Here is a 57,671-nt window from a genome sequence, read left to right as displayed (position 1 = left end):
ATCACCATCACCTAACGCTTTGCTCTCTACGCCAAATAACTCATCGATTGCTTGATCTTGTGCGTTTTCGGTCACTGTCTCACCTAAACAGCGCTGCTCTGCTGCATTAGGAGAAATAACAGGGTGAATACCTAAGTACTGCTCCCCTAAAATACCCGATGTTAAAATTGAGATTGAGCTAGTGTCTGAAAAACGACATAAATACTGTGCATCTATCGTCATATTTACCACAGGCAAAAACTCCTGTGGGTGTACATAAATAGATTCAACACGGCCAATCACTACACCGCCTACTTTTACCGGTGCACGCGCTTTAAGTGAGCCGATATTTTCAAACTTTGCATTTAGCGTGTAGGTTTCGCCCGACCCGCTAATACCCGAATTAGCCACTTTAAGTGCTAACATTGCAAACGCTAAAATGCCTAATGCGACAAAAAAGCCAACTAAAATCTCTAATTTCCGTGAATTCATTATCTATACCCTATTAGCTGGTAAACATTACCGCTGTCAAAATAAAGTCAAACCCTAATACTGCCAGTGATGAGTGTACGACTGTTTCTGTTGTTGCTTTACTGATCCCTTCTGAGGTTGGGATACAGTCGTAGCCCTTATAAAGCGCAATCCAGGTCACTACCATGGCAAATACAAAACTTTTGATCATGCCGTTTAATACATCTTCTTGAAACGATACTTGCGATTGCATTATCGACCAAAAGCTGCCGGTATCTACGCCTAACCAATCAACCCCAACTAAATGAGCACCGATAATGGCAACCGCAGAAAAAATAAGTGCAAGCAATGGCATACTAATAAAACCTGCCCAAAAGCGCGGTGCAATAATGCGCTTGAGAGGGTCTATAGCCATCATTTCTAGTGAAGAGAGTTGCTCAGTGGCTTTCATTAAGCCTATTTCTGCCGTTAGCGCACTTCCAGCGCGCCCAGCAAATAATAGCGCTGTAACCACAGGGCCTAGTTCGCGTAATAAACTAAGCGCAACTAATGGGCCTAGGCTGTCTTCGGCGCCATAGCCAACCAATACAGTGTAACCTTGCAGCGCAAGCACCATACCAATAAACAAACCCGACACCATAATAATTAATAATGATTGCGAACCAACCATATAAAGTTGGCGCACTAACAGCGGTGTGCCTTTTTTAAAGTTAGGTACATTCCACAATGCATTAAAAAGCATGTTGGCAGAGCGCCCTAATGCAGCAAAACGCCCCAGCGTTTTATGACCTAACTTTTGAAATAAATCCAACATTAAGCGTTTTCTCCTAACAGCTCATCAGCATACGTTTGTGCAGGATAATGAAATGGCACAGGCCCATCCGATAACCCTTTTAAAAACTGCTGTACTAATGGAGATTCATGATTACGCATTTCATCCGGTGTCCCTGCCCCTATTACGCCTTGATCGGCAATAATAATAACGTGATCGGCAATACTCATTACCTCCGTCACATCGTGGGTTACAATAAGGGATGATAAACCTAGCACTTCATTTAACGACTTAATAAGCTTTACCAATACACCCATAGATATTGGGTCTTGGCCGGCAAAAGGCTCATCATACATAATAAGTTCTGGGTCCAGTGCAATAGCACGTGCAAGTGCTGCTCGTCTGGCCATACCGCCAGAAAGCTCAGAAGGCATTAAATCTTTAGCACCGCGTAAACCCACCGCTTGCAGTTTCATTAATACGACTAGTTTAATTAACGCTTCACTTAACTTGGTGTGCTCTCGCAGAGGAAATGCAATGTTGTCAAATACCGACATATCAGTAAATAACGCACCGCTTTGAAACAGCATGCTCATTTTGGTTCGTGCCGCATATAACTCTTTGCGCGACATACTAGGAATACTGCCACCTTCGAATAAAATATCGCCGGCGTCAGGCTTAAGCTGCCCACCAATTAAGCGTAGCATTGTGGTTTTGCCAATTCCGCTTGGCCCCATAATCGCTGTTATCTTACCTTTAGGAACACTAAAACTCATATTTTTATATATGGTTCTATCGCCTCGCGAAAAGCTAACATCCTTGACTTCTACTATTGATTGCGACAAGTCGCTCTCCGTAACAATGTTCACTCGTGCTCCTATTTTAAGGGTTTTTTAGCCAAGATGGAAAAAACAATTCGTAAGATTTTGTAATACGCCTACAAAAAGCGCTCTAAGGCTGAAGTAAATTGCCTTAACCTTTGCTTAAGCGCATAAAATTCACGCACTGCAATAGTAGACCCTGCTCTTTTGCTTATACTTTCATGTTGGCTTTTGTTACTATTCGCGCCATCTGTATTTTGAACATCTGGCTTAACATAATGGTTACCTCGTTTGTTATTTTAATTCTTGGTTTTGCTGCACTTGTGTGGAGCGCCGACCGATTTGTATACGGTGCGGCAGCGCTTGCTAAAAACTTTGGAGTCCCTACTTTAATTGTTGGCTTAACGGTTGTTGCTATGGGTTCTTCGGCCCCTGAAATGATGGTATCGGCCTCGGCTGCTTTGGCAAATAAAACCGACACAGCGGTCGGTAACGCGGTAGGTTCAAATATAACAAACATCTTACTTGTATTAGGTATTACTGCGCTACTACGCCCTTTGAGTGTGTCATCAAGCACTTTAAAACGCGAAATGCCGCTTGTTATGCTGGTATCCTTGGCTACGTGGTATGTATTTTCAGACAACTACTTCTCGCTCACCGAAGGGGTGGCATTGCTAGTTGCATTTGCTGTGTTTATTGGTGGCTTGATTGTGGTTTCTTTGCGCGCAAAAAATCAAGATGACCCTTTTGTCTCAGAAGCCTGCGATGAGGTTCCTAACGATGTACCAACTAAGAAAGCCGTTTTATGGCTAATTGTCGGCATGGTTTTATTGCCTGTTAGCTCACACTTTTTAGTTGGTTCAGCAGTCGATATTGCTAAATACTTTGGTTTAAGCGACTTAGTTATTGGCTTAACCATTATCGCCATTGGCACAAGTTTACCTGAACTTGCAGCTTCTGTAGCGGGTGTACTTAAAAACGAAGATGATTTAGCCCTAGGTAATATTGTGGGCTCAAATATATTTAATATTTTAGCGGTATTACCACTTGCAGGTATTATTAACCCATCAGTGGTTGACCCGTCACTTGCAAACCGCGACATACTTATTATGTTAGGTGCTACGCTTGCGCTTATTATTATGTCATTGAACTTTAGAGGTTCTCAGCGTATCAATAGAGTAGAAGGTGGCCTATTACTCATCGCATTTTTGGTGTACCAAGGTTATATTTTTAGTCAAGTAGGGTAACAATGGCACAACTAAATTTTATAGAGCAAGGTTTACGCGTATTAAACATTGAACGCCAAGCGCTTGCAGATATTACACAATACGTTGACGAAAACTTTCATAGTGCGTGTCAGCTCATGTTTGATTGCCAAGGCCGCATTATTGTTATTGGCATGGGTAAATCAGGCCATATTGGTAATAAAATTGCTGCCACCCTTGCAAGTACAGGCAGCCCTGCTTTTTTTGTTCACCCAGGCGAAGCAAGCCATGGTGATTTAGGCATGATAACCAAAAATGACGTGGTTATGCTTATATCAAACTCGGGCGAAACCAGCGAAGTCCTCAATATTATTCCGGTGCTTAAACGCCTTGGCGCAAAAATAATATCGATGACAGGCAACCCGCTCTCTACTATGGCAACACTTGCCGATGTGCACGTATGCATAAAAGTAGAACAAGAAGCGTGTTTATTAGGTTTAGCGCCTACAGCAAGCACCACTGCCACTTTAGCAATGGGTGATGCAATGGCGGTTGCGCTTTTAGAAGCACGCGGCTTTACCGCCGATGACTTTGCACTCTCTCACCCTGGTGGCAGTTTAGGTAAGCGATTGTTGCTCACTTTAAAAGATGTAATGCACAGCGGCGCAAACACCCCTATTATAGGTGTAACGCAAACAATTAAAGACGCGTTAATAGAAATGTCAGCCAAAGGGCTGGGCATGACCGCTATTGTAGATAACAATCAACAGCTTGCCGGCCTTTTTACCGACGGTGACTTACGCCGTATTTTAGAGCAAAGAGTTGATATACATAGCACCGCTATTAGCCAAGTTATGACCAAATCATGCACAACTGCCACGGCCGATATACTTGCAGCTGAGGCCCTAAACATAATGGAAAATAAACGTATTAATGGTTTAATTGTGGTCGATGATAAAAACCAGCCAATAGGCGCCTTAAATATGCAAGACCTCTTAAAAGCAGGAGTATTATAAATGCAATTTGAAGATCTCTATCAACCGCTAAGCGATGATGCCAAAGCACGCGCCAAAAAAGTAAAACTACTCATATGCGATATTGATGGTGTATTTTCTGATGGCCGAATTTACCTCGGTAACCAAGGCGAAGAATTAAAAGCATTTAATACAAAAGATGGTTTTGGCATTAAAGCGCTGATCAATAGCGGTTTTGAAGTTGCGGTCATTACGGGGCGTCACTCAGAAATAGTGCAAACTCGCATGAGCAGCTTAACCGTGCAGCACATTTATCAAGGCCAAGAAGACAAACTTATTGCTTATCAAGAACTCAAAAACACTTTAAAGTTAACTGATGAACAAATAGCCTATATTGGCGACGATGGTCCTGACATGCCTGTTATGGAGCGCGTTGGCTTTGCCGTTGCAGTTAACGATGCGCACCCACTAATTAAGCGCTTATCGCATTACACTACGCAAATGCCTGGCGGCTTTGGCGCCGTTAGAGAGCTCACAGACTTACTTATGCTGGAGAACGGCATAGCGCTTACAACACAAGGCACCAGTTCATGAATGCAGCACGCGTTATACTCAGTGCGTTATTCATCGGCTGTATGGTTTGGCTTTGGTACCCTTATTTTACCCAAACCAATGTAGCGCCAGAGCAAGAACCTGAAGTAATTGCAAAGCCCGATTACACCGCTATAGAGCTTAAGCAAACAGCTTATGACGAGCAAGGTAAAATAAGCCATAAAGTCACCGCGGCTAAAATGGAGCTGTACCAACAGCTTGGTTTTACATTTTTTGAAAAACCTATTTTTACTTTATATAACGAAAAGCAAACATGGCGAATAAATGCAGACGAAGCGACGCTTTACGAAGATAAACAACTTATTTTAGAAGGCAACGTGGTTGCTAAAAATTTAGTTGATAACGCCATGATAGATAACATCAATGCCGATAACATCGAAGTCGACATTAAAGCGCTAACAATGCGCTCTGAGCAGCCAGTGGTTGTCACTGGGCCTAATTTAAAAATTGTCGGTAAAGGCCTTGAAGCCGATTTAAAAACCGAAGTAATAAAACTAATTAACCATACGCGAACAATATATTATGACCAATAAACTCACTAAAATACTTATTATCCCATCGCTAATGCTTGCATTTAGCGCCTCTGCTGCTGAGCCTGCTGCTCAACCGCCAGCAAATCAAATTTCTATTAGTGCAGACCGTCAAGAAGGCCAACTTAAAGAAAACGTAGGTATTTTTGAAAAGAACGTCGAAATTGTGCATGGCAATCGCAAAATTACAGCCGACCGACTCGAAGTACATAAACGTGAAGACTTAGGGGATAACAAACAACTCCTTATTGCTACTGGCAGCCCAGCCTACTTCGAAGAAAAGCAAGACGATGGTACCGTAATGAGTGCCAGTGCAAACGAAGTACGTTACGACGTAGCAAAGCGCTTTTTAACGCTTGTTGGCGATGCTGAAGTCGCGCAAGCCGGTCAAAAAATTAATGCTAAAAGTATTACCTACGATATGCAGCAGCAGCTTATTAGCGCAGAAAAAGACGAAAACTCCACGGATCGTGTCCATACAATTTTAGTGCCTGTTGAAGCAAAAATTAAAGAAAAAACAGGTAACGAAGGTCAACCATGAGCACCTTAAAAGCAGAACTATTAGCAAAAAGCTATAAAGGCCGCCAAGTTGTAAAAAATGTAGGCCTTGAGGTAGAAGCCGGCAGCATTGTTGGCTTATTGGGCCCTAATGGCGCAGGTAAAACCACCACCTTTTACATGATTGTAGGGTTAGTACCTAGCGACAAAGGTAAAATTTCTATTGATGATAATGACATTACGTTATTACCTATGCACAGCCGCGCCCGCTTAGGCATTGGCTATTTGCCGCAAGAGTCATCAATATTTAGAAAGCTGACAGTTTATCAAAACTTAATGGCTATTTTAGAAACGCGTAAAGAGCTCAATAAAGCCGCGCGAGAAGAAACGCTTAACAACTTACTTGATGAATTTAGTATCCAGCATATTCGCGATAGCCAAGGTATGGCGCTTTCTGGTGGTGAACGCCGCCGTGTAGAAATTGCCAGAGCACTGGCAGCAAACCCTAAATTTATTTTATTGGATGAGCCTTTTGCTGGTGTTGATCCGATTTCAGTGTTAGATATAAAGAAAATAATAGAACATCTTAAAAACCGTGGCATTGGCGTATTAATTACCGATCACAATGTAAGAGAAACCCTTGATGTTTGTGAAAAAGCCTACATTGTTTCTCATGGGGAGCTAATTGCATCTGGCACCCCAGAACACGTATTAAATGACAAAACTGTACGCGATGTTTATTTAGGCGAGCAATTTAGGCTGTAACATTTAAGCCACACCTACAAGCATCTGCTAATATTAATTATAACAACATAAAAGGATTGTTAGAGATACATGAGGCAATCATTACAGCTGCGCATGGGCCAGCAACTTACAATGACTCCACAATTGCAACAAGCGATTCGCTTGCTGCAGCTCAGTACATTGGATCTCCAGCAAGAAATACAAGAAGCACTTGATAGCAACCCGCTATTAGAAGTAGAAGAGCAAGATTACACGGAAGAGTCGGCTGGAAAAAATGAACAAAAAGCAGATACGGATGATGTAACCGTAAGCGCATCGGCTGACGATACAACCAGCGAGTACGAGCAAGACAGTGGCGAAGCTTTAAATAAAGACACCGTTAGCGATGATATGGCAATGGATGTAACCTGGGATGAGTACATGAGCGCAGCCCCTGCGGCATCCTCAGGCCCAATGCCAGAAGATGAGTCTATTTATCAAGGTGCCTCTACTGAAACGCTACATGAGTACTTAATGTGGCAGCTTCAGCTTACTCCTTTTAGCCCAACAGACGAAGCCATTGCTATTGCCATTGTAGAAGCTGTAGATGACTCGGGTATTTTAACGCTAAGTTGTGAAGAAATTTTAGAAAGCTTTAACCAAGAAAACGATGACGAAGTTGAAGTTGAACTTGATGAAATAGAAGCCGTTTTAAAGCGTATTCAGTTATTTGACCCTGTAGGTATAGCCGCGCGCAGTTTACAAGAGTGCTTGTGTATTCAGCTAAACCAGTTTGATAAAGACACCCCTTTTATAGAACAAACTAAAATGATCTTAACCGATCACATTGATCTATTAGCGGCACGCGACTATCGTACATTAATGAAAAAGACTAAGCTTAAAGAAGACGAGCTTAAAGAGGTCATGACCCTAATACATACCCTCAACCCAAAACCTGCAGATACAATAGTAAGGGAAGAGTCGGAGTATGTAATACCGGATGTGTCGGTTAAAAAAATAAAAGGCCGCTGGGTGGTAGAGCTAAACCCAGATAGCATGCCAAAAATACGCGTAAATAGTCAGTACGCGGCTATGTCACGTACCGTAAAATCAAGTGGTGATAGCCAGTTTATTCGCTCTCACTTACAAGAAGCTAAATGGTTTATAAAAAGCCTTGAAAGCAGAAACGACACGCTGCTCAAAGTAACAAACTGTATTGTAAAACAGCAACAGGCATTTTTTGAACATGGCCCCGAAGCCATGAAGCCAATGGTTTTAAACGATGTTGCTGAAATGGTAGAAATGCATGAATCGACAATTTCGCGTGTTACCACGCAAAAATATATGCATACGCCACGTGGTATTTTTGAGCTTAAGTATTTTTTCTCAAGCCACGTAAGCACTGAAAACGGCGGAGAGTGTTCATCAACCGCAATACGTGCCCTAATTAAAAAGCTAATTGCCGCGGAAAACTCAGCTAAACCATTGAGTGATAGTAAAATTGCGGATATATTGGCAGAGCAAGGAATTAAAGTAGCTAGACGCACAATAGCAAAATACCGTGAATCGCTAGCTATTCCACCGTCAAATCAGAGAAAGAGTTTGATATAAGACGTAAAAAACAAAGAGGAAATGCTTATGCAACTAAACCTAACTGGTCGTCACGTAGAAGTAACTGATTCACTTAGAGACTATGTAAATAATAAATTTGCAAAGCTAGAAAGGCACTCAGATCATATTAGCAATGTGCATGTCATTCTCGATGTAGAAAAACTCAACCAAAAAGCAGAAGCGACTATTCATGTAAGTGGCGCAGATTTATTTGCCTCAACAGAGCACCAAGATATGTATGCCGCTATAGACTCGTTGATTGACAAGCTCGATCGTCAAGTCATAAAACATAAAGAGAAGCTTGCTAGACACTAATATTATGAAATTAAGTACATTAGTATGCCAGGACTGCAGCAAAGCTGCGGTCCTTTTTAGTAGTAAAAAAAGAATTTTAGAGTTTATCAGTGAGCTTGCTCATGAAAAGCTCCCCTACTTACCACAACAAGATATTCTTAATGCGCTGGCAAGCAGAGAAAAGCTAGGCAGTACAGGCATTGGCCGGGGTATCGCCATTCCTCATGGCAGAATGGGTGGCGTAGAAGAGCCGCTGGCTTTAGTACTTGTTAGCGACACACCTGTTAACTTTGATGCTATTGATAACTGCCCTGTTGATATTTTTGTTGCACTCATCGTACCAGATGGCGATAACCAACAGCACCTAAAGACTCTGGCAACCATAGCTGATAAACTGAGCAACAAAGAATTTTGTAAACAGCTGCGTAGTGCTAAAACCGATGCAGAGCTGTATCAAGTAATTGTTGATCAATCGTAGTAAATACTAAGGGCTATAAATGGAGTTAATTATCATAAGCGGCCGTTCTGGTTCAGGTAAGTCGGTTGCTTTACGCGTGGTTGAAGATTTAGGCTATTATTGCGTAGATAATATTCCGGTCAACTTACTGCCCTCTTTAGTGCGAAGTGTTTCAGATAACTATGACAAAATAGCCGTTAGTATAGATGTTCGTAATATCCCCAAAGAACAAGACGAATTTAACGATATTCTCGAGTACCTTCCTGACTTTGCTAAACCCACACTGTTTTATTTAGATAGTGATGATCAAACATTGATCAAACGTTTTTCAGAAACACGCAGATTACACCCTTTATCCATCGATTCGCTGCCGCTTGATTTAGCAATAAAAAAAGAAAAAGAACTGCTTGATGTACTTGTAACGCGCGCTGACTTTATGCTTGATACCACCGATTTAAGTGTGCACCAATTAGCAGAGTCAATTCGCGAAAAAATACTGGGTAAAAAAGATAAGCAACTTATTGTAACGTTTGAATCGTTTGGCTTTAAACACGGCATACCTAAAGAAGCTGATTATGTTTTTGATGCTCGCTTTTTGCCAAACCCCCACTGGGAGCCTGAACTTAAACCGCTTACGGGCCTTGATCAACCAGTAAAAGATTTTTTGGCAAATCACAGCATAGTGCAAAAATTCACTTGGCAAATTCAAACCTTTGTACAAACTTGGCTGCCACACTTAGAGCGCAATAACCGTAGTTACCTCACTATTGCAATTGGCTGTACTGGTGGTCAACATCGCTCGGTTTATTTAGCGCAAGCCATTGGTGAGAGCTTTGCTATGACGCATCCGAATGTCAAAATTCGTCATCGTGAGCAAGAAAAGTAACCTTAAAATAATAACCTGTTCAGTTTAGGTATAGTAATTTATGCGCTGTGAAGACACATTTTTAATAAAAAATAAATTAGGCTTACACGCCAGAGCGGCAACGGTCCTTGCGCAATTAGCTGTGCAGTTTAATGCTAAAATCACCTTACACCAAGATGATAAAGAAGCCGCAGGCGACAGCGTATTAGCTTTAATGCTACTTGAAAGCAGTAAAGGTAAAGAAGTTAAAGTAGTCTGTGAAGGCCCTGATTCAGAGCAAGCTTTGCATGCGGTTGGGCAATTAATTGCACAACGATTTAACGAACAAGAATAATTTAAAGCACCATAGCCTTATAAGTTAAAGACTTATCAGGCCAGACTATAAAGATTTAGTAAGTTAGGGTATTCCGACTCGCCTAATTTAGTGCTTTAATTTAGGGTAATAAAGCCATGCCCCTGCTAAATTTGGTTACTTAATTTTAAACACTAATTTAGTCCCAGCATTGGGTTTAGCACAAAAATAAAGAAAATGACAGTGGGCAACTCCACTTACTAAACACCTTTCCATTACACAAAAATATTTAGGATGCCAATGCCAGAAGCGTTTGAACAAGACTATCCACTACAGCAGCTAAAACAAGTGACTAAATCACTTAATAGTGGGCAATTTGTTCAAGTAAGACGCATGCTAGCAAAAACAGCACCTTGTGATACAGCACTGCTGCTTGAATCCTCTCCGCATAAAATTAGACGCATGCTTTGGCAACTGGTTGACCCAGATGTGCAAGGGGATGTGCTAGAAGAGCTCTCTGAAGATGTACGTTTAGGTATCATTGCACAAATGGAACCTGAGCATATTGCCGCGGCCACTGAGGATATGGGCCACGATGATTTAGGTGAAGTCCTACGTAGCCTACCTGATACCGTGTACAAAGATGTGGTTAGCGCTATGGATACGCAAGACCGCGAACGCGCTACACAGGCTTTATCTTACCAAGAGCGCTCTGCAGGCGCGCTAATGAACACCGATACGGTGACCATTCGCCCAGACGTTACACTTGATGTTGTGTTGCGTTATATTAGGCTACGCGGTGAGCTGCCAGAGGGCACCGATGATTTATACGTTGTTGATAAACATAACTGTTTTTTAGGTGCATTATCACTTAGTACACTGTTAACTAATCCGCCTGAAAAAATTGTTCAAGATTTAATGGATGAAGACTGTGAGTCTATCCCTATTTCGATGGATGAAAGCGAAGTTGCTCAGTTATTTGAGCGCCACAACTGGATATCGGCCCCTGTAGTCGATGATAACGCTCACTTGCTTGGACGTGTCACCATTGATGATATTGTTGATGTTATTCGTGAAGATGCAGAACACAGCTTATTAAGCCTTGCCGGTCTTGATGATGAAGAAGACACCTTTGCACCTGTTTTAAAAAGCTCAAAAAAACGCTCAGTATGGCTTGGCGTTAACTTACTCACTGCCTTAGCTGCCGCCTTTGTGGCCAGCTTTTTTGAAAGCACCTTAGATATATTACCTATTTTAGCTGTACTCAATGGCATTGTGCCCTCAATGGGTGGTGTAGCAGGTAGCCAATCTTTAACTCTGGTTATTCGCGGTATTGCCGTAGGCCATATTAACCAAACTAACCAACGATTTTTAATGGCTAAAGAGCTGGCGATAGGCGCATTAAACGGGGTTATTTGGTCAATACTTATAGCCAGTGTAATTGCGCTTTGGCAATGGGATTTTATGCTTGGCGGCGTGCTCGCATTTGCAATGTTTATGAACCTTGTAGTGGCTGGTGTTGCTGGCGCATGTATTCCTATTTTATTGAAAAAAATGAATATAGACCCTGCACTTGCCGGTAGTGTTGTACTTACAACGGTGACTGATATTGTCGGTATTTTTGCCTTTTTAGGCACCGCAACGTGGCTACTTATTTAGCAACTTGAACTCAGGTTAAGTAGCCACTACACACTAAAATATATAATTAAATTGGTGAGCCCGGTGGCATTGGTAAACCACTGAAGTTTTCAGGCCACTTACCTACTTTTAAAAACTGTTTTATTTGCTCTGCTAAATACTGTTTAAACGCGCTTTCTCCTACACTGGTATTACTTAACATTGAGTTTTGATTGTACTCTTTACTTAATTTTACCAAGTAGAAACGTAGCTGCGCCTGCACCTCTGGGCTTACCTTGTCACTAGTGACTAAATCAGCCATATTTTTTGCAGTTAAAAACTGCACCCGCTGGGTGATTTTGCCTTTCATTGTATTAGGTGATGACACATTAAACACTTGGCTGTAAAGCTGCTCTAACAACTCATCTAAGCTGTAAAAATTATAATTACGTACTTGTTGTTGAGCTAAACGATTTAAACGCTGTGGGTTTAATAATAACGATAAGCTATGCTGCGCAGCTACTTCTGGCAAGGCCATCGCATCAAGTGTTACACCCGTACGCCCTGTTATGCTTTCACGCGATTTAGACTCCCCATACGCTTTTGGCGGAATAAGCGCTAATACCGACTCAGGCAAAATTAAATTAGCCGGTTTTAATGTTGTTAAAATAGCACTGAGCGCCGCTTGCTGCTGCGCTTTTGCAACCACTTTCGCGCCCTTAGCAGGTGAGTTGTTGCGTGTTTCGTATTCGTAGTTAACCCCCGCAATTAGCTTAACTGCAGCCTCTACTTGATAGCGATGAAATAAATAAAGCGGCACGAGTTTTTCTTCTAACTGCGAGAGTGCATCGCCCGTTTTAATGTTGTTAATACCAAATTGCGAAAGCGCTTTTTTACGTACATCAAGCACTCTAAGTAACTCTTGCGCTGGGTTAGTACCGTTATCCCATAAGTGCGCTGTAGGGTGTGCCCCGCCCTTTGCGCGTGCATCGCTATCAGATATAAACTCAAGGCCCTTCGTTTTGTTCTCTTTTAATATTGTTGCAAGCTCAGCACTTTCATCTTGATTAGTGAAGTCGCTGTAACCATATTTAATAACTTGGGTATCCCATACGCCCATACCGCTTGCATAGCCGCGGGTTACATCAAGCTCGCCTTGCTCGTTAAAGCTAAGTAAGGGGTGCGGGTAATCCATAACTGACGCTCTATCCCCCACCGAGGCTGCAAAGTTATGTGCAATGCCCAGCGTATGGCCAATTTCGTGTGCACTTAACTGGCGAATCCTATCAAGTGCCATTGCCTGTAAGTTCTTAGCCACCTCGTTACCTTTTAAATAAGGCGCACCAAGGGCTTCTGCAATTAAAATATCTTGGCGTACACGCAATGAGCCAAGTGTTACATGCCCTTTGAGTATTTCGCCGGTACGAGGGTCTATAACAGAGCTTCCGTAAGACCATCCGCGTGTAGCACGATGCACCCACTGAATAACGTTATAGCGAATATCCATAGGATCAGCATTGCTCGGCAATACTTTGACTATAAATGCGTTTTTATAGCCTGCTGCGCTAAAGGCATCATTCCACCACTTACCGCCTTCAAGTAACGCGCTTTTAACCGGCTCAGGCACGCCAGGATCTAGGTAATAAGTAATAGGCTCAACGGGTTCACTAATCGGTAAACTTGGATCTTTTTTAGCTAAGCGATGACGCGGTATATAGCGCACAAACATAGATTCACCAAGGGGGGCTGCATAGTCTTTATGCTCAATGCTCCAATACCCTGATTGCGGGTCAAATTTACGTGGCGTGTATTTATCATCAGGTAATTTAATAAGTGAGTGGTGCATATGTACAGTAAGTGCGTATGCATCGGCGCTTACTTGGCGCACAAATTTACCAGGTTTAGAGCCCTTAAACGTTAATACTGCTTCAAGCTCGGTATTTTTTACAAACGCTTTTGAGCGATTCATATATACAGCGCTGCGTGATTCATCAAGGCTAAAGCTGCCTTGCTTGCGCGCTGCAAGCGTACGGCTTACCCCGTGTACATCGCTTAATAAATAGGGTGTGTAATCAATCAGGAGCGTTTTTTCGCTTTGCGCTACCACTTTAAAGCCCGCTAAAATACTGGATGCAAAGGCCTCTTTAATACTTTGCTGCTCAGCTTTGTTAGTGGTATTAGCGCGATAATATGTATTTAGCGCGCGCAACATTACTTTATCGCCAAAACGCTCAAACTGAACTAAATGCGTGTTACCAAGTTGACCTCTATCTAAGCCTATATCGTTAGAACCAACTCCATAGGGTAAGCTTTGCTGAAGCAAAAATTGCTGCTCTAATTTATCTACTTTTAAAAACACTTTGCCGTTTTGAGTATCGTAGTAAAACGAAAAGTACCCAGGAAAGTGATTCATTTGCGCAGTAAATTCATCTATAGGCTTAATTGCTGCGTGCGCTTGGGTTATCATAGAGCACAGCACAGTAAAGAATATGTAACTTATTAGTGGTATTTTTTTCATAATCTTATCTTTGTTATTGGCGTTTTAAGTACGATTAGGTGGCACCATTATTACAGTGCTATTTAAACAATACAGGTATTTAAGACGAAATTCAGCGCACTAAGTTAATCTCTCTCACATTTAGATTAGCTAGTACACGTTATCAGGAAAATAGAATGCGTAGACTCCCACCAGTATTACTAGAAGACGGTTGTCCTAGAGAACTTTTATCGTTAATTAGAACCATTTTAGCAGCATGTAAAGAAATTTCGTTTCGTGTTGGCCAAGGTGCGCTTTCAGGCGTATTAGGCTCAACGCTTGATGAAAACATTCAAGGTGAAACCCAAAAAAAGCTTGATGTATTATCTAATCAGCTTTTAAAAGATATTTTACTGGAGTCTGGGTCAGTTAAAGCCATCGCCTCAGAAGAGGAAGACTACACAGTAGCTGGCAACCAAGACGCTAAATACATTGTGGCGTTTGACCCGCTTGATGGCTCATCAAATACCGATATTAACTCGCTAGTGGGTACTATATTTTCAATTATGGAAGCCCCAGAAGGCTCAGATGCCGCCGATCAAAGTATATTTATGCAGCCAGGCCACAAACAAGTTGCTGCAGGTTACGTGCTTTACGGCCCATCAACTATGCTTGCACTTACTACAGGTAAAGGCACGCGCATGTTTACGCTAGATAAAACCCAAGGTAGCTTTTTACTAACACAAGACTTTGCCACTATCCCTGCTGATACAAACGAATTTGCCATTAATGCGTCAAACCAGCGTCATTGGCAGCCAGCAATGCAAAACTATATTAATGACTTACTCGCTGGCGATACCGGCCCACGTGCTAAAAACTTTAACATGCGCTGGATTGCCGCTATGGTTGGCGATGTGCACCGTGTACTTAGCCGTGGTGGTTTATTTACCTACCCAACCGACACCAAAGATGCAAATAAACCTAATAAGCTACGTTTACTGTACGAAGCCAACCCCATGGCTATGCTAGTTGAGCAAGCAGGTGGTATCGCCTCTACGGGTACTGAGCGTATTATGGATATTCAACCCGATGCAATCCACCAGCGTGTGGCGGTAATATTAGGCTCTAAAAACGAAGTAGAAACGTGCTTGGGATATCATAAGTAAACAAGTTGCTATTGCCGGCACAGTAAGCTGTAAAAATAATGACCTTGTGGGTTTTACCTGCAAGGTTTTTTTATGCCTAAATTATATCTGTTGATTTAATAAAATATTTTAGGGGCTGTTTAATATTGATAAGTGCTAAAAACAAAAAACCCAGCATAAGCTGGGTTTTTACAATTCTGAAAGAAAACTAAATTACTTGATTTTAGCTTCTTTGAAAATCACATGTTTACGAGCCTTAGGATCGAACTTTTTGATTTCCATCTTTTCAGGCATGTTACGCTTGTTTTTGTCGGTAGTGTAGAAAAAACCAGTACCAGCAGTTGAAACTAAACGGATTTTATCGCGCATGATTCAGTTCCTTAAACTTTTTCGCCGCGAGCACGGATATCTGTAAGTACCGCGTCGATGCCTTTTTTATCGATAATACGCATACCTTTAGTAGTAGTGCGTAGTGTTACAAAACGTTTTTCACTTTCAACCCAAAAACGGTGTGTTTGTAGGTTAGGTAGGAAACGACGTCTAGTCGCGTTTCTCGCGTGTGAACGGTGATTACCAACCGTTGGACGCTTACCTGTAACTTGACATACTTTAGACATGTCTATATATCTCCAATAACTTCGCTCGAGCTTAATTTAACCTAAGGCCATGTATTTGTGCCCTAGATAAATCGAAGGGCGCTCTTTATACAGCTTTTACAGGCAAAGATCAAATACTGATCTATCCAACCAGCTCATATGTAAATTTGATAGCGGCTAATTATAAAGATCGAATGCCCTTAGGGAAAGTAAAAACTGCATTTAAATTAAACTAATTTACTAAAACCGTCCAAACCGCTCATTTTTAACACACTTATCCATCAAGCAACCTTAAATCAAGCCTCGCTGTGCAAAAGAAACACACGTTTCTCCTCCTACAATGATGTGATCAAGCACATTTATGTCTACTAATTGCAGTGCTTGTTGTAATTTATTAGTGATAAGTTTGTCTGCTTGGCTTGGTTCGGCAATCCCGCTTGGGTGATTGTGTGCCAAAATAATGGCCGCAGCATTATTTTTTAAGGCCGCTTTTAGGACTTCTCTGGGGTAAACGCTGGCTGAGTTTATCGTGCCATAAAACAAAATTTCGTCTTTTACTAAACGGTTTTGGCTATCGAGATAAAGCACCATAAACACTTCTTGCTGTAGCCCACGCATTTGCAGCGTTAAATATTCATACACCGCATTTGGCGAATTAAACACCGCATCGCGCTGGCAACGCTCCTGCATGTAACGCTGACTCAGTTCAAGCACCGCTTGCAATTGCACATATTTTGCCATTCCTAACCCTTTTTGTGCGCAAAACTCATCTTGGCTGGCGTTAAATAAATTATGCAATGTTTTGTTTTCGTTAAGCAGGTGCTGTGCAAGCTCAATCACATTCATACCGGGTAAGCCCGTACGCAAAAATATCGCTAATAACTCAGCATCGGTCAATGCTTTAGGGCCTTTTGCAATGAGTTTTTCGCGTGGGCGAAGTGAGTTAGGTAACGATGTTAATTGCATTATTCATCCTTGATGATTAAAAAACAGTCTTATAACTGTAATGCAATTTTTAAAATTAGCCTGATTATTTAATCCTAAAAACTTAGCTCAAAGCACAAAGATTTGTTATTTTAGCCTGCATATACACTCAAGCAAAAGACACTCATGACTAACTTAACAAACAAAAAAATCGTACTTGGCATCACCGGCGGCATCGCAGCCTATAAATGTGCCGAGCTTGTTAGGCGCTTAAAAGAGGCAGGTTGCGAAGTAAAAGTAGTTATGAGCGAGTCAGCTAAACATTTTATAACCCCATTAACTATGCAAGCGGTGAGTGGTGAAATGGTGTCTGATTCATTACTTGACCCCTCAGCAGAGGCTGCAATGGGCCACATAGAATTTGCCAAATGGGCTGATTTAATTTTGGTTGCGCCTGCAACGAGTAATACCATTGCCAAAATGGCCGCAGGCATAGCCGATGATTTACTTACCACACTATTACTGGCAACCCCTGCTAAAGTGGCAATAGCCCCAGCAATGAACCAGCAAATGTATGCACACCCTGCAACACAAGCAAATTTAACCACTTTAAAAGCACGTGACGTACTTATTTGGGGCCCAGGCAAAGGTGAGCAAGCCTGTGGCGATGTAGGTGCTGGGCGCATGCTAGAGCCCCATGAGCTTGTGGCTTTGTGCACTGCCACAGAGCAGCCGCAATTATTAGCAGGTAAAACCATTACAATTACGGCAGGGCCAACCCGCGAGCCGCTTGACCCTGTACGTTTTATCTCTAATCACAGCTCAGGAAAAATGGGCTTTGCCCTGGCTGAGGCCGCTTTAAAGCTTGGCGCTCATGTCAATTTAATTTCAGGGCCTGTCACTATCAAAGCCCCTGTTGGCGTTAATTTAATAAACATTGAAAGCGCTGAGCAGCTATTAAATGAGTCATTAACCTATGCCCCACTCTCTGATGCTTTTATTGGTTGTGCAGCCGTAGCCGATTATAGAGCGGCTAATGTAGCGACTCAAAAAATGAAAAAACAAGGCGATGAGCTTACCCTCACCCTTGTTAAAAACCCCGATGTAATAGCCGCCGTGGCAAACTTAACGCAAAACCGCCCTTACACTGTGGGTTTTGCTGCTGAAACGCAAAATGTGGAGAGCTATGCAAAGGGTAAACTTAAAAATAAAAATCTCGATATGATCTGCGCTAACGATGTATCGCAAAGTGGTTTAGGGTTTAATTCCGATCACAATGCTTTAACACTTTACTGGCAAAATGAGCAGTTAGCACTTGCGGTAAATAGTAAAACACGCATTGCTCTTGAGGTAATTAAACAACTTGCCAAGCAACTATAAAGTGCTGGAAACAAACTGAATAAAACATTAACATAAGCCACTCATTTGAACAAAAAATGATTAGCAGCTAAAAATAACAAATAAAAAAGGAAGGTTCATGCCTGCGACAAAAAGAAGTAATCGCAAAGAGCAAATACTGCAAGCCCTCGCGCAAATGTTAGAAACCAGCCCAGGACAACGGATTACAACTGCAAAGCTTGCTGCTGAAGTGGGCGTGTCTGAAGCTGCGCTTTACCGTCACTTTCCAAGTAAAGCACGTATGTTTGAAGGCCTAATAGAGTTTATCGAAGACACGCTTTTATCGCGCATTAACCTTATTTTAGAAAACGAAAAAGAAAGCCAAACACGCGTTTATAATATTTTGCTGTTGCTACTAACGTTTGCAGAAAAAAATCCAGGTATTACACGCATACTTACCGGCGACGCCCTACAAGGCGAGCAAGAGCGTTTACGCGAACGTGTACAAGGGCTATTCGAAAAGCTAGAAACGCAATTTAAACAAGTACTGCGCGAGCGCAAACTTCGTGAAGGTAAAACTTTTCAAAGTGACGAACTCACCCTTGCTAACTTTTTACTAGCCTATGTTGAAGGTAAAATGAACCAGTTTGTACGCAGCGACTTTAAAGTAAAGCCAAGTTCGCAATTTGAAAAACAATGGCCAGAACTACAAAAAATTTGGTTATAACCTTACTTTATTATTTTACCGTTAGCGCTAGTTATTCGCGCTAACGTTTACCCTTTCGTCCCTTTTCTTATACCGCTTATCTGATCCGCTCGAAATATAAACCAAACTCGCTACAATACTTATTACATTAAAAGTACTGTGAAAAACGAGAATCAATAATGAAAACAACGCTCACCTTTTTAAGCTCTGCACTGTTTGCAAGCTTAGCGAGCCCGGCTGCTTGGGCTCAAAAGCCGTTAGAATTTAAAGACGTATTCGATTTTAAGTACGCAAAAAGCACCCAACTTTCAGATGATGGTAAAATCCTCAGCTTTAGCGCTAAACCCTACCGTGGCAATGCAAATGGACAAGTTTATGACTTAACAACAAACTCCCTCATTAGCACCGTGGAGCGCGGCACCAAGCCCGTTATTAACAAAGCGGCTAATTGGGTGGCATTTACACAAGTACCCACTCTGCTTGAGCAAGAGACCAGCGAGAAAAAGTCATCACTTAAAAACAACCTCATTTTAGTAAATACCCAAACCGGCGAAAAACAGCAATTTGCTGACGTAAAAGACTATGTTTTAGGTAACAATGGCCAGTGGCTTGCTTATCGAGTTGATAAAAAAGCAGAAAAAGACACACCTGCTGAAGATAACAGCGAAGAAAAAAGCGCTATCACACCAGATAAAAAAGATAAAAGCTTTGAGCTAGTAATAATAAACTTAAAAAACAGCACCACCCACAGCTTAAATAATGTATTTAGTTATGCGCTAAGCCCAAGTGGCGCTCAGCTGCTTGCCAGCCAAAGCTTTAGCGATGGCAACAACAATCAGCTTGTACTGCTTGAGCTTAATAATAACTTTGCGCAAAGCGTATTAATTGATGAGCCAGGCGTGGTTGCACAATCAATTAGTTGGCACCCTGATAAAGAAATAGCCGCATTTAACCTCGGTAACTACGTAAACGATGATGAGCGTCGCAGGCAATACTCTCTAAAGCTTTGGCAAAATAACACCCTTAGCACTATCGACTCCTCTAATAAAGAATGGGTTATAGGTAAAACAGCATCGATTAGCTGGTCTGAAAATGGCGAGCGCTTATATTTTGAAAACCACCCCAAACTGGCCCCTAAAATAAAAGCAAAAAAGTACACCGACCAAGCATCACTGTACGACTTTGACACGATTCGTGAACATAAAGCGCTAAACGTGTGGCACAACAACGATGCCCAAATAAAACCACGAGAAGAGCAACAGTGGAACAAGGTTAATAAAAACCGCCATTACAGCGCTGTTTTTCATTTAAAAAGCCAAAAAGCAGTACAACTAAGCAATGAAAAAGTCAGCGATTTAGCGCTTAACACTAATCGTAGCCAAAGTGTATTAGGCTACTCTAACCAAGCCCACCTAGAAAAAATTATGTACGGTGGCTTTTTTGCCGACTACTACAGCATAAACATTAATACCGGTGAGCAAACTCCCATTATTAAAAATTCACCGTTTACACCAAGCCTTGCACCTAATGGGCGCTATGCAGCCTACTTTGCACAAAGCCAAGTACAACTTAAAGATTTAAAAACCAATAAAGTTACCGCCCTTAGCAAAGCTATTAATGCCACGTTTGCCGATGACAAACACGACTATCCATCACCGCAACCTGGCTATGGGTTTGCCGGTTGGTTAAATAACAGCAGCCAAGTATTGGTTTATAGCAAATACGATATTTGGGCGTTTGATGTCAACACTCAACGCGCTGAGCGTTTAACTAATGGTAAACCAAGCAATACGCAATATCGCGTTATTAAACTTGATAAAAACCAAGTAGGCTTTGCTCAAAACGATACATTACTTGTATCAGCCGTTAACTTACAATCAAAGCAACGTGAAGTAGTCAAGCTTGATTTAGCCTCACAAACGGTTACTAATGTACTGAGTGGCAAAAAACGTATTGATGTAGTTAAAAAGGCAAAACATGCCGATAAATACCTATTTACCGAGCAAACTTATCATCAGTTTCCTGATTACTACCAAAGCGACTTTAGCTTTACAGCGCCTAAAAAAGTCACCAACTTAAATCCACAATTGGCGGATTTTGCCTGGGGCGAAAAGCCAGAGCTAATTAGCTACAAAGGCTTTGATGGCGAAGACCTACAAGGGGTATTAATTAAACCTGCAGGCTACAAAGAAGGCGATAAAGTGCCCGTTGTTGTGTATTTTTACCGCTACATGAGCCAGCGCATGTATGATTTTCCTAAAATGGAGCTAAATCATCGTCCTAACTTCCCTATGTTTACCTCAAATGGTTATGCAATCTTTTTACCTGACATTCGCTTTGAAATAGGCCACCCAGGTAAATCGTCAACGCAAACCATGATCAACGCCACGCAAAAATTAATAGATTTAGGCATAGCCGACCCAGATAAAATAGGCCTACAAGGGCATTCATGGGCAGGTTATCAAAGTGCGTTTATGATCACCCAAACAGATATGTTTAAAGCGGTTGTATCGGGCGCGCCGGTATCAAACATGACCAGTGCATACAGCGGCATACGTTTAAAGTCGGGCCTTGCGCGTCAATTTCAATACGAAACAGGGCAAAGTCGCATAGGTAAAAATTTATTTGAAGCACCCGAGCTATACATCGAAAACTCACCAGTGTTTTTTGCCGATAAAGTAAATACCCCTATTTTAATTATGTTTGGGGATAAAGACGACGCAGTACCTTGGCACGAAGGCGTGCAATATTACTTAGCCCTGCGCCGTGCGGGTAAAGACGCCACCTTTTTACAATACGAAGGTGAACCACATCATTTGAAAAAATTTCCTAACCAGGTCGATTTTTCAGTGCGTATGATGCAGTACTTTGACCATTACTTAAAAGGCAAGCCAGCCGCTAAGTGGATGACAGAAGGTGAACCGTTCGTTGAAGAGTAAAACCTATTCGCAATAACTCTTAGTTAAGAAGTTGGTTTAAATACTAAAAAAGCCGATATTGTATAAATCAATATCGGCTTTTTGTTTTAAAGTTTCTATTATTAAACTACAAACACAGCTCTCTAAATGGCAAAGTGGCTGCACCAATGGAGACCGGAAAGTTATTAATGTTTGAGACCACCAGCTTAGACATTGGGCGTTTAGCACCGCGTCTAAATTGTGCGTAAACCTCAGTACGCGCTATTACTTTTTCGGCCAGCTCTTTAGGTATATGGCCGCCAATAATAATCGCTTCTGCATCTAATAGCGCCGAGCAACAGGTTGCTACTAAATCAAACGAATCTTGAACTTTAAATAGCCACTCTTCAACGCCTGGCCATTCTGGGTCAAAGTTATCGTGCAGGTCGTAAATTGAATCAACCGCTACACCATTTTTTTTCAAAATGCGCTTTAGTAACTCTAAATTGGGATGAGCGTATAACTTTGGCGGTAACATATCGCCAAGCTCGCCAGCATTACCGTAAGTACCACGCAGTACATCGCCGTTATTTACGATTCCGCCACCAAATGCAGCCGAGACAAACATATACACAAAGTTTTTATACTCGCGGCCTATACCTGCAACCCCTTCGCCAGCGGCGGCGCCTGTAGCGTCATTCACCACCCACGTAGGGAGTTGAAAATGCTTAGAGACAATATCGATAATATCAACCTGCGACCACTCCTCTAGCATATGGTGGGTATTCATTTTACCGTCCATAGAACTAAAAAAGCCCGATATACCCACGCCCATTCCCAGCACTTTTTCGCTCGCAATGTTATGCTCTGCGCTTATATCGTCCACTAGCTTTTGCGCACTTTTAAGTACGTTATTAATACTCATGTCTGACATAAGCTGCATATGGGTGTAAATAACTTTGCCGGTAAAATCCATGACCGCTACAGAAATAGCATCAAGCAAAATAGCTAAACCAAAGGTAAAGCCGTATTCGGGGTTAAGCGCAATACCAAACCCAGGCTTACCCTTTTTATTAGGGATAAGCGTATCGGTTTGCATTATTACGCCATGCTGAGTTAACGATTTAAGTAAACGCGAGACAGTTTGCTGCGGAATTCGGGTGGCGCTCACAATATGGCTTTGTGTTACACACTGCTCCCAAAACACCACCTTAATAATATCACGTTCAATGTCTTGAAAAAGTTTATCGCCTTTTCCAAGCTCAAATCCTGAGCGTAATAAGTTACTGTTATTTAGCGAAAACATAGCTATTAACCCTAATAAAATTGGAGCACAAGGTTACGTTAAACCACTTTAAAGAACAAGTAGGCGAGCGCGCCTACTCAATCACTATCACTCTAAAATCGTTAACGTTAGTATTTGTTGGCCCAGTAATAATTAAATCATCAATGGCTTTAAAAAACTGATGGCTATTATGGCCTTCTAACTGAGCGTGTAAGTTTTCGCCAGCATCAAGTGCGCGCGCAATCGTGCTGCTATCTATATACGCACCGGCAACGTCTTTACTGCCATCTACACCATCGGTATCACAGGCTATGGCATACATGCCCGCCTCGGCGTTAAGCGCCTCTGCCAATGCCATTAAGTACTCTTGATTAGGGCCACCATCGCCATAAACATCGGCTACCGTTACTGTAAGCTCACCGCCAGAGAACAACATAACGCGCTTACCTTGCGCTTTTTGCTCAAGGGCAATTTTAGCATGTGCGCGGGCAACCTCTTTTGCCTCACCTTGAATGTCGTACCCAAGTACTTGCGTATCCCAGCCTTGGTGCTGCGCTACATCAATAGCACTGTCAATCGCGTGCTGGGCATTAGCTACAATAAAGTGTTTGCCTTGAGTATCAGCTGCGCGTGGTTGCTCAGGCTTTAATAAATGCGCTTCAATTTCGTTAATAACCGGCCAGTTGTACTTTTGTAAAATAGCCAGCGCATCGGCTTTAGTGCTGTTATCGCTAATTGTGGGGCCTGATGCAATGTCACTTGGCTTATCCCCTACTACATCCGAAATAATCAGCGTGACATAATCCGATTTAGCCGCTTGTGCTAACTTACCGCCTTTAACAAGCGAGAGCTGTTTGCGCACAACGTTAATTTCATCAACGCTTGCACCACTTTTAAGTAAAAACTGATTAAGTGCCTGCTTTTGCTCAAACGGCACATCATCTACCGGCAAACACATAAGCGACGAGCCGCCGCCTGATATAATAAACAAAATAGGAATATCGGCCGGGTTATTTTTTACAAGCGCCAATAACTCTTTACCTGCTGCTAAGCTGTTATCATCTGGCGTTGGGTGATTAGCACTAAGCACTTTAATGCGCCCAGTGTCGCCGGCACTTTCGTAACCATAACGTGTCACTACCGCACCAAAGCATTTATCACCATAAAAACGGTTAACCTCTGCGGCCATTTCGGCGGCGGCCTTTCCGGCGCCCACCACGCATAAGCCATTACTGGCATCTATCTTTTCCAAGTACTTACTCATACACGCACTGGGTTTACAGGCATTTACCGCCGTGGTAAATAAATCGATTAAAAATGACTTTTTAGAATCCATGGGTTAACGCTCACGAAAAAATTGATGGAATAGCAAGGCAAATTAATACCATCACAACAAACATGCTAAGCAGCATAACGATATCTTTACCGGTTAAAATTGAGTTTGAGATAGTCTCAGCGTTTTGCGCTTTAGCAACCTCGTTTACTTCGCGTGGAATCGCAATGCTTGTCGTAAGGGTAATCACCGCAGTGGCCACAAAGCCAATAAAGTTCCACCAAAACCAAAATACGTCTGGCGCAAATACCGACACCAACAAGTTAATTAACACACCACTAATTAGACCTATATTTGCATGCAGCGCAGCACTGCGCTTACTAACTACGGCAATTAAAAATACCGCCAGTATTGGGCCATAAAATAACGAGCCTACTTTGTTAATGGCTTCAATAATAGTAGGTGCTATATCACCGGCATAAAGCGATAAAATTAACGTAATTGCACCCCAAATAAGCCCTAAGTATTTAGCCAGTTTTAAGTACGTTGGTTGGTCTAGCTCTTTATTTGAAATACGGCTGTAGTCTTCAATACTTACCGCCGAAAGCGAGTTAATAGCAGAGCTAAGTGATGACATAGCCGCCGATAAAATAGCCACCACTAATAAACCAATTAAGCCATGTGGTAAGTAATCTAAAATAAAGATTGGCATCATCCAATCTGGATTATCGGCTGGAATTTTGGCTAAAAACTCAGGGTTGCTCATAGCCAGTGTGCCTACAATTAAGCCCGACACACAATATAAAATAGTAATAGGAAAACGCACTACGCCGTTGGCTAAAATCATGTAGCGTAAGTTTTTAGGATCTTTTGCACTAAGTGCACGTTGCGCTTGTGTTTGGTCACACCCATAGTAAGAGGCGTAAAGCACCACACCACCAAAAATCATAGGTAAAAAGCCAAAACCATCGCCACTAAATCCAAACGAATCAAATTTTATGGCTTCTAATCGGCTCGAATCAACATTAGCAATAAAGGTATCAACCCCACCTAAGTGATAAAGTCCAAAGCCAATACAAGCAATAGTTCCCAGTACAATGATGATCATTTGAATTGCATCACCATACACCACGGCTTTCATACCGCCTTGCAGTGAATATAACACCGTGATCACGCCGGTAAGCACAATGGCTTGCCATGCTTCTATGCCCATAGTGCCTTGGAGAATAAGCGATACCGCATAAATCATAATACCGGTGGCAAATGCGCGGCTAAACTGAAACACCACACTAATAAGCACACGGGTAGAACGACCAAAGCGCATTTCTAAGTAATCATAAATACTTACAATGCCGCTTTTATAAAGCTTAGGTAAAATAGTCGCTAAAATTAAAATCATCGCCAGCGGCACACCTAACTCATACGAGAGCCATTGCATACCACCGCCTTCACGCAAACCAACAAATGCAGGAGCCGAAATAAAGCTAATAGCCGAAAGCTGAGTGGCCATTACCGACAAAGCTAAAGGTTTCCACCCTAAGCTTTTGCCTCCTAAAAAGTAATCACTTTTATTGGTTTGTTCGCGTAGCATAAACCCCATTACCAATAAGGCACCAAGGTAAAGAGCAACTATTGAAAAATCTAATATATTCATAATTATTTCGCGTATTCACATTAAGAAAACACAGCGCCTTCTCAAAAATAAAAAACTAAACAGCTATAAGCTTACTTCTAAAACAGTCCCTAAAAACAAGCCTATCGCTAACTTAGCTGAAAAATGCATCACAATGCAAAAAGCCTATTAACCCCAAAACAGGTTAATAGGCGTAAAGCATTTATTTAAAAGTCGTATTTGACTCTAAATGTAACGCGTCGTGGGAGAATTGGACGGCCTACAAAGTAAGGATTGTCTGACGTTTGGCTATTACCTAAACGCGGCGAGCCTTCGGTAACACCATCAGAGTCAAACAAATTAAATACCCCTACGCTTAAACGTACGGTTTGCTCTGGGGCGATTTGCCAGTTATAACCCGCATCAAATCTAAACAAGTGGAATGAATCAAGCTCTACAGAGTTTGCATCGTTAGCAAAGTTTTTACCTGTAAAATTATGATACAAAGCAGCATCCCAATTATCTGCGGTGTAGCTTATAGAAGAGTTAAATAATACTTTTGGTTTACGACGTAACTCGTTACCAATAATAGAAGGGTCTGAGTCAAACTCAGTAAATTCGTGGTCGGTGTAGGTCATGTTGGCATCAACCGCCCACTCATCGGTAATATCGTAACGACCCGTAAGCTCCACACCCGTTGCTTTGGTTGATTGCATAACAGGCAGCTCTAATACCCCACCGTTGCCATCGTTAACAAAGTCTACGCTGCGTCTGTCTTTTAAGTCGGTTCTAAATAACGCGATACTACCGCTAAAGTCGTTATCAAAAAACTTAATACCAAGCTCGCCTTGTTCAACAATTTCGGCTTCGTAGCTGGCAGGCTCACCTAAATCGTTAAACTGAATCCCTCTAATTTCTGGGAAGAAAAACCCGCGAGATGCATTCGCATATACGTTTAAGTTATCGGTTAAGCGATATAACGCTGCACCCGATACCGCAAATTCAGAGGTGTCTACTTCGCCGTAGGTCATTACACCACTGCCTGTGGTGTTTACCTGTAAATTAGGCGCAAGTGATGGATCATCAGAAATTTGTACAACTTGGCTGCCTTCACGGCTAATTTTGCCGTCAATTTCTTCATAACGAACACCAAAGTCGATAATCCAGTCATCGCTTTCCATTTGGTCCGCTACATAAAGCGCACGACGGGTAGCGCTAATTGTTTGGTTGGTGTAAGAAATACCTGGGCCACTAATACCATTTTGTGTGTACTGAACAACATCACCATCGGCATTGGTGTACGTTAAATCAACCAGTTCTGGGTTATTGTTAAATTCCCCCAAGTAGGTCGTAATAACGTTATCGTCATCGGCTTCACTGTGAGAGAAAAACGTACCAACGGTAATATCGTGGCTAAAATCGCCAACAAAAATACTTTTAACAATATTAAATTCGGCCGAGAAATCCTCTGCTGGGCGGTCTCTATCTAAAATACGATTAGCAAATAATAAGTCATCGCTTGCCAGTGCCTGCCCCGATGCAGTGTAAGTAAACGCTGCATCGCTTACATCACCTAAACCACGGTTAGCTAAAAACTCTTCCTGGCTCTCAGGTACATTAATAATACCGTCGCCATCTAAAAATAGATTAAATTCGTGTTGGTACTTTGCGTATTTACTGCGCATGTTAATAGCAAAATCGTTAGCGAGCTCTTTTTCAAATACGACCGAGATTGAGCCACCTTTAGTTACCACACCATCACTAATTGGCGATTCATAACGACCATTGGCAGTATCGTAAGACAGGTTAGACACATTAGCAGTTTGCAATGACTCCACTTCGCGTCCATCGTTACCAGTTAAGCGTTCGCGGCTGTCGCCATCAAGTGGAATAGGCAGGTAAAACTGTGCTTGGTCGTCAATGTATTGGCCATACACAGTAAATGAGCCAGAGCCGTCATCAAATTCTTTACGAATATTACCGCGCAGCTGAGTGCCTTTCGTTTCAAGCCCTGTATCTAACGGGCCCTCATCGTAACGGTAAAAGCCCGACAGCGCATAATAAAGTCCATCTTCGTTTAGCGGCCCGCTTGTAGCAAAATCTAAACGGGTACGGCCCTGATCAGAAAGCTCCATTTGCACAGTACTTTGCGGATCATCGCTGCCTGTTTTAGAAATATAGTTAATAATACCCGCTACAGAGCCTTGGCCAAATAAGTTAGACACACCGCCACGCACAAATTCTACACGCTCAATACCTAAGTCGTTTCGGTAGTACACATCAAACGCCGATGAGTTTAAGCCAAAAACACTCAAACTAGGTGAACCGTCGTACGACAGTGGCGTAAACTGAAACTGACCCGATGAAGGTAAGCCTCTTACTTGTAGGTTTGTTCCAACCTCACCACCGCCCCCTTCTACTTTAATACCTGGGATATAACGTAATACATCTGCTTGGCTGCTTGATGAAAGCTTTATTAATTCATCTTCGCTAATAGAGGTTACTGACTGTGGGGTATCTGAAATAACGCGTCCTTTGCTGGTACCAGAGACGATAATACGTTCAACGTTATTTTCTTTTTTTGCTGTATCTGGCGCAGTCTCTTCTGCGGCAAACGCGCCTTGTGTGAGGCATAAAGATACAATAGAGGCGATCGTAGTTTTATTCACGGGTATTCTCCAATTGTGCTAGTTGTCTGTGTGTAATTACTTAGAGTGTGGCTAAGTAAGTGCGAAATAATCAAGTATACATGTTAGTTTTTTGTTACTTCGAACAGGATTTAAGCACAGAAAAAAAACATTTACAACCCATAATGAGTGCTTTAATATTATCCAAATCGAAAATAACACACAAAGAGCACCCAATATGACTACTACAATCAACGGTAAACTTGATGCAGCCACAGCGGCATCGCTTACAGAACTTGCTACTAAAACACTTATAGCAAACGATTTAGGTGGCTATACCGTCCCTACGCATGGCCTTTACCCGTTTCAGTGGAACTGGGATTCAGCGATTACAGCCCTAGGGTGGATGAAGTCTGACGAGAGCCGTGCGTGGCAAGAAATTGATGTGTTATTTTCAGGCCAGTGGGATGACGGCATGGTGCCACATATCTTATTTCATAAAGATTCTACTACCTACTTCCCTGGTCCAGATGTGTGGGGCTCTGATAAAAAAATTAAAAGTACGTCTATTTCGCAGCCACCGGTTGTGGCAACAGTAATGAAAGAAATGCTTGCCAGCGCACAAGATAAAGCCCTTGCAAAGCAAAAAGTTAAAGCATTATTTTCTCAAGTTGTTGATTACCATTTATGGTGGTACAACGACCGCGATCCTGAAAACACAGGCTTAGTGGTCACTTATCACCCGTGGGAATCGGGTATGGATAACAGCCCATCGTGGGATGATGCCCTTGAAGCTGTACCTGGTGTTGATTGGGAATACACCCGCCGCGACACCAGCCATGTTGATTCGTCGCAGCGCCCGCATAAAAGCGAGTACGACCGTTTCTTATACCTAGTAGACTTTTTTAAACGTAACAATTTTGATAGCAAAGTAATTTACGAAACCTGCCCGTACAAAATGAACGACCTAGGTATTATTGCTATTTTGCACCGTGCGACAAAAGATTTACTCAAAATGGGTGAACAACTCGATTTAAACGATGCTCGTACCGATTATTTAGCACAGCGTCTAGAACTAACTCAAGCAGCAATTAACACGTTATGGTGTGAGCAAAGCGAATACTTTTACTGTAAAAACGTGTTAACCAACAGCCTAGCTAAAGTTAAAACATCGGCGGCACTACTAACCGTTTATGCTGGTTTAACAACTGACGAGCAAACGCGTATTATAAATACCGCAACAGAAGATTTTATTGAGTCGAGTCAATTTAGTGTGGCATCTACCCACCCTAAAGAAGAAAAATACGAGCCACAGCGTTACTGGCGCGGCCCTATTTGGTTACACATTAACTGGATGATAGCCATCGGCCTTAAAGAAGCAGGGTTTGTAACCACGGCTGATAAAATTCAGGACGACACGCGCGATTTAGTGCTTAAATCGGGTTACTACGAATATTTTAACCCAGAAACAGGCGCCGGCTGTGGTGGTAAAGATTTCTCATGGACAGCCGCTATTGCGCTGCATTGGCTACTTGATTAATAACTAAGGCAGCATTATGAAACACACAATATGTTTTGGTGAAGTATTGGTTGATTTACTCTCTGATAAATTAAGCCAAAACAACAGCGAGCACGAAGCGTTTACTAAGTTTGCAGGCGGTGCGCCTGCAAACGTAAGCGTAGCTATTGCAAAGCTAGGTGGTAACGCCTACTTTGCTGGCATGCTAAGCACCGACAGCTTTGGTGATTTTTTACATAACGCCTTAAAAGAGCAAGGCGTAAAAACCGACTTTATGCGCTTTACCGACCAAGCAAAAACCGCCCTTGCGTTTGTATCACTTGATAAGGACGGCGACCGTACGTTTGAGTTTTACCGCGATAACACCGCAGATCTGCACTTTACCAATAGTGACTTTAGCAGTGAATGGTTTGAGCAATGCGATATTTTTCATATTTGCTCAAATACCTTAACCGACGAGCGCATACGTAAAACCACCGCGTATGGGGTTGAATTTGCCAAGCAAAATAACTCAATTGTCAGTTTTGATATTAACTTACGCCTCAACTTATGGCCTAGTAATGCTAACCCGCGTGAACACATTTTACCCTTACTAAAGCACTGCTCTATTATTAAAGCCTCTAAAGAAGAGCTTGAATACTTAGCGGGTGAGCAAACGGGTGAAGAATTTATAGCCGACACTCTCAATAATGGCTGTGAGTTATTTGTGGTTACCGATGCAGGCAACCCGATGCATTGGTATACCAAAAATGCCAAGCAAACGCTTCACCCTAAAAAGGTTACTATGGTTGATGCTACCGCCGCAGGAGATGCGTTTGTAGGTGGATTGCTGTATCAACTAGGCTTACAAAACCTCACACCTAGCTCTTTTAGTAAGCTTTGCAATAACCCCGAAACACTAACAACTATTTTTGAATTTGCTTCGTTATGTGGTGCTCATGCAGCATCTTACAAAGGGGCATTTACGTCTCTTCCTAACGAAAAATCGCTTAATGATTTTAGGAGCGCACTATGAGCCACACACCTGATAACTTTAAAAGCCGCGAATTTTTAACACAACATATTGCCGATACGCTGGCGTTTTACGAGCCAAATATAGACGACGAACACGGCGGTTTTTACCAAAACTTTTCGGATAATGGTGAGGTATTTGATAAGCAAACTCGCCACCTAGTAAGCTCTACTCGGTTTGTATTTAACTATGCACGTGCGTACCAAACCTTTAATGACGAAAAGTACCTAAACCGTGTTAAATCGGGTATTGAGTTTATTCGTAAGCACCATTTTGTTGAGCAAACAGGCGGTTACAATTGGTTATTGAGTGTTGAGCAAGGTAACGCCACTGTACTTGATGATACCAACCACTGCTATGGCTTTGCGTTCGTGATTTTAGCCTACAGCTGGGCATACCGCGTAGGTGTTACAGAGGCACGCGAATACCTAAACGATACATTTCAAACAATGGAAACGCATTTTTGGGATGCAAAAGCGGGTTTATATAAAGATCAGCACAACAATGACTTTACTAAGTGCGATCCGTATCGCGGGCAAAACGCCAATATGCATACGTGCGAAGCACTTATTGCCGCTTATGAAGCCACTCAAGATGAGCTATTTTTAAATCGCGCGCTCACACTGGCTGATAACATGGTTAATCGCCAAGCTAATTTAATGGGTGGGCTTATTTGGGAGCACTACGATATAAATTGGCAGGTTGATTTAGAGTATAACAAAGACGATCCTAAAAATTTGTTTCGCCCGTGGGGTTTTCAGCCAGGTCACCAAACTGAGTGGTCAAAACTATTAATGTTTTTAAATAAGCATAAGCCACAAACTTGGCTTGTAGAGCGCGCTCAAGCGTTATTTGATAATTCAATAGACGTTGCGTGGGATAAACAACACGGCGGTATTTGTTACGGATTTGCGCCAGATAAAAGCATATGCGATGACGACAAGTACTTTTGGGTGCAAGCCGAAACACTGTGCTGTGCGGCCTACCTTTATGAAACCACAGGGGATGAAAAATACCAGCAGTGGTATGACAAAATTTGGCAGTACTCGTGGCAGCACTTAGTTGATCATCAATACGGGGCGTGGTTTAGAATTTTAACCGTAGATAACAAAAAAATAGATACCATGAAAAGCCCAATTGGTAAAACGGATTACCATACTATGGGTGCCTGCTTTGATGTGTTGGCGTTATTAAAATAACCCAATAAGGTAAAACATTTAATTGTGTTGTGTAGACCTTTAAACCGCCTTTTTGGCGGTTTTTTTTGCCTAAATGATTACGCCTTTAATACCCTAAAAATAATCACCACAAAATATAATTTTGTGCGCGCCCTACTTTTTAAACCTCATATTTTGAATAAACACCTAATAATAAAAAATTTTGCACGCCAGCGGCGTATAGTAATATAAAAGATAATAAAAAAGAGAAACAGGCAATGCCAAACGGGAACGACCCCCACACTATTAATAGCAACGAACTTGTTGCCTGGCCGCGCATTGCAGCCATAGCCGCTATGCTCAGCTTTTCGCTGCCCACTTTTATCACCGGCTTAGAAATACATCAAAGTTCAAGTGTGAGTAATACACTGTGGGCGTTAGTTATTGGCTCACTTATATTAACCCTTATTGGTGGGGCTATGGGCACCATAGGTGTAAAAAGCCGCTTAAGCTCTTATTTATTGGTAAAAATAGCGTTTGGTAATGCTGGCGCGGGCATTGTTAATATTGCCTTTGCTTTATCGTTAATTGGCTGGTTTGGCGTAAATATTGATTTGTTTTCTAATGCCGTGGTGCGCTTACTCAGTGCAGAATTTAATATTATTATGCCCGAATGGCCCATCGATATAGTCGCAGGTTGCGCCATGCTCATAACCACACTGTATGGGTTTAAAGCCATTAATATGCTGGCCTCTATCATGATCCCTATTTTGGCTGCGGTCACCGCTATGATGCTTTTTGGCGCGCTCGATAGTATGCCACTGGTTGATTTTATTAATTTAGAAAAATCAGCAGCGCTTTCTCTTGAAGATGGTGTAGCTGCCATTGTTGGCGGCGTTATTATTGGCGCAATAATATTGCCCGACATAACCCGTTTTTCTAAGCAAAAACGTGGCGGCGTGTACACCTCATTTATTGCGTATATGGTTATTGAGCTTTTGGTTATTTTTGTGGCTGTATTTGCCGCAGCCGCCATGCAAGAAACCGAAATATTAAGCTTAATGCTTGCGCTTAATTTGGGGTTTTCGGCGTTTTTTATTGTGATAGCAGGCAGCTGGATTTTAAATTCGTTAAACCTTTACAGTACCGCACTTAGCGTGGAGGCTACCTTCCCGCATTGGCATAAAAACTGGGTTATTGTGTTATTAGGTTTGGTGGGAATTGGCGCAGCCTTTATAAATATTTTAGATATGTTTATAAGCTTTTTAGCGTTTTTGTCTGATATTTTTGTACCGGTAGCGGGCGTAATTATTGTTGATGCACTGTTTATTAAACCCCATGCTTATAACGCAGCGGCTTTGGCAAATAACGCTAACTTTTCACTTCCCGCGTTTAGCGCGTGGTTTGTAGGGGCGGCATATGCGGTGTGTAATGGCGCTTTATTTAACGTATCAATGAGTGGTATTACCGTGATTGACGCTATTATATTAACGGCCGTTATTTATACCCTGTTTGCAAAAGCCATTGCGCCCAAACCGGTTGTTCAGCAATAACTTTAAACAATAAAAAGGCGCATAAGGCGCCTTTTTATTAATCTAAATTAGGGGGCTACTCTTCATCGTCTACTTTCATTTCGTCTCGCCATTTAAGTTTTTCCAGCGGGTAGCCTAAAAAGAACTTAGCGCGCTCAAGCACTATGCGTGTAGTCAGCTTTTTAATTGCATACTGTGAGCTGCCGGTTAGCCTGTCGCACATTGCATTAAGCGCTTGAATATCGGCAAAGCAACAAAAAGAAATATAATCAATATCGCCACTTAATTGCATGCAATCCATTATTTCGGGAATGTTGTGTATGTCAGCTAAAAACTTACGCCGCGCTGCTAGGTTATTGTCCTCTAGGGTAAATTCCATATAGGCAAACACGTGCTCACAAATTTGCTCTAAATTTATATCAGCATGAAAGGTTCTAAAATATCCCGCCTCTTTTAATGCTTTTACTCGCTGAAAACAGGCACTGGGCGACAAGTTAACTTGCTCGGCCAATTCAACGTTTGTTAAATCGGCAGTTAGGTGCAGAATTGCCAGTATTTTTTGATTATACCTGTCTATTTTTATCGTTTTTTTCATAACCGGTTTCACATTTAATAATAATTAATTTTGTAAATTTAAGGTCAACAAATACATAAAATTACGCGCTTAAGCGTTATTTTCAGCAATTTGTGTGTGCTGTATTAAGGGTTTACAAAATATTATTTTGTCTGAAAAAGCGACAATGTTTATCACTAAGTAACATCACCATGATAGTCACATTAGGACATAGAACATGAGCAGATACAACAAAATACGCTTTCGTAAAACACTATTAGCATCGGCAGTTACCCTGTCGTGCATAAACTATGTGCATGCGCAAGAACAACAACAAACAGTAACTGACACTATAGAAAAAATTTCGGTGATATCGCGCGGGCGTGTTGAGTCGATACAAAACGTGCCCGACTCTGTTACCGCATTTAGCGCCGAGACAATCGAAAAATCACGTATTACTAACTTTCGTGATGTTGCTAATTTAACTCCCAACTTATCGCAGCTCGATAATTTTAGACCCGGCCTTGCCCGTATTACTATTCGTGGCTTAATTACACCGCAGGTGGGCGATCCGCCATTAGCGTTTGTAGTTGATGGTGTTACCGCCCCCGATTTAGAGTTTATAAACCAAGACCTAGTTGATATTGAACGTATTGAAGTTATGCGTGGTGCACAAGGCGCACTGTATGGCCGCGGCGCCATTGGTGGTGCGGTTATTGTGACAACTAAAAAACCTATTGAAGACTTTGAAGGTAAAATTAAAGGCTCTGTAGGTAATGGCAACACGTATAATTTGAATGCGGTTGTATCGGGTTCGCTTAACGATGAAAACACCGCTTATTTTAGAGCCGGTGGTTACATTAAAGATACCGACGGACTGATTAAAAATACCTACACAGGCGATTACGCCGACCCGTTAAAAGAGCAATCGGTTTTTTCACAGTTAGAGTTTGAGCTAAGCGAAGACACCTCAATAAATCTTAAAGGTAAATACACCTCAAGCGAAGCTGGGTTTGCTTACTACCAAGGGGTGAGCGATGACACCATTGAAGACTTTTCAATTAATACCTCACAAAATATTATTAACCAAGATGAGCGTGATGTGTATGAGCTAAGCGCCAAGCTAACCCAACATTACGATTTAGGTAAATTTGAGTTTGTAACCGCGTACAGCAATTCAGAAAACGAGCACTTTTACGATGGCGACTACTCTGCCGATGCCACCTTTATTGACGAAGATGGCTTTTTTAGAGCCCCATTTGGTACTGAAGGGTTATACGATATTGAATCGTTAACGGTAGAGTCGCGGTTTATATCCCAGTCGGATCAGGCTTTTAGGTGGTCGGTGTCGGCGTTTTATCAACAGCGCGACCGCGATACTGCGGTATTATTTTACGATGATTTTACCGATGCCGAAATTTTAACGCGTGCAGATTTTGCTAATGACGAGCCCTACCTTTCAATTATCGATAACAACAGCAGCGATGCATGGGCTCTTGCTGGGCAGTTTAACTACGATATAAACGAGCAGCTAGAGCTCACCGGTGCGATGCGCTACGATCACGATACTCGCGAGTCGTTCGACCCAACTAATAAAGACGCCACTTACGCTAAAAAATCGTTTAGCCAATTACAGCCTAAAGTTACCTTGGCGTACCAAATGAATGACGACCTACTGCTTTACACCGGCTACTCGCGTGGTTTTAGAAGTGGGGGCTTTAACGAGCCGGCCGACGGTATTAGCCGCACCTTTGATAAAGAAATTTCTGACAGCTACGAAGTAGGCTTTAAAACCGCTTTGTTTAGTAACAAAGTTACCCTTAATGGCGCCGCATTTATTATTGAGCAAGACGATGCGCAATTTACCCAATTTAATATAGATACCTTCACCCTTGAAAACCTCTCTATTGACGAAGTACAAACCAAAGGTTTAGAGCTAGAAGCCGCCTTTGCTGCCACCAGCAATTTAAGTATTAACCTCAGTGCAGGTATTGTTGATTCAGAAATTAAACGCTTTGCACTGCGCCCAGAACTGGCTGGCAGGCCACAATTTTGGGTACCTGAGTATAACTACGGGCTGTCGGCAAATCATAACTTAGCACTAAACGGGGAGTGGTCATTGTTCTCGCGCGCTGAGCTATTAATCGAAGGCCCTAAAACATTCAGTATTGATATTCCTGATGTTGAGTCGTCGCGTTATACCTACCTAAATGCCGGTGTAGGGCTTAAATCAGAGCAGTGGAGCGTTCAAGTTTACGTAGACAACCTTACGGATGAGCGCGCTATTGAAGATATTTTTCTACTAGCCGATGGGGTTACAGACTTAGTGCGCCAACCTAATAAGCCTCGTAGTTACGGTATAGAGCTCAGTTACCAATTTTAATTTTTTCACCTTTACAGCAGGTATTTTTTTAATGCCTGGTGTTTTATACCAATCCGCTTAATTAAGTGATCTATTTTGGGGATGGGTATGAGTTAACCAATAGCGATACACACATGCAAATTCTTAATCGTGACCAACTTATTGATATTTTATACGGCTGCGCCATTTTAGGCACTGGCGGCGGCGGTGAGTTAAGTGAAGGCATTGCCTATATTGACGAAGCACTCGCACAGGGTAAAACCTTTAAACTAATTAGTGCCGATGAAGTCCCCGCGGGTGAGCTTGTTTGTACGCCTTACATGTTAGGCGCTATTTCTGCTTTAAGTGAACAAGAAGAACGCGCGTATGCAAACCTGCCCCGCAGCACTAAGCACGCTATTTTAGCTGCTTACCAGCGCACCCTTGAATACACAGGTAACGATGCTATTTATGGCACTATTTGTTGTGAGCTTGGCGGCTCAAACACCGCAGTATCGTTTTACTTAGCTGCAATGTTTGACGGCTACATTATTGATGCCGACCCCGCTGGGCGCGCAGTACCGGAGATCACCCATTCAACCTATTATTTAAATAACTTACCCGCAGCGCCCATTATTACCGCGAATGAATTTGGTGAGTGCTTTATTTGTGAAAATGTAATGGACGACTTACGCGCCGAAACAGTCGTGCGAGCACTGGCTAAAATTAGCCGTAACGACATAGCAGCCATTGATCATATTTTACCTATTGAGCAAATGAAAAACGCAGTTATTCACGGCACTATTAGTAAAGCCCTTAAACTCGGTAAAGCAATGCGTGACGCCAACGCACAGCACGCTAACACCGCACACATAATTGCCAAGCACGGCGGCGGCTTTATTGCCTTTGAAGGCGAGGTAAGCACATTTGAATTTAACACCGTAGAAGGCTTTACCTTGGGCGAAGTAACACTTAAAGGGTTAAGCGAGTTTGTAAATAACAGTTACAAAATAACGGTTAAAAACGAAAACATGGCCGCGTTTTTAAATGACGAAGTACACGTAACCATTCCTGATTTAATATGCTGTATTAACAGCCAAACAGGCACACCAATTACTAATCCTAATTACGAGGTAGGCATGAAAGTAGCCGTTGTAATTTTACCAGCGCCAAAGGAATTTACAGGCCCTAAAGGTTTAGAAATATTTGGCCCGCGTTACGCAGGCGTTAACACCCCATATAAAGCAGCGATTGCAAATTAATTATTGCTAAGGGCGTGCTGCAGCTTGCTATACAATGCAGCATGGCCTTTACCAAACTCGGTGGCGTTTCTATCAATGCGACTAAGCCATTCTTTCGCTTGTACCTTTTTACCTATTTGTAAATATACCTGCGCTAAACGTAAGCTATAAATAGCATGGTAAATGCTTGAAGGCTCAGTAAATTTGAATGCGGTTTTATAATAGTTTATAGCTTCTAAATACTCTTTATTTTGCTGATAACTGTACGCTAAGTTACCGCTAGCAAGCACTATTTTAGCAGCGTGGTTGGTGTTTTTTATGGCGTTATAGGCCATTAAATTACTTTTTACTGCGTGCTCGTATTGCTGCCACTTTAAGTAAATATGCGCTTTGTTAATGTGCAGCTCTAAATGAAAAATAGGATCGTTATTTTTTGCAAAGCGCTGCTCGGCATCTCTTAGTAATCGCATCGCTGCTTTTTTACTACCAAACACATAGTGTAGGTTAGCCAACTCCACTAATCTTAAAGGGTCACCAAAAGCATTATATATCCCGTCTAACTGGGTAAACGCTTTAGCGGCATACGTTTTAGCTTCTGCTTTTTTGCCAATATAGTTAAGTGCTTTCGCGTAATAAAAATACATTTGTAGCTTAAATACATCGGGCAGCTTATCTTGCTCTAAAAAAGGAGTAATAGCGTTGAGTAAGTTTTCGAACTGTTGGTAGTCGTAGTAGTAATCAAATTGGTAGGTTTTTATTTTGTACCACTGTGCAGGGTTATCTTTGACTTCATTAAGGCGCGTTTCAATATAAGTTAAACAGTGCGTTTTGGGCTGTTGCAAGCAAAACGCTTCATGATCGCTGTAGTTTTCTGATGCTAATGCATTAAAACTTGTAGCGACAATACTTAACAGCAAAAATATACGCACCAATATTACACTCTTTAAAATCACCTTAATTAAGAGTGTAATATTTTTATCTCATCTATCACAATACGCTGAAATACTTATGCATATTGCCCACATGCAAACCCACAGCTCCACGCATACTGGAAGTTGTAGCCCCCAAGCCAGCCTGTTACATCGGTTACTTCGCCTATAAAATATAAGCCTTTGGCTTTTTTAGCTTCAAAGGTTTTAGAGCTCAGCTCATCGGTATCAACGCCGCCCAAAGTTACCTCGGCGGTACGATAGCCCTCTGTGCCATTAGGTTTTATTTGCCATGCGTGAATATAGCTTGCTAACTCATCTATTTGAGCATGGGTAAGCTGATTAATATTACAATCTGGAATCGCTTTGCTGTCGTGCAGTATGTCTATAAAGCGTTTGGGTAAGATAGTCGCAAGGCTATTTTTTAATGATTTTTGGGCTTGTGTTTCTCGCCAATCAGCCAGTTGCTGTTTTAAATCGAGATCAGGGAGCAAGTTTATGCTTACTGCCTGCCCCGCTCGCCAAAATGAGCTTATTTGCAATATGGCAGGCCCCGATAAACCTCGGTGAGTAAACAAAATATTCTCTTTAAATACAGTGCCGTCTTCGCTAGACACTTCGCACGGTATACTAATTCCTGAAAGCCCTTCAAAGCGCTCTTTATCGTGTTGATGCAAAGTAAATGGCACAAGCGCCGCCATGGTAGGTAGTACGTTTAAGCCAAACTGCTCTGCAATTTTATAGCCTATAGGAGTGGCGCCAAGCTTGGGCATTGTTAAACCGCCCGATGCGATAACTAGCGATTCACAAGTCAGTGTTTCTTGCTCAGTGGTAACACGGTAGCCAATGTCGGTTTTAGCCACATTTAACACTTCGCTGCGCAATTTAATATTAACACCAGCCCACTCGCATTCGGTAAGTAGTATATCGACTATATCCTGCGCGCTGTTATCGCAAAACAGCTGGCCTAAGGTTTTATGATGGTATGCCAAGCCGTGGCGGTCCACCAGCTCAATAAAATCGTGTTGTGTATAGCGGCTTAAGCACGACTTAACAAAGTGAGGGTTACTGCATAAGTAGTTTTCTGGACTGGCATTTTCATTGGTAAAATTACAACGCCCACCACCACTTATTAAAATTTTTCGACCAGGCTTTTTGCCCATATCAAGCACTGTAACGCTACGCCCGCGATAACCTGCTTGTGCTGCACTCATTAATCCAGCTGCACCTGCGCCAATCACAATTACATCTACTTGATTCATTACTTCGCCCTACTCAAAAATTTGCCCGATTATAGCAAAGTTTGTTTAAACACTCTGAATAGAATTTATTATTAAATTTATAGCAACAAATGTAACCGAGACTAGTTATGGCTTTTCTAAACAGCTTAAAAATAACAATCCTTTATGCTTATTTTTGTTTTATATGATAAATACTAAACAACGACAAAGGCACCGTACACCTAGGTTATAACTAAAAGAAATAGGTACATAAGCAATTATTATTTTAAAGAAATTAACAGATCATTTACCTTTGTTTCTGTTTCGTAATTTAATATTACGAACTAACTAATAACAACTAGGGATAATTATGACAACAAGTAAATCATTTAAGCGTTGCGCTATCGCGCTCACTATTAGTACGGTATTTGCAGCATCTGCAAGTGTTGCTCAAGATGTGTCTACCTCTATGGCAGAAACCACAGCCAAACTACAAAGCCAATCGGGTTTTGAAACTCAGTTTATTATTAAGTACAAAAATAGCGCGAACGATATGCTAAGCATCTCGTCTGCTGACGCAAGCCCTGCAAATATGAAAAAGCGTGCTCAACGCTTTGTAAAAAATTTCGCTTCTAAAAAAGGTAAAGTAAAAGCGAAGTACATCCGTGCAATGGCACTTAATAACCACCATGTTATGCGCGCAGATAAAAAACTAAGCGCTGCAGAAGCACAAGAATTTATGCAAGAAATGGTTGATTCTGGCAATGTTGAATACATTGAAGTGGACCAAATGTTAAAACCATTTGCAACGCCTAACGACCCTCGTTACGGCGATCAATGGCACTACTATGAGCAAGCGGGCGGCCTAAACTTACCAACCGCATGGGATACTGCAACGGGCAGTGGCGTAGTGGTTGCGGTACTTGATACTGGCTACCGTCCTCATGTTGATTTAAATGCTAACATTTTACCGGGTTACGATATGATCTCTAACCTATCGGTAGCTAATGATGGCGGCGGTCGCGACAGTGACGCACGCGATCCGGGCGATGCTGTAGCTGCTGGCGAATGTGGAAATAACGGCGCACAAGGCTCAAGCTGGCACGGTACGCACGTAGCAGGTACGGTTGCGGCTGTTACTAATAACGGTGAAGGTGTTGCCGGTGTGGCTTATGGCGCTAAAGTTGTGCCTGTGCGTGTACTTGGTAAGTGTGGTGGTTTAACGTCAGACATTGCTGATGGCATTATTTGGGCATCTGGCGGAAGTGTATCGGGCATTCCTGCCAACTCAAACCCTGCTGATGTAATTAACATGAGCTTAGGTGGCAGCGGCTCGTGTAGCTCTACCACACAAAACGCAATTAACACAGCACGCAGCAACGGTGCAGTCGTGGTTATTGCTGCCGGTAATGATAACGATAACTCAGCAAACTATAATCCAGGTAACTGTAGTGGCGTTGTTAATGTTGCCTCTGTTGGTCGTAACGGCGGACGAGCATATTATTCAAACTACGGTAGCAATATTGATGTTGCAGCGCCGGGCGGCGCACAAAGCTTTGCAAACGACTCTGAAGGCGTTTTATCAACCTATAACTCAGGCTCGTCTACACCTTCAAGCGATAGCTATGCGTTCTCTCAAGGTACATCAATGGCAGCGCCTCATGTTGCCGGTGTTGCAGCCCTGATAAAGCAAGCTAAACCAAATGCTACCCCAGATGAAATAGAAAGTATTTTAAAATCGACCACCCGCTCATTCCCAGCAACGTGTACAAGTTGTGGTACAGGTATTGTAGATGCAGCAGCCGCTGTAGCCGCAGCAAGTGGTGGTACAACACCTCCTACCGGTGGCGATAGCGAACTGACAGATGGCGAAGCTAAAACAGGCTTAAGCGGCGCTGCAAGTTCACAATCGTATTACACGATGACAGTGCCAAGTGGCGCAACGAATGTTACATTCACAATGAGTGGCGGTAGCGGCGATGCAGATTTATACGTACGCGCAGGCAGCCAACCAACTACCTCAAGCTACGATTGTCGTCCGTACAAAGGCGGTAATAGCGAGGAGTGTTCTATTGATAACCCAACAGCTGGTACATACCATGTAATGCTTCGTGGCTACTCGGCTTATTCTGGCGTTAGTTTAGTGGGTAATATTACAGGTGGTTCTACAGGTGGCGGTTCAACTACACCAGAAGCCGGTGGCGGCACGGTGAGCGATGTAACGGCTACAACAGGTAACTGGAAGCACTATACCTTAGATGTGCCAGCAGGAATGAGCACATTTACAGTCACCACCTCAGGTGGTACAGGTGATGCCGACTTATTTGTTAAGTTTGGCATCCAACCTACCGCATCTAGCTACGACTGTCGTCCTTATAAAAACGGTAACGCAGAAACATGTACGTTTAGCAATCCGCAAGCGGGTACGTGGCATTTAAGCGTTAACGCTTACAGAACCTTTTCGGGTTTAACATTAAGTGGCCAATACCAGCCATAATTAAAAGGCCCTAAGTGCATGCACTTAGGGCTTTAATAAAGTGATTATAGTTTTTCTAACACAGACTCAGCACGACTTACTGAAAACTCTTTGTCTTTTTCAACAAACAGTCCTGTTACTACATTATCGTCGACTATCATTGCATAGCGCGTAGAGCGTGTTCCACCAAAACTGCCGGTATCTTTATCAAGCCCTAACGCTTTAGTAAAACTGCCATCGCCATCTGCTAACATGTCGATTTGTTGGGCATTTTGAGATTCTCCCCACGCTTTCATTACAAAAGCATCGTTAACCGATACACAGTAAATTGCCGCAATACCTTTTGCTTTAATTTTATCACTAAGGGTTATAAATTCAGGTAAATGCGCATTTGAACAGGTAGGCGTAAATGCACCCGGTACAGCAAAAAGCACAACCTTTTTACCATTAAAAAGCTCAGCGTTAGTGTGAGTTTGCATGCCTTCGTCTGTTAGCTGCGTTAATGTAACTGCGGGTAACGTTTGACCTTGTTCAATCATGATAAATCCTTAAAGCATTTGATTAATGAGCCTACAGTATAACGCTAATTACCTTTGTGTTAGCAGGTATTTACAAGCCAAGGTTTACTTTTATGGTTTGCATTTGCTGTTGTAACTGGCTATGAATATCGTCAACAAGTAAGCTTGATTCGCTTACTTGGCCTTTCATACTTTGCATTGACTGGCTAAAGTTATCTAGCAAATTACTTTGCTGTTTAGCCAGCTCCATGGCCTCAAAGGCCACTTTGTTGGCTTGCTGAGCGTTATCGGCCACGCCCTCTGAGTTTACTTTTAGCTCTTGCGCGTTTTGTGTTTGCGACTGCGCGCCATCTGCTAAGGCCGCAATTTGTGTAGATACTGTGCCCGACTTTTCGCTCAGCAGTGTAAGCTGCTCATTAATATCGCTCAATGAGCCTTGAGTTTGGCGGGCAAGCTGGCGTACTTCATCAGCTACAACAGCAAAGCCTCGGCCATGCTCGCCAGCACGTGCTGACTCAATTGCTGCATTTAACGCTAGTAGGTTTGTTTGATCGGCAATATTGCGGATCACTTCAATAATTTGCCCAACGCCTTCAACCCCCGCGAGCAGCTCTTGTAGGTTTTGCATACTTTGCTCAACCCGTGTTTGCGTATCTGAACTGGCACTTAGCATGCTTTGTGCAAAGCCTAAACTTTGCTCCATTGCACTAAAAGTGTGTTGGGCGTTATCAGCCACTTGGGCATTAATATTATTTACCTGCTCGCCAATTTGTTGAATATCAGCAAGCAAATGTTGGTTTTGCTCCACTTGCCCATGACTTGTAGACGCTTTTTGACTAATAGTTTGCAAATGATCACTCATTTGCTGCATAAAATCATTTACCACTTTTAGCATTTGGGCACGCTCTTGTGCCTCTTTGCGCTGTCGCTCAATTAATAAATTAAAGTAACTGGCTATTTCGCCAACCTCTGTTTTTGGGTTCTTACTTTCAATATTTTTAAGCTCGTTACTTTCAATTAAAAAGGCAAACCCGTCTCTGAGTTGCCTTAATGGGTTGAGCACTTGGTTACGCTGCACAATATAAACCCCTGCGGCTAGCATCACCAAAGCGCCAATAGCAAAGCAAAATACCCAAAATACGTTTTCTTTAAGCGCCCCTTGTGCGTGTTTTAGTTGCTGCTCTGCATTAATAACGGTTTTAGAGAGCAAGCTAATTTGCTCACGCAATTCATTGGTGCCCGCTTCACGTTGCTGGGCTTGCGCTAATGTACTGGCTAAATCGCGAGGGTAGCGGTTAGGCCAGCTGGTAATTTCAGATTTTATTTCATCGGCCAAATCTTCAGCTTCTTCGTCAAAAAATAAAGCATCTTCGTCAACCTCGCTCATAACACCTAAATTAGGGAGTTGCTCTATTTTGGCTGCTAACGCATTTAAATTAGCAATACTTTGCTGCAAACTTTGTTCAGTATTGCTGTCGTAACTTACGATTAGTTGATAAGTAAATAAGGCAAGGTTGGTCACCTCATTATAGTAATCAGCGCCAAGTGTGTAATAAGCTTGCGCATCACTATTTTGATTAGGGGATTTTTTTGCATAACCAATCAGTGACGAGGCTGAGCCGGCCATTTGGCGAATTGCATTATCAAGTAACGCCGTTTCGTTGCCCGACAATTTACCCAGCGCTCTGTACTTACCTTTAATATCGGTATCTAACGTGCTGAGCTGCTCATTTAATTGCTCGGCAAGTACCGAGGGGAGTACTGTGAGTTGCTGTGTTTTTACTTGCTCAATTAGGGCTGATGATTGATTTAAGTATTGGCTATCACCTTGTTCTAGATAACTGCCTAAGTCACCGGCTAAATCCACTAAAATTGTGTTTTTTAATTTACTGTATGCGCTGTCTTGTTGTTCAAGCTTAAGTAAAGTTTGGCTTGCCCAAAATAGTGTGATGGCTAATAAAATACTTGCCAATGTTAACAGTATGGCTAACAGCCGAGTAAAAGATGATACGCGCATAAATAACAACCCCTATTGTTTAAGCGCGTAGACTATTAACTATTTATGACAATTTTATGTAACTCAGTGAAAACACGTATATTTGCGGCAAATATACGAGTAAAGGCTTAGCGAATACAGCGCCTTTATTAAACCAACCGACTTAATTTATATGCTATTAAAGATAAGAAACGCGGGTTAATTACAAGGTGAGAGTTTCATCACTTGGGTGTGCAAATTATAAGAGGCTTAATACAGCTATCACCATCACTAAAGCGCTGCGTATTAGCTAACGCCAGGCACAAAAAAACCGCGATCCGCGCGGTTTTTATTTTATTGTGTTAATTAAAGGCCAGCACGGTCTTTAATTACAGCAATTAACGGTGAGCCACCGTGGCCATTGCCTTCGGCCCATGCTATATCAGCGCCATCAGACAGTGCGCTTTTTGATAAGTTTTTAACTATGTACTCGCCCGAGTCAACAGCGTTACTAACTACAGCATGGCGAAGTAAGTTATTACCATTACATTGAATAGCATCGTAAATATTGCGAATTTTTACACGTGAGCTTTTTAGTTTACTACGTAAACGGTTTTTATCATCAGCTGCGATATATTCACAAATAGATACTGCTAATTGATCATTGGCTTTAGCAGGCACGGTATACATTAACGAACCAGCAGCAACGGCTGTAATAACAATTAGCTTTGACAATTTAAACATGAAACACCCTTTATGGTACTTTTTACCTATGTTGATTGTCTAATATTGTACCAACCTGCTGTAAGTTTCGCAATAATGTTAATCTTTTTTATATAAAGTTACGAATTTATAACTATATTGATTCTTTTCGTCGGGTTTATTTGCCTGTTCGTCGACGTTTTCCCACGTTGCTACCGCTTGGTAATCGGGAAACTGCGTATCCCCTTCAACCTCTAAATCTATAAAGGTTAAATATAAACGATCGGCACTTGGTAAAAACTGCTGATAAATATTACCACCGCCAATTATCATCACCTCTTCTTCGGCTTTAACCAGCTCTAGCGCAGCCTCTGGGGTGGTGACCGTCTCAATACCTTGAGCGCTATACTGGCTATTACGGGTAATAATTATGTTGCGACGCCCAGGTAAAGGACGACCTATCGATTCAAATGTTTTACGCCCCATAACGACAGGTTTGCCTGTTGTTACCTTTTTGAAATGCTGTAGATCGGCGGGTAAATGCCACGGCATTTTATTATCAAGACCAATTACACGGTTGTTTGCCATTGCGGCGATCATTGAAATTATCACATCAAATACCTAGTACTTTATTCTTAAAAAATAAAAAAGGAGCTTATGCTCCTTTTTAAAATATGTTTTTTATTAACGCTCGTAGACGACTTCTACATCGTAGTCGTCTTCATCCCAGTCGTCCCAATCATCATCATCGCCTTTGGTTGCTTTTTGATGATAAGTATCCCACTTGAACTCAACTTCTTCGTCTTCAATCTCAACGAACTTCTCTTTAGGCATGCTATCAAGTAATGCCATAATATCGTGAATTAATGGCTGAGTATTAAGCTTATTGACTGCTGAAATACGGTAAACGTTTTCTTCTTCACCTAGCTCTTGCGCAATTTGCTCACACAAAGCTTGCGCTTCTTCTTCTGGCAATAGGTCTATTTTATTAAACACTAACCAGCGTGGCTTTTCTGCAAGTTTAGGGCTGTATTGGTGTAACTCATTAATAATGGCAAATGCATTATCAACAGGGTTTGAACCATCAACAGGCATAACATCAATCACGTGTAACAATACACGACAACGCTCTAAATGCTTCAAAAAGCGAATACCTAGGCCAGCACCGTCTGAGGCACCTTCAATTAAGCCCGGAATATCGGCTATTACAAACGATTTGTTAGCCTCTGGGCGCACCACCCCTAAATTAGGAATTAGCGTGGTAAACGGGTAATCAGCTACTTTTGGCTTTGCTGCCGATACACTGCGAATAAACGTTGATTTACCTGCATTTGGCAACCCTAATAGGCCTACATCGGCAAGTAGCATAAGCTCTAATTTAAGGTTACGAACTTCACCTGGAGTACCTAACGTTTTTTGACGTGGGGCACGGTTAGTACTTGATTTAAAACGTGCATTCCCCAAGCCATGGAAACCACCTTTTGCAACCACAATTTTTTGACCATGCTGCGTTAAATCGCCTAACGCCTCTTGAGTGTCAACGTCGGTAATACGTGTACCCACAGGTACTTTTACTACCAAGTCTTCGCCCTTTTTACCTGTACAGTTACGGCTTTGACCATTAGTACCACGCTCGGCACGGTGAAAACGCTCAAACTGGTAATCAATTAGGGTATTTAAGTTTTCATCAGCTTGTAGATAAACACTACCACCGTCTCCACCGTCACCGCCGTCCGGGCCACCGTCTGGTACATATTTTTCTCGACGGAAAGACACGACACCGCTGCCGCCGTCACCAGCTTCTGCGCGAATTTCTACTTCATCTACAAACTTCATGATTACTCACTTTAGGGATTGGCTTTAATTTAACTATTATATACCCAAGCCAACGTAAATGCAGGCTTGGGTATATATTTGACGTTTCTGAAAACAAAAAACCCCGCAAAGGCGGGGTTTTTTACTACCTTACTGATTACTCAGCTACGATAGTTACGTATTTACGGTTTAAAGGACCTTTTTGTTCAAATTGAACTTTACCATCTGCTTTTGCGAAGATAGTGTGGTCTTTACCGATACCTACGTTTGCGCCAGCGTGGAAACGAGTACCACGTTGACGAACAATGATGCTACCCGCTAGAACTGATTCGCCACCAAAACGCTTAACACCTAGGCGTTTGCTTTCTGAATCGCGACCGTTACGAGTACTACCAGCTGCTTTTTTATGTGCCATTTCTAAGTACCTCTAATTAAGCGCTAATGCCAGTGATTTTAACTTCAGTGAACCATTGACGATGGCCCATTTGCTTACGAGAATGCTTACGGCGTCTAAATTTAACAACCTTAATCTTCTCACCGCGACCATGTGAAACAACCTCAGCTGTTACTTTACCACCGTTTACGAACGGTACACCGATCTCGATTTTCTCACCATCAGCAACTAAAAGTACTGAATCAAATTCAACTGCTGCACCAGTTTCAACGTCTAATTTTTCAAGACGAATCGTTTGACCTTCAGTCACACGATGCTGTTTACCACCACTTTGGAAAACCGCGTACATAATTAACTCCGTCTGTGCGCCCTCAAATCGACGCAACTAAAATATTCTTCGATAGGGCGCGAAGTTTACGCTAATGCATAAAAACTAGCAAGCCTATTTTGTAATTAAAATGAATAAAAAGTAGCTGCATTGAGAGCAATTCAATATTTCCCCCATTTTATATTAAATTGCCCTGTTGCCAAGCGCTTTTTAGTGCAAAGACAAAATAAATTTACGTGTCGCTATGCCTACTCCAGAACCCATTGACTGCGCAATAAATAGTCGTGCTTTGAGTGTGAAATATACAATTAAATACCCTAATTAAGCGCTAATTAAGGTTTTTAACTCGGTTTTTTTAATGAATCGTCACAAAATATCGAGCTAGTGCTTTTTTTGTTGTACAATCGGCGCCGTTCACACATAAAAATTGGCTCGGAGATCAATGGATATAAAAGCTATCCAGGCGTTAATCGAAAGCGATATGAATGACGTCAATCAACTTATACACGCGCAAATGCGCTCAGATGTGGCGTTAGTCAATCAACTTGGTTTGTACATCGTTAACAGCGGCGGCAAACGCGTACGCCCGATGCTGGCAATATTGGCAGCAAGAGCTTTGGGTTACCAAGGTAAAGATCACATTACTTTGGCAACGATTGTTGAATTTATTCATACTGCAACACTATTACATGATGATGTTGTTGATGAATCTAACCTGCGCCGTGGTACACCGACTGCAAATGCCGAATTTGGTAATGCTGCCAGCGTGCTGGTTGGGGATTTTATTTACACCCGCTCGTTTCAACTTATGGTGGGGCTGGGCAAAATGCAAATTATGCAAGTGCTTGCTGATGCCACCAACGTGATTGCTGAGGGCGAAGTATTGCAACTTATGAATTGCAACGACCCTAATACCACCGAAGCAAGTTACATGCAGGTTATTTACTCTAAAACGGCTAAATTATTTGAAGCCGCTACAGGGCTTGCAGCTATTATTACCGAGCAAGATAACAGTGTGTTAGATGCGCTTAATTTATATGGTATGCATTTAGGTACTGCTTTTCAGTTAGTTGATGACGTGCTTGATTACAACGCAGACGCTGACCAATTAGGTAAAAATATTGGTGATGATTTAGCAGAAGGTAAGCCAACCTTACCGCTAATATATGCGATGAAGCACGGCAGTGATCAGCAAAGAGCCCTTATTCGTGATGCCATTGAGCATTGCAATGGTATGGATAACCTTGAGGCTATTTTAACGGCACTTAAACAAACCAACGCACTTGAATTTACAATGCAAAAGGCGCAGCAAGAAGCAGACAAGGCCATTGCCTGTTTAGACTTTTTAGCAGAGTCGCAGTACAAGCAAGCGTTAATCAGCTTAGCGCGTATAGCTGTAGAGCGAGATCACTAACTTTGCAGCCTCCCTTAATTAGTATTTAAGGGCCATAATTTTCGAGCAATAAAAAAGCCTGCATAAGCAGGCTTTTTTGTGCATAACTTGGCTATTACGCCATGAAATCAACACCTTCTTTGATGTCTTTTTTCAGAGTTTCAAGCATGTCGTTTTTAGCTTTTTCTTCAAATGCGCTTAGCTCGCCGTAAGAAAGAATTTCTTCTACGCCGTTTGTGCCTAAACGTACTGGGTGAGCAAAGTACTCTGCATCGCCATTTTCAACAGCAACGTATGCGTAATCTACTACGTCTTCACCTTGTAGGCCTTTAACTAAAGACATACAAAAACGTGCTGCAGCAGCACCCATAGATAATGTAGCTGAACCACCGCCCGCTTTAGCATTTACTACTTCAGTACCTGCATTTTGGATACGTGGAGTAAGTGTAGCTACTTCTTCTTCAGTGAAGCTTACGCCTTCAACTTGAGAAAGTAGAGGTAGAATGGTTGTGCCAGAGTGGCCACCAATTACTGGTACTTTAACGGTTGCTACGTCTACGCCTTTAAGCTCAGCAACAAATGCTTCTGAACGAATTACGTCAAGCGTAGTGATACCAAATACGCGCTTAGCGTCGTAAGTACCTGCTTTTTTGAATACTTCAGCAACAATTGGCACAGTGCCGTTTACTGGGTTAGTGATAACACCCACTAACGCTTTAGGACAGCTAGCTACAATGCCTTCTGCTAATGTTTTGATGATACCTGCGTTTACGTTAAATAAATCCGCACGATCCATACCTGGTTTACGTGGCATACCCGCTGGGATAAGTACGATATCACACCCTTCAAGCGCTTTATTTAAATCGTCTGCGCCAAAACCTGCTACTTTAACATCTGTAGGGATGTGAGATAGGTCAACCGCAACACCTGGTACAACTGGTGCAACATCGTAAAGTGATAATTCAGAACCAGCTGGTAAGCCTGTTTTTAATAATAAAGACAACGCTTGACCGATACCGCCTGCAGCACCTAATACAGCAACTTTCATTGGAATTCTCCGTAATTTGAGGTAGGAAATATTTGTGGCTCTTAAGATAATGAAATTAGCGACTAAAAACAAATTTATCCTGCTTATTTCAGGTATATTTTCGACCATAGTTGTAAACTTTGTTGGTTTATCGCAGCAAACTGGCAAGTTAACTAAACAACTGCTGCATAATTATTCATTTTTGTGTAGAATTTGCATTATAAATAACAAAAATGAATAAAGACTATGCAACCACAAGACAAACAAGAAGCGCTGGTAAAAGCGTTTAAAGCACTTTTAAAAGAAGAGAACTTTGGCTCGCAAGGCGAAATAGTCGAAGCATTAAAAGAGCAAGGCTTTGACAATATAAGCCAAAGTAAGGTGTCGCGCATGCTTAGCAAGTTTGGCGCTGTGCGTACCCGTAATGCTAAACAAGAAATGGTTTATTGCCTACCCGCAGAAATGGGCGTACCGACTGCTAAAAGCCCACTACGTCAGCTTGTTATTGATATTATGCATAACGAAATGATGATTATTATAACCACCAGCCCAGGCGCTGCGCAGTTGATTGCCCGCTTATTAGACTCACTAGGCAAAGCGGATGGTGTATTGGGCACAATTGCCGGAGATGACACTATTTTTATTGCGCCAGCAAAAATATCTGAAATAGACATTACACTAGAGCGCGTACGTATTTTATTTGATACGGTTTAAAGCTGTTTTAAAAAACTAACTGACGGCGCAAAAAACGCTGAGCCCATATCGGCTTGAGTAAAATCAAGCCAGTGGTCGTAACACTCCCCTTTTCCTATGCGGCTGTTAAGCACCTTTTCAAACGCACTTCCCGATGCTGAGCATGTAATACTTAGCATGCCTTGCTCGTAAACATCGCCATACGGCATGCTTTGGTTAAGCAGTATTGCTTGGCCGCTCTCATCTTTTAGCTCACTTCTAGTCGCGTGGCTAGTATCTACCTTAGGCTCAATTAAGGTGTTATCTAAACGTGTGCGCCCCATAATATGCTCTTGCTCGCTTAGTGATAAATGCTGCCATACGCTCAGGTCATGTTTATAACGCTGTACATGAATATAGCTGCCTTGGTGTTCAAAGCTGTCGGGGTTATTAACCAGTGCCGTGATTCGTTTTTGGCGTCCATGTGGGGTGTCGCCTGCATAAATAAAGCCGTTAAAGTCTCGCCCATCTAAAAACCTAAAATTGCGAATTTGTTCAACCAGCTCTACATCGGGCGAAAACAACTTTAATATTTGCAATGCAAAAAGGTGATTAACATCTTCTCGGTCTGAGCGAATTTGTATGAATAAATCACATGGCTGTACGCGCATAACAAAATCACTGTGATTTATATTAGGAAAGCTTTGCAGCTCGCTTGGGATATATTCAGGTAGAATATGCGGCCAATATTGCGCGCCTATAGCCACCATGCACGAAAGCATGGCTTCGGAGAACTGATCACTAAACTCTTCTTCAATTGCGCTTACGCGCTTAAGCTTTGCGCGCAATGACTCGTCTTGACCATCAAATACATTAAAAAATAAATGCAAACCGTGTAAGTTTGCTTCAGCACAAATCCCAGATTGCGCTTGCGCCATTGTTATTCCTTAGCTTTATAAAACACAGCGAATAACACATTTGTTATGATTCGAAAAAATTCACCGTGTGAGGTTTTATTTTTATTATAACCTGCTCATTTATTTCAAATGACTGGCCATATTGTGCGGCAACTTCAATCTCTTGCTCTGCAATTACAACAGTGTAAACATAAGCCGAGCCTATAAACCGACGGCTTAGAATGCTCACACCTTGAGGGTTATCGGCCTGCCTATTTTGCGCAAGCTCAATATGGTGCGGGCGAATATACACCTGCCCTTTTATTGCACTGTGCGTATGCTCATGCTGCGATTGCACGACACCAAAAGGCGTTGTGTATTCAGTTGCCGTTAACACTTCTGCGCCTAAGTATATGCCCTGACCCAGAAACTCTGCAACCTCCTTTGTCTTTGGCACGGCAAAAAGCTGCTCTGGTGTACCTTGTTGGGCTATTTTTCCTTGGTGCATAATGGCTAGCGTGTCTGAAAACGCAAAGGCCTCTTCTTTTGAGTGGCTAACAAATACCGCAGAAACCTGCTGCGCTTTAATAATGCGCCTAATATCAGCAATTAACTCAAAACGTACTTGTGTATCTATGTTCGAAAAAGGCTCATCAAGAAGCAATAAACTAGGCTTATAAGCCAAAGCCCGCGCAATAGCCACGCGTTGCTGCTGGCCACCCGAGAGCTGATGAGGGTAGCGTTTTGCACACCCTGTTAAATGCACTAGCTCTAGCATTTCCTCTACCCGTTGCTGTTTTTGAACTTTGCTTATTTTACCCAGCCCGAACGCAATATTATCGGCCACACTGAGGTGCGGAAACAAGGCATAATCTTGAAACATCATCCCTATATTACGATGCTCTGGTGATACAAATGTATGCTTATCGCTTACACATTTGCCATCTATAAATACGCCACCTTCATTTATTTCAATAAGGCCGGCAATTGCTTTTAAGGTGGTTGTTTTACCGCAGCCGCTGGCTCCGAGCAAACACACAATTTCGTCTTGACCCACCGTTAAATCTAAATTGTGTAGCACGTGCGTGCCACTGTAGTTATAGCCCACACCTTGTAAATTTAAACGGCTCATTTAACTGCGTTGCTCCATAGAACGATTAATAAAATACAAGGGGATCAACCCAACCAAAACAATAAATAAAGCGGAAATAGAAGCAAGTTCAAGCTGCTCATCGCTCACATATTGAAATACATGTGTGGCTAAACTTTCAAAGTCAAAAGGCCTTAATAGCAATGCGGCTGGCAGCTCTTTCATACACTCAATAAATACAAGCAATGCAGCTGTTAAAAGACCCCGACGTAATAAAGGAAGGTGCACTAAGCGCAGTGTTTGCCCTTCGCTTTTACCCATAGATTGGCTAGCCATATCCAGTGATGGACTAATACGTACAAAGCTCGATTCTATAGCACCGTGCGCAATGGCATAAAAGCGCACTAAGTAAGCCACTATAATAGTGACAATGCTGCCGGTTAGTAATAAACCTATATCTAGGTTGTAGCTCCCAAGGACTGTATTTATTGAGTTTTCTAATGCGCTAAGCGGTAATAACACAGCAATAGCCAGTACCGTACCTGGCAGTGCATAGCCGGTGCTCGCTAAGCGACCAGGTATTAAAGAATAGCCTTGCTTTGCCACACGCTGATAAAAAACGATTAGTGTAGCGAGTATTATACTGGCTACGCTTACAATAATAGCTACTTGTAAACTTTGCCACGCGTAACTAAAAAATGCCGTGTTCCACGCTTTATCAAAGTAAGTTATTGCATAATTTAGCAATACCAACATAGGTATAATAAAAGCAATGAGCAAAATAACACTGCAAAATGACGTAGCCAGCCATGCTTGTTTACCTTTAAGTTTGTATAACGACTCGCTATTAACACCTGATTGACGCTCAAACACGGCTTGGTTACGCCGACTAAAGCGCTCCGCCATTAAAGCTAAAAACAGTAGTAACAACATAACGCCCGATATTTTCGCTGCAGCCGTGAGTGAGTAATAACCAAACCATGTATCGTACACCGCGGTGGTTAAGGTGCTCACTGCAAAGTAACTTACCGTTGCATAGTCGGCCATGGTTTCCATGCTTATGAGCGCAAGGGCTGCCACAATTGAGCCACGAGAAAGCACTATACTTACCTTAAAAAAGCTTTGCCAAGGCGATAAACCCATTAATTGACTAGCTTGCACTAGCTTAAATGACTGCTCTCGCAGTGCGGTTTTAAAAATTAAAAATAAATACGGATACAGCACAAGTGCGATCATCACCATAGCGCCGGGCAAAGTGCGAATATCAAAAAACCAATAATCCGTTGGCGAGTGCCAATCAAACCACTCTCTTAGGGCTATTTGCACAGGGCCTGCGTAATCTAGCAAATCGGTATACACATAGGCTATTAAATAGGTAGGCATTGCAAGGGGCAGCATAAGCGCCCATTCAAATTGCTTTTTGCCGGGGAAGGAGCAATACGCACTGAGCCAACCAAGCGGTAGCGCAATTGCACAGCTAAGCAGGCATACGCCAAAAATAAGCAGCACAGTATTAGTAATATAATCCCACAGCACGGTATCCCACAGATGAGAAAATACCTCTGAGTCGCCTTGTAAAGATTCATAAATCAGAAAAAAAAGCGGGGCCGACAATAAAAGCCCTGTCGACCAAGCAAAGAGCTGCCATTTAGACAGCTTAAATATAAAATTCATTAAAGGTCGAACTTCACCTCATCTATTAGCTTAAGGGCTAACGGACGATATTTACTGATCTCATCAAGTGCTAGGCCATCTTCTTTAAAGCTTCCCCAAGAGGCCACTAAACTTGATAGCTCAACGCCTTGCTTAACAGGGTACTCCATATTTACAGAGGCATACATATTTTGAGCTTTGGTTTCGCTCATAAACTCAATAAGCTTAAGGGCATTATCAGGATTTTTTGCATATTTAGTAATGACAGCACCCGAAACATTTATGTGTGAGCCGCGATTTTGCTGATTAGGAAAATTAATATAAACAGACTCAGCCCACGCTTTTTGCTCGTCATCTTGAAGCATTTTGCCAAGGTAGTAACTATTACCTAAAGCAAGATTGCACAAACCTTCTTTTACTGCTTTTACTTGCGCGCGATCGTTACCTTGTGGCTTACGTGCTAAATTAGCTTTAACACCTTCTAACCATGTTTTAGTTTTTTCCTCGCCGTGATGAGCAATCATCGAAGCAACTAAGCCAAGGTTATAAGGGTGCTTGCCAGAACGTGTACAAATTTGTCCTTTGTACTGTGGGTTAGCCAAATCTTCGTAGGTGAGTTCAGGTAAAGCACCTAGGCGCTCTTTTGATGAATACACATTACGAACCCGCTTAGTTAATGCCACCCACTGCCCGTCGCTATCTCTATACGACGCAGGAATATTGTTTTTAATGCGATCACTTTTAATACTTTGCGTTAAATTTAGGTCCTCTAGCTGAATAAGCGCACTAAAATTAGATGTTAATACTAAATCGGCTTTACTGTGCTTTCCTTCACGCTTAACACGCTCTATTAACCCTTTTTTTGCAAAAACCACATTCGTTTTAATGCCTGTTTGCTTAGTGAAGTCAGTTAAAATAGGTTGAATTAAAAACGGTTGACGAAAAGAGTAAATATTAACAACATCGCTCGCAAACGCAGGCGAAGCGCTAATAATACAAGTAAGTATAGCCAGTGCAGTTCTCATATCAATTTACCTAAATAGTAATTATTTACAGGGGATTTTATCGTGATAAGTGAAAATATACACTCTTTACATAAATGTAAATAAGTAATTAATGACCAAAAGAGAAATACCGCGTAAGACATCTCTTACAGAGCTGACAGCTAATGAGTAAAAAAACCTATAACAACCCAGTAAAAACAATGTAAGTATCTGATTTATTTGATTTGTTATAAATACTCACTTTTTATAAGTAAATCCATAGCCGTTTTAACCTATTTTAGTTGCACCAGCACGCTACAATTACTACATCAACCAAGCAGTGATGCTTATCGAGTAAAAGGAAATGGACTGCTTACTCGAACAACCAATGATCAGGTTACTACGGACAACACGGAAATTAGGACAGGCTCAGGATGAGTATCGCAATGGATTGTTGCACAAAGGAACGTATCAGGACGATACAGCAAGGATAACAACAGCGGATAGTTGTTTAACAGGATGTGATAGGAATTAAATGGACAGGCCCTTGAGGCAACACAATGGAATTGTAAATTAATGGACTGCACTAGGATGTGCCAAAAGGAATAGGTAATAGTTTTTACCACTACAGGATGTACAGGGATTAAAGGAGATAGGCCCGGATAGCCTAAATTACATAGAACTAAAAAGTAATATCGTAATCACATGGATAAGTAAAAATTGGAGTTGATTAAGTTCAATTGCAGGATGCAAAATTAGAAGATTCCGCAAGCGCGCCTAGAGATAGAGCGCGCTTTTCTTTGCCTAAAATTAAGTTACTGTGGCCTGCCCTTATTTCGCTTACCAAGTAAGTACGCATCACGAAATTTTATAAAGTGCTGTTCAAGTTTTAAGGCGGCATCTTGCTCACCTGCGAGCGCTAACACCATAATGCCTACCTCAGCAGTGCCTAACTGGTATGCGTGAGGTGCAACGCGTAAACGGTAATCTGATAGTTTATCAGCGGTGATCGACAACACCGGTAAATTATCTAGGTACGGGCTTTTGCGGATCATTTTTTTAGCTTCGCGCCAGGTACCATCTAAAAATATAAATAATGGCTTTTTGCCAGGCTCAATATTTACCTCAGTGGTTGCCCTGCCCGGCTCTACATCTTCAGCTGGAAATATCACCATAGGTTGATAATCAGCGTTGTTTAATAAAGCTAATAGCTCAGCGCTTGGCTCTGTTCTGTCCCATCTAAATGCATAGTTGTCAGGGACTATTTCAGCAATTAAACGCCCTGTGTTTGACGGTTTAAAGCTTTCATTATGATACATTAATAAACACACGCCAGCATCGCACTGCGCTTGTTCTACACCCTCACATATACAGTAATGCTTAGCAATTAAACACTGCTCACAGCGATCCATTTTGCCGCCACGGGCATTAAATTCGCGGCGCGATTCGCTAATTTGCTGAGCACGCAAAACTAATACTGAGTTATGTTGGGGATTTTTCAACGGGGCTATTACCTAAAATTTGTTCGGCGCGTATTGTAGCTAAAATAAAAGGGAATAGATATCAGCTATCAGCTATCAGCTATCAGCTATCAGCTATCAGCTATCAGCTATCAGCTATCAGCTATCAGCTATCAGCTATCAGC

General features: G+C 42.1%; 52 protein-coding genes (1 of these 52 only partly in view). 25 read left to right on the top strand and 27 right to left on the bottom strand.

From position 1 onward, the window contains the following. The 3 genes in view from mlaD to MTN96_RS00940 are tightly spaced (at most 13 nt apart) and all read right to left on the bottom strand, a layout consistent with a single transcriptional unit that may run on beyond the window. Positions 1 to 471 carry the 5' portion of an outer membrane lipid asymmetry maintenance protein MlaD gene (gene mlaD, locus MTN96_RS00950; RefSeq protein WP_004589094.1) on the bottom strand. Its footprint begins 78 nt before the window's first position, so only the first 471 of its 549 coding nucleotides appear in the window; the start codon lies at positions 469 to 471; its stop codon lies beyond the left edge, outside the window. Positions 472 to 484: 13 nt separating this feature from the next. Further along, the gene (gene mlaE / locus MTN96_RS00945; protein WP_024033330.1) at positions 485 to 1,264 is read right to left on the bottom strand and encodes a lipid asymmetry maintenance ABC transporter permease subunit MlaE; all 780 of its coding nucleotides are present in this window, start codon (positions 1,262 to 1,264) and stop codon (positions 485 to 487) included. Next, on the bottom strand, positions 1,264 to 2,067 hold the full coding sequence (locus MTN96_RS00940) for an ATP-binding cassette domain-containing protein (RefSeq protein WP_004589092.1): 804 nt from the start codon (positions 2,065 to 2,067) through the stop codon (positions 1,264 to 1,266). Before MTN96_RS00940 ends, mlaE begins: the two co-directional genes overlap by 1 nt. A 254-nt stretch (positions 2,068 to 2,321) precedes the next feature. On the opposite strand from MTN96_RS00940, the gene MTN96_RS00935 reads away from it, so the two are divergent. The 12 genes from MTN96_RS00935 (at position 2,322) to mgtE (ending at position 11,763) form a co-directional block, all read left to right on the top strand. Further along, a complete protein-coding gene (locus MTN96_RS00935) occupies positions 2,322 to 3,290 on the top strand; it encodes a calcium/sodium antiporter (RefSeq protein ID WP_248530516.1) in 969 nt (322 codons plus the stop codon). A 2-nt stretch (positions 3,291 to 3,292) separates the two neighbouring features. Continuing rightward, entirely contained in the window at positions 3,293 to 4,264 is a 972-nt protein-coding gene (locus MTN96_RS00930) for a KpsF/GutQ family sugar-phosphate isomerase (RefSeq protein WP_248530515.1), read from the top strand. Then, positions 4,265 to 4,816 (top strand): 3-deoxy-manno-octulosonate-8-phosphatase KdsC, encoded by a 552-nt coding sequence (gene kdsC / locus MTN96_RS00925; RefSeq protein WP_004589089.1) that lies wholly within the window; start codon positions 4,265 to 4,267, stop codon positions 4,814 to 4,816. Then, on the top strand, positions 4,813 to 5,367 hold the full coding sequence (lptC, locus tag MTN96_RS00920; RefSeq protein WP_004589088.1) for an LPS export ABC transporter periplasmic protein LptC: 555 nt from the start codon (positions 4,813 to 4,815) through the stop codon (positions 5,365 to 5,367). The genes kdsC and lptC overlap by 4 nt, the downstream gene beginning before the upstream one ends. Then, positions 5,357 to 5,905, top strand: coding sequence for a lipopolysaccharide transport periplasmic protein LptA (gene lptA, locus MTN96_RS00915; protein ID WP_004589087.1), 549 nt, complete (start codon positions 5,357 to 5,359; stop codon positions 5,903 to 5,905). The genes lptC and lptA overlap by 11 nt, the downstream gene beginning before the upstream one ends. Beyond that, positions 5,902 to 6,627: an LPS export ABC transporter ATP-binding protein gene (lptB, locus tag MTN96_RS00910; RefSeq protein ID WP_004589086.1), complete on the top strand. Its 726-nt coding sequence runs from the start codon at positions 5,902 to 5,904 to the stop codon at positions 6,625 to 6,627. Before lptA ends, lptB begins: the two co-directional genes overlap by 4 nt. 69 nt (positions 6,628 to 6,696) lie before the next feature. Beyond that, positions 6,697 to 8,196 (top strand): RNA polymerase factor sigma-54, encoded by a 1,500-nt coding sequence (locus tag MTN96_RS00905; RefSeq protein ID WP_004589085.1) that lies wholly within the window; start codon positions 6,697 to 6,699, stop codon positions 8,194 to 8,196. Positions 8,197 to 8,223: 27 nt separating this feature from the next. Further along, positions 8,224 to 8,511 (top strand): ribosome hibernation promoting factor, encoded by a 288-nt coding sequence (gene hpf / locus MTN96_RS00900; protein WP_004589084.1) that lies wholly within the window; start codon positions 8,224 to 8,226, stop codon positions 8,509 to 8,511. Positions 8,512 to 8,515: 4 nt separating this feature from the next. Further along, a complete protein-coding gene (locus MTN96_RS00895) occupies positions 8,516 to 8,968 on the top strand; it encodes a PTS sugar transporter subunit IIA (protein ID WP_004589083.1) in 453 nt (150 codons plus the stop codon). Positions 8,969 to 8,987: 19 nt separating this feature from the next. Further along, positions 8,988 to 9,833, top strand: a complete 846-nt coding sequence (gene rapZ, locus MTN96_RS00890) for an RNase adapter RapZ (protein ID WP_004589082.1) — start codon at positions 8,988 to 8,990, stop codon at positions 9,831 to 9,833. Positions 9,834 to 9,873: 40 nt separating this feature from the next. Continuing rightward, positions 9,874 to 10,146 carry an HPr family phosphocarrier protein gene (locus tag MTN96_RS00885; RefSeq protein ID WP_248530514.1) on the top strand — a complete coding sequence of 91 codons (273 nt, stop codon included), beginning with the start codon at positions 9,874 to 9,876 and terminating at the stop codon, positions 10,144 to 10,146. Between the two features lie 258 nt (positions 10,147 to 10,404). Further along, a complete protein-coding gene (mgtE, locus tag MTN96_RS00880) occupies positions 10,405 to 11,763 on the top strand; it encodes a magnesium transporter (protein WP_004589080.1) in 1,359 nt (452 codons plus the stop codon). 46 nt (positions 11,764 to 11,809) lie between these two features. Here mgtE and MTN96_RS00875 read toward each other — a convergent pair whose 3' ends face one another. Beyond that, positions 11,810 to 14,239: a zinc-dependent metalloprotease gene (locus MTN96_RS00875; RefSeq protein ID WP_248530513.1), complete on the bottom strand. Its 2,430-nt coding sequence runs from the start codon at positions 14,237 to 14,239 to the stop codon at positions 11,810 to 11,812. A gap of 155 nt (positions 14,240 to 14,394) precedes the next feature. On the opposite strand from MTN96_RS00875, the gene MTN96_RS00870 reads away from it, so the two are divergent. Beyond that, complete coding sequence (locus tag MTN96_RS00870; RefSeq protein ID WP_004589078.1) at positions 14,395 to 15,363, top strand: class 1 fructose-bisphosphatase; 969 nt, start codon at positions 14,395 to 14,397, stop codon at positions 15,361 to 15,363. 192 nt (positions 15,364 to 15,555) lie between these two features. On the opposite strand, the gene rpmG is transcribed toward MTN96_RS00870, so the two are convergent. The 3 genes from rpmG to radC form a co-directional block, all read right to left on the bottom strand. Further along, entirely contained in the window at positions 15,556 to 15,711 is a 156-nt protein-coding gene (gene rpmG / locus MTN96_RS00865) for a 50S ribosomal protein L33 (protein ID WP_004587947.1), read from the bottom strand. Positions 15,712 to 15,722: 11 nt separating this feature from the next. Further along, positions 15,723 to 15,959, bottom strand: a complete 237-nt coding sequence (rpmB, locus tag MTN96_RS00860; protein WP_004587946.1) for a 50S ribosomal protein L28 — start codon at positions 15,957 to 15,959, stop codon at positions 15,723 to 15,725. Between the two features lie 270 nt (positions 15,960 to 16,229). Further along, the gene (gene radC / locus MTN96_RS00855; RefSeq protein WP_024033348.1) at positions 16,230 to 16,904 is read right to left on the bottom strand and encodes a DNA repair protein RadC; all 675 of its coding nucleotides are present in this window, start codon (positions 16,902 to 16,904) and stop codon (positions 16,230 to 16,232) included. A 144-nt stretch (positions 16,905 to 17,048) separates the two neighbouring features. Here radC and coaBC point away from each other — a divergent pair, with 144 nt between their 5' ends. The 3 genes from coaBC to MTN96_RS00840 all read left to right on the top strand — a co-directional run bounded on the left by coaBC (position 17,049) and on the right by MTN96_RS00840 (position 21,845). Further along, positions 17,049 to 18,242, top strand: a complete 1,194-nt coding sequence (gene coaBC / locus MTN96_RS00850; protein ID WP_064384813.1) for a bifunctional phosphopantothenoylcysteine decarboxylase/phosphopantothenate--cysteine ligase CoaBC — start codon at positions 17,049 to 17,051, stop codon at positions 18,240 to 18,242. Between the two features lie 97 nt (positions 18,243 to 18,339). Then, positions 18,340 to 18,927, top strand: a complete 588-nt coding sequence (gene slmA, locus MTN96_RS00845) for a nucleoid occlusion factor SlmA (protein WP_004587943.1) — start codon at positions 18,340 to 18,342, stop codon at positions 18,925 to 18,927. A gap of 158 nt (positions 18,928 to 19,085) precedes the next feature. After that, entirely contained in the window at positions 19,086 to 21,845 is a 2,760-nt protein-coding gene (locus MTN96_RS00840; RefSeq protein WP_248530512.1) for a prolyl oligopeptidase family serine peptidase, read from the top strand. Between the two features lie 106 nt (positions 21,846 to 21,951). Here MTN96_RS00840 and MTN96_RS00835 read toward each other — a convergent pair whose 3' ends face one another. The 4 genes from MTN96_RS00835 to MTN96_RS37110 all read right to left on the bottom strand — a co-directional run bounded on the left by MTN96_RS00835 (position 21,952) and on the right by MTN96_RS37110 (position 28,642). Then, positions 21,952 to 23,109 carry an ROK family transcriptional regulator gene (locus MTN96_RS00835; protein ID WP_248530511.1) on the bottom strand — a complete coding sequence of 386 codons (1,158 nt, stop codon included), beginning with the start codon at positions 23,107 to 23,109 and terminating at the stop codon, positions 21,952 to 21,954. A 73-nt stretch (positions 23,110 to 23,182) separates the two neighbouring features. Next, complete coding sequence (locus MTN96_RS00830; protein WP_248530510.1) at positions 23,183 to 24,424, bottom strand: glycerate kinase; 1,242 nt, start codon at positions 24,422 to 24,424, stop codon at positions 23,183 to 23,185. Between the two features lie 10 nt (positions 24,425 to 24,434). Beyond that, positions 24,435 to 26,015: a sodium:solute symporter gene (locus MTN96_RS00825; protein ID WP_054982291.1), complete on the bottom strand. Its 1,581-nt coding sequence runs from the start codon at positions 26,013 to 26,015 to the stop codon at positions 24,435 to 24,437. 185 nt (positions 26,016 to 26,200) lie between these two features. Then, on the bottom strand, positions 26,201 to 28,642 hold the full coding sequence (locus MTN96_RS37110; RefSeq protein WP_096740190.1) for a TonB-dependent siderophore receptor: 2,442 nt from the start codon (positions 28,640 to 28,642) through the stop codon (positions 26,201 to 26,203). 196 nt (positions 28,643 to 28,838) lie between these two features. On the opposite strand from MTN96_RS37110, the gene MTN96_RS00815 reads away from it, so the two are divergent. The 4 genes from MTN96_RS00815 to MTN96_RS00800 all read left to right on the top strand — a co-directional run bounded on the left by MTN96_RS00815 (position 28,839) and on the right by MTN96_RS00800 (position 33,841). Then, on the top strand, positions 28,839 to 30,140 hold the full coding sequence (locus MTN96_RS00815) for a trehalase family glycosidase (protein WP_248530509.1): 1,302 nt from the start codon (positions 28,839 to 28,841) through the stop codon (positions 30,138 to 30,140). Positions 30,141 to 30,156: 16 nt separating this feature from the next. Then, the gene (locus tag MTN96_RS00810) at positions 30,157 to 31,134 is read left to right on the top strand and encodes a carbohydrate kinase (protein WP_054982288.1); all 978 of its coding nucleotides are present in this window, start codon (positions 30,157 to 30,159) and stop codon (positions 31,132 to 31,134) included. After that, complete coding sequence (locus MTN96_RS00805; protein WP_055252707.1) at positions 31,131 to 32,330, top strand: AGE family epimerase/isomerase; 1,200 nt, start codon at positions 31,131 to 31,133, stop codon at positions 32,328 to 32,330. Before MTN96_RS00810 ends, MTN96_RS00805 begins: the two co-directional genes overlap by 4 nt. A 236-nt stretch (positions 32,331 to 32,566) precedes the next feature. Then, entirely contained in the window at positions 32,567 to 33,841 is a 1,275-nt protein-coding gene (locus MTN96_RS00800) for a cytosine permease (protein WP_248530508.1), read from the top strand. 55 nt (positions 33,842 to 33,896) lie between these two features. Here the strand turns inward: MTN96_RS00800 and MTN96_RS00795 are convergent, their stop codons facing one another. Next, positions 33,897 to 34,415, bottom strand: a complete 519-nt coding sequence (locus tag MTN96_RS00795; RefSeq protein WP_024031376.1) for an Lrp/AsnC family transcriptional regulator — start codon at positions 34,413 to 34,415, stop codon at positions 33,897 to 33,899. A gap of 196 nt (positions 34,416 to 34,611) precedes the next feature. On the opposite strand from MTN96_RS00795, the gene MTN96_RS00790 reads away from it, so the two are divergent. Further along, the gene (locus MTN96_RS00790; RefSeq protein WP_248530507.1) at positions 34,612 to 36,756 is read left to right on the top strand and encodes a TonB-dependent receptor; all 2,145 of its coding nucleotides are present in this window, start codon (positions 34,612 to 34,614) and stop codon (positions 36,754 to 36,756) included. Between the two features lie 113 nt (positions 36,757 to 36,869). Continuing rightward, positions 36,870 to 37,976, top strand: coding sequence for a DUF917 domain-containing protein (locus tag MTN96_RS00785; RefSeq protein WP_248530506.1), 1,107 nt, complete (start codon positions 36,870 to 36,872; stop codon positions 37,974 to 37,976). Here MTN96_RS00785 and MTN96_RS00780 read toward each other — a convergent pair. Together MTN96_RS00780 and MTN96_RS00775 are read right to left on the bottom strand one after the other, a co-directional pair. Further along, positions 37,973 to 38,884, bottom strand: a complete 912-nt coding sequence (locus tag MTN96_RS00780) for a lipopolysaccharide assembly protein LapB (protein WP_223230617.1) — start codon at positions 38,882 to 38,884, stop codon at positions 37,973 to 37,975. The genes MTN96_RS00785 and MTN96_RS00780 overlap by 4 nt on opposite strands. 77 nt (positions 38,885 to 38,961) lie before the next feature. Continuing rightward, positions 38,962 to 40,146, bottom strand: coding sequence for an NAD(P)/FAD-dependent oxidoreductase (locus MTN96_RS00775; RefSeq protein ID WP_029774315.1), 1,185 nt, complete (start codon positions 40,144 to 40,146; stop codon positions 38,962 to 38,964). Between the two features lie 328 nt (positions 40,147 to 40,474). On the opposite strand from MTN96_RS00775, the gene MTN96_RS00770 reads away from it, so the two are divergent. Beyond that, a complete protein-coding gene (locus MTN96_RS00770) occupies positions 40,475 to 42,601 on the top strand; it encodes a S8 family peptidase (RefSeq protein ID WP_248530505.1) in 2,127 nt (708 codons plus the stop codon). A gap of 44 nt (positions 42,602 to 42,645) precedes the next feature. Here MTN96_RS00770 and MTN96_RS00765 read toward each other — a convergent pair whose 3' ends face one another. The 7 genes from MTN96_RS00765 to rplU form a co-directional block, all read right to left on the bottom strand. After that, a complete protein-coding gene (locus MTN96_RS00765) occupies positions 42,646 to 43,119 on the bottom strand; it encodes a peroxiredoxin (protein ID WP_055252698.1) in 474 nt (157 codons plus the stop codon). Between the two features lie 70 nt (positions 43,120 to 43,189). Next, positions 43,190 to 45,115 carry a methyl-accepting chemotaxis protein gene (locus tag MTN96_RS00760; protein ID WP_248530504.1) on the bottom strand — a complete coding sequence of 642 codons (1,926 nt, stop codon included), beginning with the start codon at positions 45,113 to 45,115 and terminating at the stop codon, positions 43,190 to 43,192. 324 nt (positions 45,116 to 45,439) lie between these two features. Then, positions 45,440 to 45,817: a DUF3718 domain-containing protein gene (locus tag MTN96_RS00755; RefSeq protein ID WP_004587925.1), complete on the bottom strand. Its 378-nt coding sequence runs from the start codon at positions 45,815 to 45,817 to the stop codon at positions 45,440 to 45,442. 78 nt (positions 45,818 to 45,895) lie between these two features. Next, a complete protein-coding gene (folA, locus tag MTN96_RS00750) occupies positions 45,896 to 46,387 on the bottom strand; it encodes a type 3 dihydrofolate reductase (RefSeq protein ID WP_004587924.1) in 492 nt (163 codons plus the stop codon). Positions 46,388 to 46,459: 72 nt separating this feature from the next. After that, positions 46,460 to 47,611, bottom strand: coding sequence for an Obg family GTPase CgtA (cgtA, locus tag MTN96_RS00745; RefSeq protein WP_248443787.1), 1,152 nt, complete (start codon positions 47,609 to 47,611; stop codon positions 46,460 to 46,462). Between the two features lie 136 nt (positions 47,612 to 47,747). Next, positions 47,748 to 48,005 carry a 50S ribosomal protein L27 gene (rpmA, locus tag MTN96_RS00740; RefSeq protein ID WP_004587922.1) on the bottom strand — a complete coding sequence of 86 codons (258 nt, stop codon included), beginning with the start codon at positions 48,003 to 48,005 and terminating at the stop codon, positions 47,748 to 47,750. Between the two features lie 16 nt (positions 48,006 to 48,021). Beyond that, on the bottom strand, positions 48,022 to 48,333 hold the full coding sequence (gene rplU / locus MTN96_RS00735) for a 50S ribosomal protein L21 (RefSeq protein ID WP_004587921.1): 312 nt from the start codon (positions 48,331 to 48,333) through the stop codon (positions 48,022 to 48,024). 421 nt (positions 48,334 to 48,754) lie between these two features. On the opposite strand from rplU, the gene ispB reads away from it, so the two are divergent. Continuing rightward, positions 48,755 to 49,726, top strand: coding sequence for an octaprenyl diphosphate synthase (gene ispB, locus MTN96_RS00730; RefSeq protein WP_054982281.1), 972 nt, complete (start codon positions 48,755 to 48,757; stop codon positions 49,724 to 49,726). A 94-nt stretch (positions 49,727 to 49,820) separates the two neighbouring features. Here ispB and mdh read toward each other — a convergent pair whose 3' ends face one another. Beyond that, positions 49,821 to 50,753, bottom strand: a complete 933-nt coding sequence (mdh, locus tag MTN96_RS00725; RefSeq protein WP_004587919.1) for a malate dehydrogenase — start codon at positions 50,751 to 50,753, stop codon at positions 49,821 to 49,823. A gap of 225 nt (positions 50,754 to 50,978) precedes the next feature. Between mdh and argR the strand changes: the two genes are divergently transcribed. After that, positions 50,979 to 51,446 carry a transcriptional regulator ArgR gene (gene argR, locus MTN96_RS00720; RefSeq protein WP_004587918.1) on the top strand — a complete coding sequence of 156 codons (468 nt, stop codon included), beginning with the start codon at positions 50,979 to 50,981 and terminating at the stop codon, positions 51,444 to 51,446. On the opposite strand, the gene MTN96_RS00715 is transcribed toward argR, so the two are convergent. The 5 genes from MTN96_RS00715 to MTN96_RS00695 form a co-directional block, all read right to left on the bottom strand. Next, complete coding sequence (locus tag MTN96_RS00715) at positions 51,443 to 52,342, bottom strand: Dyp-type peroxidase (RefSeq protein ID WP_004587917.1); 900 nt, start codon at positions 52,340 to 52,342, stop codon at positions 51,443 to 51,445. The two genes, argR and MTN96_RS00715, sit on opposite strands and share 4 nt — an antisense overlap. A gap of 43 nt (positions 52,343 to 52,385) precedes the next feature. Continuing rightward, complete coding sequence (locus MTN96_RS00710; RefSeq protein WP_248530503.1) at positions 52,386 to 53,432, bottom strand: ABC transporter ATP-binding protein; 1,047 nt, start codon at positions 53,430 to 53,432, stop codon at positions 52,386 to 52,388. Then, entirely contained in the window at positions 53,433 to 55,064 is a 1,632-nt protein-coding gene (locus MTN96_RS00705) for an iron ABC transporter permease (protein WP_248530502.1), read from the bottom strand. Continuing rightward, entirely contained in the window at positions 55,064 to 56,068 is a 1,005-nt protein-coding gene (locus tag MTN96_RS00700; RefSeq protein WP_029773350.1) for a Fe(3+) ABC transporter substrate-binding protein, read from the bottom strand. The genes MTN96_RS00705 and MTN96_RS00700 overlap by 1 nt, the downstream gene beginning before the upstream one ends. Positions 56,069 to 56,841: 773 nt before the next feature. Beyond that, positions 56,842 to 57,528: a tRNA-uridine aminocarboxypropyltransferase gene (locus tag MTN96_RS00695; protein WP_029773351.1), complete on the bottom strand. Its 687-nt coding sequence runs from the start codon at positions 57,526 to 57,528 to the stop codon at positions 56,842 to 56,844. Positions 57,529 to 57,671: the final 143 nt, after the last annotated feature.

Source organism: Pseudoalteromonas sp. 2CM28B, assembly GCF_023161935.1.
This window is presented reverse-complemented; position numbering and strand designations above follow the sequence as displayed.

Bases quoted from the DNA above. Each gene is read 5' to 3' on its own strand.
- MTN96_RS00805 (WP_055252707.1), top strand. From the start codon at position 31,131: ATGAGCCACACACCTGATAACTTTAAAAGCCGCGAATTTTTAACACAA.
- ispB (WP_054982281.1), top strand. From the start codon at position 48,755: ATGGATATAAAAGCTATCCAGGCGTTAATCGAAAGCGATATGAATGAC.
- MTN96_RS00790 (WP_248530507.1), top strand. From the start codon at position 34,612: ATGAGCAGATACAACAAAATACGCTTTCGTAAAACACTATTAGCATCG.
- rapZ (WP_004589082.1), top strand. From the start codon at position 8,988: ATGGAGTTAATTATCATAAGCGGCCGTTCTGGTTCAGGTAAGTCGGTT.
- MTN96_RS00870 (WP_004589078.1), top strand. From the start codon at position 14,395: ATGCGTAGACTCCCACCAGTATTACTAGAAGACGGTTGTCCTAGAGAA.
- MTN96_RS00765 (WP_055252698.1), bottom strand. From the start codon at position 43,119: ATGATTGAACAAGGTCAAACGTTACCCGCAGTTACATTAACGCAGCTA.
- MTN96_RS00935 (WP_248530516.1), top strand. From the start codon at position 2,322: ATGGTTACCTCGTTTGTTATTTTAATTCTTGGTTTTGCTGCACTTGTG.
- MTN96_RS00760 (WP_248530504.1), bottom strand. From the start codon at position 45,115: ATGCGCGTATCATCTTTTACTCGGCTGTTAGCCATACTGTTAACATTG.
- mgtE (WP_004589080.1), top strand. From the start codon at position 10,405: ATGCCAGAAGCGTTTGAACAAGACTATCCACTACAGCAGCTAAAACAA.
- MTN96_RS00835 (WP_248530511.1), bottom strand. From the start codon at position 23,109: ATGTTTTCGCTAAATAACAGTAACTTATTACGCTCAGGATTTGAGCTT.
- MTN96_RS00785 (WP_248530506.1), top strand. From the start codon at position 36,870: ATGCAAATTCTTAATCGTGACCAACTTATTGATATTTTATACGGCTGC.
- rpmB (WP_004587946.1), bottom strand. From the start codon at position 15,959: ATGTCTAAAGTATGTCAAGTTACAGGTAAGCGTCCAACGGTTGGTAAT.
- MTN96_RS00930 (WP_248530515.1), top strand. From the start codon at position 3,293: ATGGCACAACTAAATTTTATAGAGCAAGGTTTACGCGTATTAAACATT.
- kdsC (WP_004589089.1), top strand. From the start codon at position 4,265: ATGCAATTTGAAGATCTCTATCAACCGCTAAGCGATGATGCCAAAGCA.
- radC (WP_024033348.1), bottom strand. From the start codon at position 16,904: ATGCAATTAACATCGTTACCTAACTCACTTCGCCCACGCGAAAAACTC.
- lptC (WP_004589088.1), top strand. From the start codon at position 4,813: ATGAATGCAGCACGCGTTATACTCAGTGCGTTATTCATCGGCTGTATG.
- MTN96_RS00905 (WP_004589085.1), top strand. From the start codon at position 6,697: ATGAGGCAATCATTACAGCTGCGCATGGGCCAGCAACTTACAATGACT.
- hpf (WP_004589084.1), top strand. From the start codon at position 8,224: ATGCAACTAAACCTAACTGGTCGTCACGTAGAAGTAACTGATTCACTT.
- mdh (WP_004587919.1), bottom strand. From the start codon at position 50,753: ATGAAAGTTGCTGTATTAGGTGCTGCAGGCGGTATCGGTCAAGCGTTG.
- coaBC (WP_064384813.1), top strand. From the start codon at position 17,049: ATGACTAACTTAACAAACAAAAAAATCGTACTTGGCATCACCGGCGGC.
- MTN96_RS00715 (WP_004587917.1), bottom strand. From the start codon at position 52,342: ATGGCGCAAGCGCAATCTGGGATTTGTGCTGAAGCAAACTTACACGGT.
- MTN96_RS00700 (WP_029773350.1), bottom strand. From the start codon at position 56,068: ATGAGAACTGCACTGGCTATACTTACTTGTATTATTAGCGCTTCGCCT.
- MTN96_RS00770 (WP_248530505.1), top strand. From the start codon at position 40,475: ATGACAACAAGTAAATCATTTAAGCGTTGCGCTATCGCGCTCACTATT.
- slmA (WP_004587943.1), top strand. From the start codon at position 18,340: ATGCCTGCGACAAAAAGAAGTAATCGCAAAGAGCAAATACTGCAAGCC.
- MTN96_RS00825 (WP_054982291.1), bottom strand. From the start codon at position 26,015: ATGAATATATTAGATTTTTCAATAGTTGCTCTTTACCTTGGTGCCTTA.
- rplU (WP_004587921.1), bottom strand. From the start codon at position 48,333: ATGTACGCGGTTTTCCAAAGTGGTGGTAAACAGCATCGTGTGACTGAA.
- lptA (WP_004589087.1), top strand. From the start codon at position 5,357: ATGACCAATAAACTCACTAAAATACTTATTATCCCATCGCTAATGCTT.
- MTN96_RS00775 (WP_029774315.1), bottom strand. From the start codon at position 40,146: ATGAATCAAGTAGATGTAATTGTGATTGGCGCAGGTGCAGCTGGATTA.
- cgtA (WP_248443787.1), bottom strand. From the start codon at position 47,611: ATGAAGTTTGTAGATGAAGTAGAAATTCGCGCAGAAGCTGGTGACGGC.
- MTN96_RS00800 (WP_248530508.1), top strand. From the start codon at position 32,567: ATGCCAAACGGGAACGACCCCCACACTATTAATAGCAACGAACTTGTT.
- mlaE (WP_024033330.1), bottom strand. From the start codon at position 1,264: ATGTTGGATTTATTTCAAAAGTTAGGTCATAAAACGCTGGGGCGTTTT.
- argR (WP_004587918.1), top strand. From the start codon at position 50,979: ATGCAACCACAAGACAAACAAGAAGCGCTGGTAAAAGCGTTTAAAGCA.
- MTN96_RS00875 (WP_248530513.1), bottom strand. From the start codon at position 14,239: ATGAAAAAAATACCACTAATAAGTTACATATTCTTTACTGTGCTGTGC.
- MTN96_RS00810 (WP_054982288.1), top strand. From the start codon at position 30,157: ATGAAACACACAATATGTTTTGGTGAAGTATTGGTTGATTTACTCTCT.
- lptB (WP_004589086.1), top strand. From the start codon at position 5,902: ATGAGCACCTTAAAAGCAGAACTATTAGCAAAAAGCTATAAAGGCCGC.
- MTN96_RS00710 (WP_248530503.1), bottom strand. From the start codon at position 53,432: ATGAGCCGTTTAAATTTACAAGGTGTGGGCTATAACTACAGTGGCACG.
- MTN96_RS00830 (WP_248530510.1), bottom strand. From the start codon at position 24,424: ATGGATTCTAAAAAGTCATTTTTAATCGATTTATTTACCACGGCGGTA.
- MTN96_RS00885 (WP_248530514.1), top strand. From the start codon at position 9,874: ATGCGCTGTGAAGACACATTTTTAATAAAAAATAAATTAGGCTTACAC.
- MTN96_RS00755 (WP_004587925.1), bottom strand. From the start codon at position 45,817: ATGTTTAAATTGTCAAAGCTAATTGTTATTACAGCCGTTGCTGCTGGT.
- MTN96_RS00895 (WP_004589083.1), top strand. From the start codon at position 8,516: ATGAAATTAAGTACATTAGTATGCCAGGACTGCAGCAAAGCTGCGGTC.
- MTN96_RS00705 (WP_248530502.1), bottom strand. From the start codon at position 55,064: ATGAATTTTATATTTAAGCTGTCTAAATGGCAGCTCTTTGCTTGGTCG.
- rpmG (WP_004587947.1), bottom strand. From the start codon at position 15,711: ATGCGCGATAAAATCCGTTTAGTTTCAACTGCTGGTACTGGTTTTTTC.
- MTN96_RS00795 (WP_024031376.1), bottom strand. From the start codon at position 34,415: ATGAAAAAAACGATAAAAATAGACAGGTATAATCAAAAAATACTGGCA.
- MTN96_RS00815 (WP_248530509.1), top strand. From the start codon at position 28,839: ATGACTACTACAATCAACGGTAAACTTGATGCAGCCACAGCGGCATCG.
- MTN96_RS00840 (WP_248530512.1), top strand. From the start codon at position 19,086: ATGAAAACAACGCTCACCTTTTTAAGCTCTGCACTGTTTGCAAGCTTA.
- rpmA (WP_004587922.1), bottom strand. From the start codon at position 48,005: ATGGCACATAAAAAAGCAGCTGGTAGTACTCGTAACGGTCGCGATTCA.